The organism is Salegentibacter profundi (assembly GCF_054121475.1).
This window is the reverse complement of record NZ_JBSYGG010000011.1, coordinates 57,672-115,342: the sequence shown is the minus strand read 5'-3', so window position 1 is coordinate 115,342 and position 57,671 is coordinate 57,672. Positions and strand designations below refer to the sequence as shown.

The 57,671-nt window shown below is 38.2% G+C and carries 49 protein-coding genes and 1 other RNA gene (2 of these 50 cut by a window edge); 36 read left to right on the top strand and 14 right to left on the bottom strand.

The annotated features are described in order from the left end of the window. The 31 genes from ACW6NC_RS13330 to ACW6NC_RS13180 all read left to right on the top strand — a co-directional run. Positions 1-1,286: the end of a SusC/RagA family TonB-linked outer membrane protein gene (locus ACW6NC_RS13330; protein WP_457866721.1), read on the top strand. The gene continues 1,741 nt to the left of window position 1, outside the view; the window shows 1,286 of its 3,027 coding nt (coding positions 1,742-3,027); its start codon lies off the left edge, out of view; its stop codon occupies positions 1,284-1,286. Between the two features lie 21 nt (positions 1,287-1,307). Then, positions 1,308-2,870, top strand: coding sequence for a RagB/SusD family nutrient uptake outer membrane protein (locus tag ACW6NC_RS13325; protein WP_457866720.1), 1,563 nt, complete (start codon positions 1,308-1,310; stop codon positions 2,868-2,870). Positions 2,871-3,055: 185 nt separating this feature from the next. Beyond that, complete coding sequence (locus ACW6NC_RS13320) at positions 3,056-4,354, top strand: Gfo/Idh/MocA family protein (protein WP_457866718.1); 1,299 nt, start codon at positions 3,056-3,058, stop codon at positions 4,352-4,354. Between the two features lie 57 nt (positions 4,355-4,411). Then, entirely contained in the window at positions 4,412-5,182 is a 771-nt protein-coding gene (locus ACW6NC_RS13315) for a 3-keto-disaccharide hydrolase (protein ID WP_457866717.1), read from the top strand. Between the two features lie 197 nt (positions 5,183-5,379). Continuing rightward, positions 5,380-6,270, top strand: a complete 891-nt coding sequence (locus ACW6NC_RS13310; protein WP_457866715.1) for a PIG-L deacetylase family protein — start codon at positions 5,380-5,382, stop codon at positions 6,268-6,270. Between the two features lie 93 nt (positions 6,271-6,363). Then, positions 6,364-7,377, top strand: a complete 1,014-nt coding sequence (locus tag ACW6NC_RS13305; protein ID WP_457866713.1) for a formylglycine-generating enzyme family protein — start codon at positions 6,364-6,366, stop codon at positions 7,375-7,377. A 49-nt stretch (positions 7,378-7,426) separates the two neighbouring features. After that, positions 7,427-8,041, top strand: coding sequence for a 3-keto-disaccharide hydrolase (locus tag ACW6NC_RS13300; RefSeq protein WP_457866711.1), 615 nt, complete (start codon positions 7,427-7,429; stop codon positions 8,039-8,041). A 227-nt stretch (positions 8,042-8,268) separates the two neighbouring features. Next, positions 8,269-9,576: a nucleoside permease gene (locus tag ACW6NC_RS13295; RefSeq protein WP_457866710.1), complete on the top strand. Its 1,308-nt coding sequence runs from the start codon at positions 8,269-8,271 to the stop codon at positions 9,574-9,576. A 30-nt stretch (positions 9,577-9,606) separates the two neighbouring features. Beyond that, positions 9,607-10,692, top strand: a complete 1,086-nt coding sequence (locus tag ACW6NC_RS13290; protein WP_457866708.1) for a Gfo/Idh/MocA family protein — start codon at positions 9,607-9,609, stop codon at positions 10,690-10,692. 79 nt (positions 10,693-10,771) lie between these two features. Continuing rightward, a complete protein-coding gene (locus ACW6NC_RS13285) occupies positions 10,772-12,049 on the top strand; it encodes a Gfo/Idh/MocA family oxidoreductase (RefSeq protein ID WP_457866706.1) in 1,278 nt (425 codons plus the stop codon). A gap of 54 nt (positions 12,050-12,103) precedes the next feature. Continuing rightward, positions 12,104-15,523: a family 16 glycoside hydrolase gene (locus ACW6NC_RS13280; protein WP_457866704.1), complete on the top strand. Its 3,420-nt coding sequence runs from the start codon at positions 12,104-12,106 to the stop codon at positions 15,521-15,523. A gap of 120 nt (positions 15,524-15,643) precedes the next feature. After that, complete coding sequence (locus ACW6NC_RS13275) at positions 15,644-17,254, top strand: M81 family metallopeptidase (protein WP_457866703.1); 1,611 nt, start codon at positions 15,644-15,646, stop codon at positions 17,252-17,254. Positions 17,255-17,308: 54 nt separating this feature from the next. Further along, positions 17,309-17,941 carry a copper homeostasis protein CutC gene (locus ACW6NC_RS13270; protein WP_457866701.1) on the top strand — a complete coding sequence of 211 codons (633 nt, stop codon included), beginning with the start codon at positions 17,309-17,311 and terminating at the stop codon, positions 17,939-17,941. Positions 17,942-17,999: 58 nt separating this feature from the next. Continuing rightward, positions 18,000-18,512 (top strand): PIG-L deacetylase family protein, encoded by a 513-nt coding sequence (locus ACW6NC_RS13265; RefSeq protein ID WP_457866700.1) that lies wholly within the window; start codon positions 18,000-18,002, stop codon positions 18,510-18,512. 328 nt (positions 18,513-18,840) lie between these two features. Continuing rightward, the gene (locus ACW6NC_RS13260) at positions 18,841-19,749 is read left to right on the top strand and encodes a nitrilase-related carbon-nitrogen hydrolase (RefSeq protein WP_457866698.1); all 909 of its coding nucleotides are present in this window, start codon (positions 18,841-18,843) and stop codon (positions 19,747-19,749) included. A 239-nt stretch (positions 19,750-19,988) separates the two neighbouring features. Continuing rightward, complete coding sequence (locus tag ACW6NC_RS13255) at positions 19,989-20,837, top strand: ROK family protein (protein WP_457866697.1); 849 nt, start codon at positions 19,989-19,991, stop codon at positions 20,835-20,837. Between the two features lie 283 nt (positions 20,838-21,120). Then, positions 21,121-21,801: a 3-keto-disaccharide hydrolase gene (locus tag ACW6NC_RS13250; RefSeq protein WP_457866696.1), complete on the top strand. Its 681-nt coding sequence runs from the start codon at positions 21,121-21,123 to the stop codon at positions 21,799-21,801. Between the two features lie 1,539 nt (positions 21,802-23,340). Then, positions 23,341-24,021: a hypothetical protein gene (locus tag ACW6NC_RS13245; protein WP_457866694.1), complete on the top strand. Its 681-nt coding sequence runs from the start codon at positions 23,341-23,343 to the stop codon at positions 24,019-24,021. Between the two features lie 282 nt (positions 24,022-24,303). Beyond that, positions 24,304-24,588 (top strand): hypothetical protein, encoded by a 285-nt coding sequence (locus ACW6NC_RS13240; protein WP_457866693.1) that lies wholly within the window; start codon positions 24,304-24,306, stop codon positions 24,586-24,588. A gap of 272 nt (positions 24,589-24,860) precedes the next feature. Then, positions 24,861-25,883 carry a hypothetical protein gene (locus tag ACW6NC_RS13235; protein WP_457866692.1) on the top strand — a complete coding sequence of 341 codons (1,023 nt, stop codon included), beginning with the start codon at positions 24,861-24,863 and terminating at the stop codon, positions 25,881-25,883. 377 nt (positions 25,884-26,260) lie between these two features. Beyond that, positions 26,261-28,240 (top strand): LVIVD repeat-containing protein, encoded by a 1,980-nt coding sequence (locus ACW6NC_RS13230; RefSeq protein WP_457866690.1) that lies wholly within the window; start codon positions 26,261-26,263, stop codon positions 28,238-28,240. Between the two features lie 17 nt (positions 28,241-28,257). Next, the gene (locus ACW6NC_RS13225) at positions 28,258-29,427 is read left to right on the top strand and encodes a YncE family protein (protein WP_457866688.1); all 1,170 of its coding nucleotides are present in this window, start codon (positions 28,258-28,260) and stop codon (positions 29,425-29,427) included. A gap of 59 nt (positions 29,428-29,486) precedes the next feature. Further along, the gene (locus ACW6NC_RS13220; RefSeq protein WP_457866687.1) at positions 29,487-29,687 is read left to right on the top strand and encodes a hypothetical protein; all 201 of its coding nucleotides are present in this window, start codon (positions 29,487-29,489) and stop codon (positions 29,685-29,687) included. 425 nt (positions 29,688-30,112) lie between these two features. After that, positions 30,113-31,012 (top strand): hypothetical protein, encoded by a 900-nt coding sequence (locus ACW6NC_RS13215; protein ID WP_457866685.1) that lies wholly within the window; start codon positions 30,113-30,115, stop codon positions 31,010-31,012. 5 nt (positions 31,013-31,017) lie between these two features. Next, positions 31,018-31,713, top strand: a complete 696-nt coding sequence (locus ACW6NC_RS13210; protein ID WP_457866683.1) for a DUF6090 family protein — start codon at positions 31,018-31,020, stop codon at positions 31,711-31,713. A 109-nt stretch (positions 31,714-31,822) separates the two neighbouring features. Continuing rightward, positions 31,823-34,525: a zinc-dependent metalloprotease gene (locus tag ACW6NC_RS13205; protein ID WP_457866681.1), complete on the top strand. Its 2,703-nt coding sequence runs from the start codon at positions 31,823-31,825 to the stop codon at positions 34,523-34,525. Between the two features lie 55 nt (positions 34,526-34,580). Further along, a complete protein-coding gene (locus tag ACW6NC_RS13200) occupies positions 34,581-35,933 on the top strand; it encodes a hypothetical protein (protein ID WP_457866679.1) in 1,353 nt (450 codons plus the stop codon). Positions 35,934-36,927: 994 nt separating this feature from the next. Then, positions 36,928-37,107: a DUF6730 family protein gene (locus ACW6NC_RS13195; RefSeq protein WP_457866678.1), complete on the top strand. Its 180-nt coding sequence runs from the start codon at positions 36,928-36,930 to the stop codon at positions 37,105-37,107. Positions 37,108-37,426: 319 nt separating this feature from the next. Continuing rightward, positions 37,427-38,002: a dihydrofolate reductase family protein gene (locus ACW6NC_RS13190; RefSeq protein ID WP_457866677.1), complete on the top strand. Its 576-nt coding sequence runs from the start codon at positions 37,427-37,429 to the stop codon at positions 38,000-38,002. Positions 38,003-38,222: 220 nt separating this feature from the next. Beyond that, positions 38,223-38,585 carry a helix-turn-helix transcriptional regulator gene (locus ACW6NC_RS13185; protein WP_457866675.1) on the top strand — a complete coding sequence of 121 codons (363 nt, stop codon included), beginning with the start codon at positions 38,223-38,225 and terminating at the stop codon, positions 38,583-38,585. Between the two features lie 81 nt (positions 38,586-38,666). After that, a complete protein-coding gene (locus ACW6NC_RS13180) occupies positions 38,667-39,053 on the top strand; it encodes a VOC family protein (protein ID WP_457866673.1) in 387 nt (128 codons plus the stop codon). A 307-nt stretch (positions 39,054-39,360) separates the two neighbouring features. Here ACW6NC_RS13180 and ACW6NC_RS13175 read toward each other — a convergent pair whose 3' ends face one another. Then, positions 39,361-39,582 carry a helix-turn-helix domain-containing protein gene (locus ACW6NC_RS13175; RefSeq protein ID WP_457866745.1) on the bottom strand — a complete coding sequence of 74 codons (222 nt, stop codon included), beginning with the start codon at positions 39,580-39,582 and terminating at the stop codon, positions 39,361-39,363. 258 nt (positions 39,583-39,840) lie between these two features. Here ACW6NC_RS13175 and ACW6NC_RS13170 point away from each other — a divergent pair, with 258 nt between their 5' ends. Then, positions 39,841-43,443 (top strand): LGFP repeat-containing protein, encoded by a 3,603-nt coding sequence (locus tag ACW6NC_RS13170; protein ID WP_457866671.1) that lies wholly within the window; start codon positions 39,841-39,843, stop codon positions 43,441-43,443. 961 nt (positions 43,444-44,404) lie between these two features. Here ACW6NC_RS13170 and ACW6NC_RS13165 read toward each other — a convergent pair. Beyond that, positions 44,405-44,953 carry a hypothetical protein gene (locus ACW6NC_RS13165; RefSeq protein ID WP_457866670.1) on the bottom strand — a complete coding sequence of 183 codons (549 nt, stop codon included), beginning with the start codon at positions 44,951-44,953 and terminating at the stop codon, positions 44,405-44,407. A gap of 81 nt (positions 44,954-45,034) precedes the next feature. Between ACW6NC_RS13165 and ACW6NC_RS13160 the strand changes: the two genes are divergently transcribed. Continuing rightward, positions 45,035-45,217 carry an integrase core domain-containing protein gene (locus tag ACW6NC_RS13160; RefSeq protein ID WP_457866743.1) on the top strand — a complete coding sequence of 61 codons (183 nt, stop codon included), beginning with the start codon at positions 45,035-45,037 and terminating at the stop codon, positions 45,215-45,217. 122 nt (positions 45,218-45,339) lie between these two features. Here ACW6NC_RS13160 and ACW6NC_RS13155 read toward each other — a convergent pair whose 3' ends face one another. The 3 genes from ACW6NC_RS13155 to ssrA all read right to left on the bottom strand — a co-directional run bounded on the left by ACW6NC_RS13155 (position 45,340) and on the right by ssrA (position 47,896). Beyond that, positions 45,340-46,443, bottom strand: a complete 1,104-nt coding sequence (locus ACW6NC_RS13155) for a Fic family protein (RefSeq protein WP_457866668.1) — start codon at positions 46,441-46,443, stop codon at positions 45,340-45,342. A gap of 135 nt (positions 46,444-46,578) precedes the next feature. Continuing rightward, positions 46,579-47,238, bottom strand: a complete 660-nt coding sequence (locus ACW6NC_RS13150; RefSeq protein ID WP_457866667.1) for a site-specific integrase — start codon at positions 47,236-47,238, stop codon at positions 46,579-46,581. A gap of 257 nt (positions 47,239-47,495) precedes the next feature. Continuing rightward, positions 47,496-47,896: a transfer-messenger RNA gene (ssrA, locus tag ACW6NC_RS13145) on the bottom strand. A gap of 112 nt (positions 47,897-48,008) precedes the next feature. On the opposite strand from ssrA, the gene ACW6NC_RS13140 reads away from it, so the two are divergent. Further along, the gene (locus ACW6NC_RS13140) at positions 48,009-49,235 is read left to right on the top strand and encodes an NAD(P)-dependent oxidoreductase (protein ID WP_457866665.1); all 1,227 of its coding nucleotides are present in this window, start codon (positions 48,009-48,011) and stop codon (positions 49,233-49,235) included. A gap of 43 nt (positions 49,236-49,278) precedes the next feature. Here ACW6NC_RS13140 and ACW6NC_RS13135 read toward each other — a convergent pair whose 3' ends face one another. The 5 genes from ACW6NC_RS13135 to ACW6NC_RS13115 form a co-directional block, all read right to left on the bottom strand. Then, a complete protein-coding gene (locus ACW6NC_RS13135; RefSeq protein ID WP_457866664.1) occupies positions 49,279-50,037 on the bottom strand; it encodes an oxygenase MpaB family protein in 759 nt (252 codons plus the stop codon). Between the two features lie 23 nt (positions 50,038-50,060). After that, positions 50,061-50,330 (bottom strand): hypothetical protein, encoded by a 270-nt coding sequence (locus tag ACW6NC_RS13130; protein WP_457866662.1) that lies wholly within the window; start codon positions 50,328-50,330, stop codon positions 50,061-50,063. Positions 50,331-50,373: 43 nt separating this feature from the next. After that, on the bottom strand, positions 50,374-50,658 hold the full coding sequence (locus ACW6NC_RS13125; RefSeq protein ID WP_457866660.1) for a hypothetical protein: 285 nt from the start codon (positions 50,656-50,658) through the stop codon (positions 50,374-50,376). Between the two features lie 69 nt (positions 50,659-50,727). Then, positions 50,728-51,036: a winged helix-turn-helix domain-containing protein gene (locus tag ACW6NC_RS13120; RefSeq protein ID WP_457866659.1), complete on the bottom strand. Its 309-nt coding sequence runs from the start codon at positions 51,034-51,036 to the stop codon at positions 50,728-50,730. Next, entirely contained in the window at positions 51,037-51,663 is a 627-nt protein-coding gene (locus ACW6NC_RS13115; RefSeq protein WP_457866657.1) for a hypothetical protein, read from the bottom strand. It lies immediately after the preceding gene. A 118-nt stretch (positions 51,664-51,781) separates the two neighbouring features. Here ACW6NC_RS13115 and ACW6NC_RS13110 point away from each other — a divergent pair, with 118 nt between their 5' ends. Continuing rightward, positions 51,782-52,621, top strand: coding sequence for an endonuclease/exonuclease/phosphatase family protein (locus ACW6NC_RS13110; protein WP_457866656.1), 840 nt, complete (start codon positions 51,782-51,784; stop codon positions 52,619-52,621). An 83-nt stretch (positions 52,622-52,704) separates the two neighbouring features. Here ACW6NC_RS13110 and ACW6NC_RS13105 read toward each other — a convergent pair whose 3' ends face one another. The 4 genes from ACW6NC_RS13105 to kdsA form a co-directional block, all read right to left on the bottom strand. Next, positions 52,705-53,562, bottom strand: coding sequence for a universal stress protein (locus tag ACW6NC_RS13105; RefSeq protein ID WP_457866654.1), 858 nt, complete (start codon positions 53,560-53,562; stop codon positions 52,705-52,707). Between the two features lie 11 nt (positions 53,563-53,573). Continuing rightward, positions 53,574-55,196: a BCCT family transporter gene (locus ACW6NC_RS13100; RefSeq protein ID WP_457866653.1), complete on the bottom strand. Its 1,623-nt coding sequence runs from the start codon at positions 55,194-55,196 to the stop codon at positions 53,574-53,576. A gap of 26 nt (positions 55,197-55,222) precedes the next feature. Beyond that, positions 55,223-56,374, bottom strand: coding sequence for a hypothetical protein (locus ACW6NC_RS13095; RefSeq protein WP_457866651.1), 1,152 nt, complete (start codon positions 56,372-56,374; stop codon positions 55,223-55,225). A gap of 81 nt (positions 56,375-56,455) precedes the next feature. After that, on the bottom strand, positions 56,456-57,274 hold the full coding sequence (gene kdsA, locus ACW6NC_RS13090; RefSeq protein WP_457866649.1) for a 3-deoxy-8-phosphooctulonate synthase: 819 nt from the start codon (positions 57,272-57,274) through the stop codon (positions 56,456-56,458). A 148-nt stretch (positions 57,275-57,422) separates the two neighbouring features. Between kdsA and ACW6NC_RS13085 the strand changes: the two genes are divergently transcribed. Beyond that, on the top strand, positions 57,423-57,671 hold the 5' portion of the coding sequence (locus tag ACW6NC_RS13085; protein WP_457866648.1) for a DinB family protein. Its footprint extends 237 nt past the window's final position; the window shows 249 of its 486 coding nt (coding positions 1-249); it begins with the start codon at positions 57,423-57,425; its stop codon lies beyond the right edge, outside the window.

Here is a 57,671-nt window from a genome sequence, read left to right as displayed (position 1 = left end):
TCCAAGCTAACTTACGGTATGATGGATCTTCTAGATTTGGAGAAGGGCACAGATGGGGTTTGTTTCCTTCCGTTTCTGCGGGGTGGAATATCACAAATGAAAGTTTCTTTCAAAATTTCTTGAATGATTCAGCTATAAGTAAGATCAAATTAAGGGGCTCTTGGGGGCAATTAGGAAATCAGACTATTGGTCTTAACAGATTTAGAAGTACCTATGATCTTAACCAAGGTTATCAATTTGGAGGGCAGGTCGTTCCCGGTGCTGCTATTACGCAGGCAGGTAATCCTCTCATAACATGGGAAACCTCAACTATGACTAATGTTGGGCTGGATATGACCTTTTTCGATGACAGGGTCGGGTTGATTGCTGAGTATTTCTGGAAGTATACTGATGATATTTTACTTGCATTACCAATCTCCCGAACCATTGGGGTAGACGCTCCGGTCCAAAATGCAGCAGCGGTATCAAACAATGGTTATGAAATAAGTTTGAATTATCAAAGCCCGTTTAAATCAGAGGATGCTTTTAATTACTCTGTCGGAATAAACTTTTCAGATGTTATTAATACAATTGAAGATTTAAAAGGAGCAGGACCATTTTTCCCTGATAATTTTACTATATGGAAAGAAGGAGAATCTATGAATGCCTTACGAGGTTTGACATCTCCCGGTTTATACCGTAACGAGGCAGATCTGCAACAATATCCTGCAAGACTTCATCCAAATGCTGGTATTGGGGACATCATTTATGAAGATGTGAATGGAGATGGGGAGATTTCTCAATCCATTGCTCCTGGAGGAGACCAGGTTATAATAGGAAATGAAGATCCCAGATATGAATTTGGTGTTAAAATGAACGCCTCTTATAAAGGATTTGATTTTTCTATGTTCTGGCAAGGTGTGTTGAAAAAACAACATTTATTAGATGGAGCAATACCCGAAGGTCCTGCTTTTTCCAATTTCATACACAAAGAAATGGCCGAAAGAAGATACCATCCTGAAAAAAATCCTGATGGTGACTGGCCTTTGGTAACCAGTGGTAACTCCTGGAATATTGTGAAATCTGATTTTTGGTTAATTGATAGCAAATATGCCAGATTGAAAAATATTCAATTGGGGTATACTGTAGACCAGAATATAGTTTCGAATTTCCGAGTTTATGTATCTGGTGAAAATTTAATCACCCTTACCCCGCAAGACCTTGTTGACCCGGAAACCCCCAGAGGGAGAAGTCAATTCTTTCCACATACACAAACTATGAGTGTTGGTTTAAATGTGACGTTCTAATACTATAAAACAAATTATATTATGAAAAAACACAATATTTTCAAAGTTCTATTTTTTATCATTGTCTCCTTTTTAATGGGATGTGAAGATGGTCTGGATTCAGGTTTGGATCTGGAGCCTACCGGGGCGGTTTCTGAAACAGTGTACTGGCAAACTGAACGAGATGCCCGTCTTGCAGTAAATGCTGTTTATGCTGAATTGGATGGGACTACAATGGTCATCCAGTTAGACGGTATTACAGATATAGGATTTCGCTCTGCATCAAATGTCCCCACATTTAATGATGTACGTTTAGGAGAAATAGACCCTTCTAATGGTACAATAACGGGACTTTGGAACGGGTATTACAGAGCTATACGTAAAGCAAACGATGTTCTTGCTAATATTGGTAGAGTTGAAGAAGGAAATCCTGAAGTCCTTGAAAGACTTGAGGCTGAAGCAAGGTTCCTTCGATCTTATTATTATACACAGTTGTCTAGTTTATGGTGTAATGTGCCATTAATCCTCGAGCCGCTCGAGGTAAATGAACAAAGACCTACAAATAGTAAAGAAGAAATAGTAAGCTTTGTTATTGAAGAACTAAATGATATTATTAGTTCCAAGGCACTTCCCGAAAGCTATTCTACAGATAATGTTGGTAGGGCTACCCATGGAGCAGCATTAACTTTAAAAGCTAGAGTTGCTCTCCGGAATGGTAAATTTGAATTAACGCGTGATGCTGCTAAAGCCGTGATGGATCTGGGTGTTTATGGGCTTTATCCGGATTATGAAGGGCTTTTCCAAGTTGAGGGTCAAAATTCTCAGGAAGTTATCTTTGACAGACAATATACAATAGGTGGAGATACTTATAACAATTTCGGATATTCAGCAGCTTCCATAGGGGGGAACTCTACTGTTGAACCAATGATGGGGTTATTTGAAAAATATGAATATGTTGGACAAATGAATCCGGATGACCCATATGAGAACAAAGATCCTAGGTGGAATTATAACGTTTATTACACTGGTCAGCCGATTGGTGACAATATATATAATTCCTGGCCAACCAGTAATACGCCCGATAGAGTAAGTAGTAGTGAATGGTCTACCCTTTATGGTTATAACCTAAAGAAATGGGTAGACTATGAGTCTTTTAAGGATAATCCGGATCTTGGTGATGTGAATATGATCCTTATGCGGTATGCTGATGTTTTATTAATGTATGCCGAGGCAAAAATTGAATTGGGCGAGATCGACGAGTCAGTTTATGATGCTATAAATCAAATCAGGCAACGACCAACTGTTGAGATGCCACCTATTACTGAAGGAAAAACTCAGGCGGAATTAAGACAAATCGTGCGGGATGAGCGGGCCCGAGAATTAGCCTTTGAAGGCCTGCGATTATTTGATATCAACCGCTGGGAAATTGGTGAGGAAAAGGCCGGATTGCTAGAAGGAATGTACTATATTGATGAGGATACAGGAGAGTGGGAAATAATGAACTATGGTCAACAAGCAAGTTTTAGAGAGAGGGATTACTGTTGGCCTATTCCCCAGAGCGAAATGGATATTAATGACGTTATAACCCAAAATCCTGGTTATTAATTTCTCCAAAGAAAGAAGAAATATGTTCAGACTCTAATGCAAAATTTTTCGGTTATCGGGTTTGACAGAATTAGAATGTTTGAATAGTCCGTTGCTGTGACATGGGATTTCTTAGAAATCCTTTGTTCCAGTAACTAATCACGGAAATTTAAACTCGGAGGTGATCAGAAATAAAAAGTTGAAATATGAAAAATAGTAATTCAAAATTGGTAATTAATAATCGCAGAACATTTATTAAAACAACGGGAGCGGCAGTGATTTATAGTGCTGCAGCTTTGAACATGGGATTTCCGAACCCCATGTTTTCCCGAAGTAAAGACAGGTTGAAAGTTGGCTTAGTAGGATGCGGTGGAAGGGGCACAGGAGCTGCTGCTCAAGCCCTGGATGCGGATCCGGATGTTGTGTTATATGCCATGGCCGATGCATTTGAAGATCGATTGAACAGTTCTCTTGATATCCTTACCAAAGCTCACGGAAGCAAAGTTCAGGTTGAAAAAGAACGGCAATTTGTTGGTTTTGATGCATACCAAAAATTAATAGATTCGGGTGTAGATGTTGTACTTTTGGCCACTCCTCCTGCATTTCGGCCAGATCATCTTACTGCAGCTGTAGATGCCGGAAAACATATCTTTTGCGAAAAACCTATTGCTGTTGACGCACCCGGTGTGCGGAAGGTAATGGCAGCGGTTAAAAAATCTAAGGAGAAAAATCTTTCCCTGGTATCGGGTTTCACCTTACGATATTCCAATGAAAACCGAGAACTTTATAAACGGATTTTAAATGGAGAAATAGGAGATGTAAGAACCATCTCACATACCCGAAATGGTGGGGGCGTGTGGTATAAACCGAGGCAACCTGAATGGAGTGATATGGAATATCAGATGCGAAATTGGTATTATTATAATTGGCTTTCAGGAGATTTTATTGTTGAAATGATCGTGCATGGTTTGGATTTGATATCATGGTCTTTGGGCAATGAAATGCCTTCTAAGGTAACTGGAAACGGAGGGAGACAGGTAAGAGTTGCAGAGAAATACGGGAACATTTATGATCATTTTGGCATAGAGTTCGAATTTGAAAATGAGGTAAGAGGATTTAATTTTTGCCGTCATTGGCCTGATTCTTCAAATAGAAACACGGTTGAAATCGCCGGTACTAAAGGTAATGCTTACATTGGTAATCAAACCAAAATTACCGGTGAAAACAAATGGCGATATGAAGGCGAAAAAAATAATCCTTATCAGACACAACATAATGAACTTTTTGCCTCGATTCGACAAGGTAATCCTATAAATGACGGGGATATTATGAGCAATAGTACCATGATGGCAATTATGGGTAGAATGGCAGCATACAGCGGACAGACTTTAACCTGGGAAGAAGCGTTAAATTCTGATATAGTGTTAGGTCCTGAAAACTACAGTTGGGATTTGAAATATCCGGGCCCAGGAATACCTGTCCCTGGAGTCACAAAAGTTCTGTAAAAAATGAAGCTTACTAAAACAAGGCGGAAAAGAGAATTCATGATTAAATATAATTCTATGAAGATTTCGATGAAAATAGCGATAACACAATTATGTGTATTTACCTTATTAGTTGCAAGCAGTTTTTGTAATGCCCAGGATCAAAGTTTTGAATTTGAGTTTGGCAAAACAGATCGGATGGAGAATCTTATCTCAGCAGCTTCTGATGAAGGATCTCCTGTTAAATGGATAAATGTTAATACGTTGGACAACACGTGGTCTGTTCAGGAAGATGGTATTTTAGTTTGTTCGGGCCAACCTATTGGAGTAGTAAGATCCGAGAAGCAATATGAAAATTTTATACTTCATGTTGAATGGAAACATATGGAGCCGGGAGGAAACTCTGGGATTTTTGTATGGAGTGGTGCGAATCCTGGTAAAAATCGTCTTCCTGATGGTATTGAAGTACAAATGCTCGAACTCGATTGGGTAAATCTTAACAAGCGGGACGGAGTTTTGCCACCAGTGGCCTACGTTCATGGCGAACTCTTTGGAGTTGGAGGAGTAGAAACAGAACCTGATAATCCCAGGGGAACCAGAAGTAAATCGATTGAAAATCGAGCCAAAGGGAAAGGAAAATGGAATACCTATGACGTCATTTCTATAGACGGAGTGGTAAAACTTGCTGTTAATGGGAAATTTGTTAATGGACTTAGTCAGGCATCCCAGAAAAAAGGTTATATCTGCTTGGAATCTGAAGGCGCAGAAATCCACTTTCGAAATTTAACAATAACAGAGCTTCCTCCTGGAGTGACTTCAACTGAACAAGTGGCACCGGAACTTCATTAATATCTTAACAGTCTCATAGTCTGGAACTATTATAAGGAGGTATTATTTTTATTTAGTATTGGCTCCATGCCTATGGCTTAGCAATATCAGAAGAAAAAATAGTAGAGAAAAATCTCGTATAACTTATTTTTCGAGTTACGTTGCGACGTGATATTTCCTCACAATTCGTAACGGGTTAACAATTAAAATTTATTGGAATGAAAAAAAAAATTTCACTGGTTGTAATTATGTTGGGTGCCATAGTGTCGTCTTTATTTGCACAACCAGATAAAGAACCGTTAAATATTATTGCTTTCGGTGCACACCCTGATGACGCTGAATTAAAAGCAAGTGGCGTAGCTGCTATGTGGGCTAAACAAGGGCATAAAGTAAAATTTGTAGCCATGACCAATGGTGATGTTGGACATTTTAAAGAAGCAGGTGGACCTTTGGCAATTAGAAGATTAGCAGAAGTTCAGGAATGTGCCGAATCCCTAGGGATTGAAGTAGAAGTTTTGGACATTCATGATGGAGAGCTAATGCCTACATTAGAAAATCGAAGGACAGTAGCTAAGCTTATTCGTGAATGGGAATCAGATTTGGTCTTATTTCATCGCCCTTATGATTATCATCCAGATCACAGATATACCGGCGTCTTATTACAAGATGCTGCAGTTCTGGTGGCTGCACCTTTCTTTATGCCTCTAACTCCACCAACTAAACAGAATCCTATTTTTATGTATTATTCTGATAATTTTGAAAAACCCTATCCTTCGGACCCTACCATTGTAGTAGGTATTGATGAAGTTGCCGAAAATAAATGGAATTGCATAAGGTCTATGCCTTCACAATTTAAAGATGCAGATTCCTGGGGAGGAAGATATCTCCCTGATGTACCTCAGGACGCCCAGGAACGGCAGGAGTATATTCTGGGGGTTCATCAAAAAAGAGTTGCGGGTGTGGCCGATAAATACCGTCAACGTTTGATAGAATTGTACGGCTCTGAGAAGGGTGAAAATTATAAATATGCTGAAGCCTTTGAACTATGCCAGTACGGAAGACAGGTATCTGTGGAGGAATTGAAGGAAATTTTTCCTTCGTATGACTGATAGGTACTAAAAAAACAACTGGTAAATAATCTCAATTAAGAATCCGTCACAAATGGTTGTAATAAGTAAGATGGATGTAAAGTTTGAAAGACTATGCGGTATTTTTCATTAATAATTATATTAGTTGTAAGCAGCCATTTCATACCCACTTACAATGAAAATAACAATGGCACTGAATCCTCATGCTTTTTACCTTACTCGGAAGAAATTCCTGGCTCTGATGTTAAGATAGAAATGATTCCTGTACCTGGTGGTACATTTACAATGGGAAGTCCTAGAAATGAACCGGGAAGGGAAGATGATGAAGGCCCCCAACGCGAAGTAAAAGTAAACTCTTTTTGGATGGGTACTTATGAAATAACCTGGGAGCAGTATGATCTATTTCTAAATGATGAGTTTTCAAGTCAAAAAAATATTAATATCACCTTGAGTGATGGATCAGAGATAGAGATCGATGCTGTTTCAACCGCCACTCCTATGTATATAGATATGAGTTTTGGTATGGGAAGAGAAGGTTACCCGGCTATTAATATGACCCAGTATGCGGCTGTGATGTATGCGAAATGGCTTTTTGCCAAAACAGGTAATTTCTATAGGTTGCCCACAGAGGCAGAATGGGAATATGCCTGTCGTGCCGGTTCAAAGACTGCCTATAGTTTTGGCGAAAATTCCGGAGAACTCGATAAGTATGCATGGTATGGGGTTAATAGTGAACACGGCTACAAAAAAGTGGGGATAAAAATACCAAATGCTTTAGGCCTCTACGATATGCATGGTAATGTTGCGGAATGGACCTTGGATCAATATCATAAAGATTATCATGAGCAATTGAAAGGGGAACCTGCTGATAATCCTTTTTTTGAACCAACAACGCTTTATCCTCGTTCAATACGAGGAGGTTCCTGGATAGATGGTGGTGATGATCTTCGTTGTGCAAACCGGCAGGGCTCTTCTGATCAATGGAAAATGCGGGATCCTCAGATGCCAAAGAGTATTTGGTGGTTAACTGATGCGCCCTTTGTAGGTTTTAGGCTGGTCAGGCCAAAAGAAACTCCCTCCAGGAAGGAGATGGATAAATATTGGGTAGAGGTAATGGAAGATTTTTAGATATGAAAATCTGATAACTAAATATTAAATGCTTTAATAACGTTCAATTATGAAACATATACTTTTTTTATTTTCTTTTTCCCTTCTTACAGGATCCATTTTTTCTCAGGAAAGTGAAAGTTTATTCAATGGAGAAGATTTATCCGGCTGGACAAAGCACGGTACAGAATATTGGTATGTAGAAAATGGGGAGCTGGTTTGTGAAAGCGGCCCTGAAGAAAAATACGGGTATCTTTCTACCAATAAACCCTATGAAGATTTTATCCTCAATTTAGATTTTAAATTGGAGGCCAATGGCAATAGTGGTGTGTTCATACGTTCCCATGTTGGGGGTGAAGATAGAACAACCATACGGGGCTGGCAAGTTGAAGTTGCACCGCCTAATCTTCATACAGGCGGGATTTATGAATCCACCGTAGGTGGCAGGGGATGGATTATTAAACCTGAACCCGAAGATGAAAGCAATCTTAATCCTGACGGTTGGAACCATATGCGCATAGAGGCTAGGGGTGATGAGATCACGACATGGTTGAATGGAAAACAAATGGTTCAACTCGATGACGAAACAATTGGAGCGGGAAGAGGATCAATAGCCCTTCAAATTCATAGCGGGGGTGGAATTAAAGTTAGATGGAAAAATATACATATTCAGGAACTGAAATGAAAAATACAGGTCAAGGCACTAAAGACGGTAAAAACTTGTATTGCGCGAAATGCAGAAAACTATGCTCTCAATTTTCATTAAAATTAAAATTAGATTAAACAATGAAGAACTTGTGTATTGGGGGTTATAAACCCATAATCGCCCGTATAAAAAGAATTGTAGCGAAATGAATTGCATTCTTTTTTAATAATCCTAGTTATATTTTATCGTTCCAGAACGAAAAAATTATGAAAAACTCAGTCAGGTTACATTTATCAATATTAATGCTGTTTGAATATTTTATTTGGGGAGCCTGGTATGTAACGATGGGAACTTATCTTCTGACTTCTTTAAAAGTGGATGCAGTACAGGTAGGGGCTGCTTATGCTAATTTATCTATAGCTGCTATTTTTTCCCCTTTTTTTATAGGACTTATTGCCGACCGATTTTTTTCTGCACAAAAAGTTTTAGGTATTTTACATTTATTGGGGGGCTTTACTCTTTATTACATCAGTACTGTTGAGCAATTTCAGGATTTCTGGTGGTTGATTCTTCTGTACACCCTCTTATATATGCCAACTATGTCTTTGGCTAATTCTATATCTTTTTCGCAAATGACAGATCCAGGAAAAGAATTTCCCCGGATCAGGGTCTTAGGAACGTTAGGTTGGATTGCTGCTGGTCTTTTAATAGGATTCATGGATATTGAAGCCTCTTATATGACCTTTCGCATAGCTGCGGGTTGCTCTGTTATTTTAGGAGTGTTAAGTTTTTTTTTGCCCGATACCCCACCTAAAAAACAAACCGCCAGTTTTGCTTCAATTGTGGGATTGGATGCAATGGTTTTGTTCAAGGATCGGTCTTTTATTGTGTTTTTCATTAGCTCAATTGTCATTTGTATACCTCTGGCATTTTATTACAGCTTTGCTAATCCATTCCTGAATGATATAGGAATGGAGAATGCAGCAGGTAAAATGACTTTGGGACAAGCATCGGAATTTATATTTATGTTATTAATGCCTTTTGCCTTTAGCAAACTAGGAATAAAAAAAGTGATGTTAGCAGGAATGTTGGCCTGGGTAGTGCGATATTTATTTTTTGCTTTTGGGGATATTGGTTCAGGAACATGGATGCTCTATATGGGGGTCATTCTGCATGGAATATGCTATGATTTTTTCTTTGTGTCCGGGCAGATTTATATTGAAAAAAAGGCTCACAAATCCTTCAGAAACTCCGCCCAGGGTATGATTACATTTGCTACTTATGGAGTTGGTATGCTAATAGGATCATTTGTTTCTGGTTTTGTAACAGAAACTTTTGTTACCTCCATTGATGGTTCACTGAAGTATGTCTGGCAATCCATTTGGTTAGTCCCAGGAGCCATCGCTTTACTAGTGAGCTTTTTGTTTATGGCCTTTTTCAGAGAAAAACCATTACAGACTCGAAAAGATAAAGAATACCTCTTGCAGGAGCGAGATGATGATCTAAAAGGATCTCCAGAGAGTATTAAAAATCAAGTCGCAACATCGGTAAAACCAATAAAAGCTATTGAATGAATTATTTTTTAAATATAAAATTTAGATTTTATGACGAATAAATCAAATCTTTTACGTGTTCTTATAGTGGGGTGTGGGAACATGGGGTCATCCCATGCCCTGGCTTATCATTCCTTGGAAAATTTTGAAATTTGTGGGCTGGTTTCGACCGGAAAAAGCAAAGAAATTTTAAATGATAAGCTTGGTGGTTCATACCAGTTGTTCAGCAATTTTGCAGAGGCTATGGAAATTACAAAACCTGATGCTGTATGCATCTCCACATATCCTGATACACACGAGGCTTTTGCAGTAGAAGCATTTAAAAAAGGCTGTCATGTTTTTATAGAAAAACCTTTGGCCGATACTGTAGATGGTGCACAACGGGTGGAAGAAGCGGCACGAAAAGCCGGAAAGAAATTGGTGGTAGGGTATATTCTTCGGCACCATCCTTCCTGGGAGCGCTTTGTAGAATTTAGTCGGGACCTAGGTAAGCCACTTGTAATGCGCATGAATCTTAATCAACAAAGCAAAGGGGATAAATGGAAGGTTCATCGAAATCTAATGAAAAGTTTAAGTCCAATTGTGGATTGTGGAGTGCACTACATTGATGTGATGTGCCAGATGACTGGTGCGAAACCTGTTCAGGTAAGTGCAATAGGGGCAAGGTTAACTGAGGAGATACCAGAAGGAAACTACAATTACGGCCAGTTACAGATACGTTTTGATGATGGCTCAGTAGGATGGTATGAAGCCGGATGGGGACCCATGATAAGTGAAACTGCCTTTTTTGTAAAAGATGTATTTGGCCCAAAAGGTTCGATTTCTATTGTTGCAAAAGAAGCAGGAGGAACAGGGAAGTCCGATTCTATAGAGGCACATACAAAAACTGAATCCCTAAGGTTTCATCACGCAGAGCTGGACGCGAATGGGCAGTTTTTAAAAGAAGACACCTGGTTAAATCTGGAAGATGAACCGGATCATCAGGAGCTTTGTACCAGGGAACAACGTTATTTTTTTAAAGCAATAAAGGAAGACATAGATTTATCTGCTCACGCAGAGGATGCGATCAACAGCCTGCGCATTGCTTTTGCCTGCGATGAATCTGTTCGTACGGGAAAAACAGTAGTTTTAAAATAAAATTACTGATCATAATCCAGTTGAGGAAGAAATTTTATGATTACTGAAAAAAAGTATTATTAATTCTATTTCAAAAATAATGATATCAGAAAGTAAAAATTCAAGACGAGTTTTCATCAAAAAAACTGCGGCTACAGCAGCAGCTTTTACCATCATTCCCCGGTTTGTGCTTGGGGGCAAAGGCTTTATAGCTCCCAGTGATCAACTTACAAAGGCTGTGATTGGCGTTGGGGGAATGGGTGTTAATCATTTCAAATATGCAGATACAAGGGTGGTTGCGCTTTGTGATGTAGATAAAACACATCTGAGCAAAGCTGCGGAAATGGTAGGCAATGGTGTAAAAACTTATTCTGATTACCGGGAGGTGATACAGCTACCGGAAGTAGATATTGTTCATATTGCCACACCGCCTCATTGGCATGGAATCATGGCAGCAGATGCCGCCAGGGCAGGCAAAGATATATGGTGTGAAAAACCTATGACGCGTACAATAGGAGAGGGCAAACGAGTGGTGGAGGCTGTGCAACAGCATGGAAGGATTTTTCGCCTGAATACATGGTTCCGCTTTGAAGATAATTTCTATGGGATGGGGACACCAGTAAAACCCATTAAAAAACTTGTTGAAAGCAATTTGCTGGGATGGCCTCTTAAGGTTACAGTGGGTCGCGGCACTGGGTTTGACTGGAAATTTTACTGGACAGGGAAAACCAATCTGGACCCGATGCCTGTGCCCCCGGAACTTGACTATGAAATGTGGCTTGGACCTGCGCCATATAAACCTTATAATCAACACAGGGTTCATCAAACTTTCCGGGGGTATTGGGATTATGATGGTGGTGGTCTTGGTGATATGGGGCAGCATTATCTGGATCCTGTTCAATATTTTTTAGGGAAAGATAATACAAGTCCTGTTTCAGTAGAGATAGATGCGCCACAGCAACATTTGGATGCGGTAGGAACCTGGCGCAGAATAGTGTTTACTTATGCTGATGGGTGCCAAATAATTCTTGATGGTGAAGGTACAGAGGAGAATATTCCTTATATCGAAGGCCCTAAAGGAAAACTTTATCCAGGTTTTCGTTCAGACATTCCAAATCTTGAGAAAAAACTCGCAGCCTTCCCTGATCCACAACCACAGGTAACAGATTTCGTTGAAGCTATAAAAGAGCGTAAGAAATTTGCTCTTAATGAAGAAAATGGTCACAGATCCTGTACCCTTGTTAACATTGGCAAAGCTGCCCTTCATTTGGGGCGGTCATTGAAATTTGATCCGGTAAAAGAGGAGTTTGTTGATGATGAAGCTGCTAACAGGTTAATTAATCAACCCATGCGCTCCGATTGGTCTATGGTTCTGTAAACCGTTTATTATAATTGAGAAAAACTGAAAAATTATATATAAAAATATTTAATCGTGCGAAATAATTTAAAAAAGATACTACTATTGCTAATTACCCTGGTCTTGTTAAGTCCGGCGGGAATGGCTCAACGAGCGGGTGATAACCGTACCCATTCCACCAAAATTGCTGATGTTTTGGCGCAATTACCCGCAGAAGATACTGAAAAGTTAAATGCCAGCATGAATGATATAGCCGAATTGGGTAGAGAAGGGTTGATTGAAATGACAAAGCTGCTTTCAGCCCCAGGAGAGGGAGATAATACTCAACTGGAGTATGCACTGGGTGGTTTTTCTTTATTTGCAATGCAGGAAGGCAAGGAAGAGTTAAGAAAAATGAGCGTAGATGCTTATTGTCAGGCATTGCAGATTGCCGGTAATGAAGGAAATAAGGATTTTATTATCAGACAGCTTCAGGTGGTTGGCAAAGATGACGCGGTTTCATGTTTACAGTCTTATCTTAATAGTGATAAATATTGTGCAGCAGCGGCAAGTGCTTTAATTCACATTTATTCTTCGAATGCCGACAAGGCTTTATTACAGGCTTTGCAGAATAGTCAAGGTTCCTGTCGTCTCACACTCGTCCAGGCGCTGGGAGATACCAAGAATAAAGAGGCCGTAGCGGTAATAACTCCTTATGCGAAAAATGTGGAAGGCAAGCTTAGGAAACTGGCACTATATGCTTTGGCAAATATAGCAGATCCTGTTTCAGAAAGAATTTTGGCAGAGGCGGCCTTAGAAGATGATTTTATTTTTGATAACGATAATGCCACGGCAGCTTATTTACTTTATGCTCAGCGTCTTCAGGAAGATGGAAGGCAAAAGCAGGCGGAAAAGATATCCAAGTCGCTCCTTCGAAAAACAAGAAGAGATAATCAGCAGGTACAAACTCGTACTGCAGCATTGAAATTACTCACGAGAAGAAATGGAGAAAAAAGCATCAAGCGACTTATAAATGCTGCAGGAGATGCTAATCCGGAATATCGGGCTGCAGCGCTAAAATTTGCAGGGGCTCATATCAATCCTTCCACAATAACAAAATGGGTGAGAAAAGCCGGTAGATCTAAACCTGAAATTGAGGCTGAGATCATCACCATGTTAGGGATGAATAACGCAGAAGGAGCAATGCCTTTCATTATTAAAAATCTCAAAAGCAAGAACATTGAAGTGAGAAAGGCTGCTATTGGAGCAGTAGGGAGAATGGGAGGTGAGCGGCAATTACCTCATCTGCTTGAGGTTCTAAAAAATAGCAATAAAGCTGAGGTGAATTCTATTAGGGAGGCTTTGTTGATCATGGATTCCCAGGGACTTCATGATCAGATTGCCGATGCCTTACCGGAAATGTCTCCGGATGCCCAGACAGCATTAATTTCTGTTTTAGGTAACCGTGCAAGCAGTAATAGAGTAAATGATGTATTTGCCTATGTCAATAGCAACAATGAAGAAATTCGTATGGCTGCCTTAATTGCGCTGGAGCGAATGGTAACCGAAAATGACCTGTCTCTTTTATTTTCATTTTTAAATGAAACATCCCATCCCGAAGAGGTGAGAGCGGTACAGGAGGCTATTACTGCGGCAATGAGTAATAATGAAAATCAAACCCAAAAGGCTTCACTTGTGTTACAGGAAATGAAGAAAGCACCGGCAGATAAGCAGGTACATTATTTTAGTTTGCTGGCTAATATTGGAGGAGAGCAAGCTCTAAATACGGTTTCTTCTGCCTTTAATACGGGAAATGCAACCACAAAGGAAGCGGCTGTCACCGCACTATCAGCATGGACTGATGCCGGTGCAGCTAATGAATTGTACCGAATTGGTAAAGATGCATCCAGGAGTGAATTTCGGGAACAGGCACTGGAGGGATATGTCCGCACTATACGGCAATCAGATGAGCCTGACCAGCAGAAGTTATTGATGTTTCGTAAGGCAATGGATATCGCTGAGAAAACTGAACATAAAAAACTGATTTTAAGGGAAGTTGGACGAAATAGCATTTATACGGCTTTAACCTTTGCTGGGGATTATTTAAATGTCCCAGCCCTGCAGCAAGAGGCGGCAAATGCTGTGATGAGAATAACTTTATCTCAGGAGTTTCACGGCGAAAAAGTACGGGAGTTGCTGAATAAAACTATCCAGGTGCTGGAAGGTCCGGACAGTGAGTACGAGAAAGAAAATATGCGAAAATTAATTTCCGAAATGCCAGAGGGAGAAGGTTTTGTTCAGCTGTTCAATGGTGAGGATCTTAAGGGCTGGAAAGGCCTGGTCGCCGATCCACTCGAGCGGGCAAAGATGAATGAGAGAACGTTAAGCCAACGACAGGAACGAGCAAATGAAGAGATGCGTAACGGCTGGAAGGTGGAAAATGGTGAATTAACTTTTACTGGAAAAGGAAACAACATTGCAACTGAAAAAAAATACGGAGATTTTGAGATGTTGGTGGACTGGAAAATTTATGATGAAGGACATCAGAATGGAGATGCCGGTATTTACCTAAGGGGAACACCACAAGTACAAATCTGGGATATTTCCCGTGTAAAGGATGGAGCTCAGGTAGGTTCAGGTGGATTATATAATAATGAAGTGAATCCTAGTGATCCTCTTTTAGTGGCAGATAATCCTCTTGGAGAATGGAATACCTTTCGTATCCTAATGAAAGGGGATCGTGTAACTGTTTACCTTAATGGTGAACTGGTAACAGATAATGTGATTCTGGAAAACTTCTGGGATAGGAGCCTTAAAATCTTTCCGGAAGAGCAAATCGAGTTGCAGGCACATGGCTCACGCATAGGTTACAGAGATATCTACATTCGTGAAATCCCCCGTCAGGAACCTTTTAAATTAAGTGCTGAGGAGGAGGAAGAAGGTTTTGACGTACTTTTTAATGGAACCAATATGTACAAATGGACAGGTAACACCAAAGATTATGTTATTGAGGATGGGGTATTAGTAGTTCGGGAACCAGAATTTGGAAGTGGAGGTAATTTATTTACCAAGGAAGAGTATAGTGATTTTATACTGCGATTTGAATTTAAATTGACACCGGGCGCTAATAATGGTTTAGGTGTTCGGGCGCCACTGGAAGGTGACGTGGCCTATGAAGGGATGGAAATTCAAATTTTAGATAACGATGCCGATATTTATAAAAATTTGGAGGAATATCAGTTCCATGGTTCAGTATATGGAGTTTTACGGGCCGAACGAGGTTATTTAAAACCTGTAGGAGAGTGGAATTATCAGGAGGTAATTGTTAACGGTACCAAAATCAAAGTGATATTAAATGGAACTACCATTCTTGATGGAGATATATCTGATGCCCGCAAAAATAGAACTTTGGATGGTAAAGATCATCCCGGACTAAAACGTGATAAAGGCCACATTGGATTTTTGGGACATGGATCAACAGTTTGGTTTAGAAATATACGAGTTAAGGATCTATAGTTGATTTTTTAAATTTTAAATTGCTCCGAAAAGTAGTGGATTTAGAATTAGGAAACAACGGTTTTGATTAATTCAAAATTTATGAATAACTCAAAATATTAATAAATTCAATAATAAAATATGAAAAAAATATTCTTGCTGGCCATCTTCTTTAATTTCATTATCACTTCGCCTGGTTTTTCGTTTTCAGAAAAACAAACTTCCATTAAAGACCTTTTTACCCAAGATCTTAAAGATAATCCTCGCGCTAAAAAGCTTCCTCGTATTGCTATTGCCGGAATGGGAACAGAATCAAGTACCTTCTCTCCGGCCCTTGCCCGTGAGGATGCTTTTCGTAAAAGGCAGGGGGAGGAGGTTTTCTCCTCCTACCCGTTTATGTCTAGGGATTCGCTCAGCAGGAACCGGGCAAACTGGTTTCCGGCAATGGTAGCTAGTGCATCACCTGGGGGCGCTGTTACCAGGGAGGCATATGAATCCCTTGTTGAGCAAAACCTTACTTTAATTAAAAAAAACTTGCCCTATGATGGTCTTTATTTTGATCTTCATGGTGCCATGAGCGTAGTGGGGCTGGATGATCCTGAGGGTGATTTCATTGCCAGGATTCGTGAAGTAGTTGGTAAGGAAACCATAATTTCCACTTCTATGGATTTACATGGCAATGTTTCATGGCATCTTGCACAAAAGAGTGATTTGATCACTTGTTTTCGGATGGCACCTCATGAAGATAGGTATGAAACAAAAAAACGGGCAATAGACAACCTGTTGTCCAGAATTGAAAGCGGGAAAGGAAAACCTGCCTACAAAGCCTGGATTCCCGTACCAATTTTGCTGCCGGGAGAAAAAACCAGCACCAGGGTTGAACCCGCGAAAAGCTTGTACACGAAATTGCCATGGGCTACTGCACAAGAGGGGGTTATTGATGCTGCAATATGGATTGGCTATGCCTGGGCAGACGAACCACGCAATCATGCAGTGGTGATGGTTACGGGAGATGATAAAGAAAAAGTCACGAGCACAGCCGAACAATTGGCCAAAAGCTTCTGGGATGCAAGGTCAAAATTTGATTTTGTCGCCCCTGTAAATTCTTTACACGGTAGTCTGGATGAGGCGCTGGCAAGTGACAAAGCCCCTTTTTTTATAAGCGATATGGGGGATAATCCTACGGCCGGGGGAGCTGGTGACGTTACCTGGACATTAAAGGAAATACTGGCCCGTCCTGAGTTTAAAACTGAAAATGGCCCTTCCCTGATTTATGCATCTATACCGGGGCCGGAGTTGGCAAAAAAAGCCATTGCAGCTGGTGTTGGAGGAAAGGTTGATGGAAATGTAGGAGCAATAGTTGATTCGCGTTTTGCCCCACCTGTGAGATTAGTGGGGACAGTTGAATCAATTGATGAAGGAGCAGTAGTAGTGAAGGTAGGTAGCGTACTGATCATTGTAACTAAAAATCGCAATCGCAATACCAATTTTAGCAGATTGGGTCTCGATCCTTTGGCATCAGATATCATCGTTGTGAAAATGGGCTATTTAGTTCCGGAGCTTTATAATATGCAATCAGGTTGGATAATGGCACTTACTCCTGGTGGTGTAGATCAGGATCTGGAAAGTCTCGAGTATAACAGAATCAACAGGCCAATGTTTCCTTTAGATAAAAACATGAAGGATCCTGATCTTAAAGCTAAACTAATACCTTCATCTCATGAATATATACCAGAAAGTGCTGATTTTTAGTTTTAAGTAATGAAGATCTGGTAGAAGGATAGCTACAAATATGATGCATTATAAATGAATAATTTTATAAAAGAAGCCTGTGTTGAAAATATAAATCAGGCGCTGAAAGCGGAGAAAAACGGAGCGAATAGAATAGAACTATGTGGACATCTCAATGTAGGTGGCATGACACCTTCTAATGAACTTATTGTTGCAGCGAAACAGCAGCTAAAAATTCCTATCAGGATAATGATCCGGCCACGCGGTGGTAATTTTGTTTATTCCAAAGAAGAATTTGAAACTATGGTCACTTCTATTGAATTTTGTAAAAAAATCGGGGTAGAAGGTGTTGTTTTTGGAATATTGGACACTGCGAATTTTTTGAACTTAAAAGAGATTTCGACAATGGCTAAGATTGCCAGTCCTTTAAAAGTTGTGATCCATAAAGCTATAGATGAAACCCCAAAACCTATAGAAGAAGTTAAGAAATTATCCGAAATTGAGGGAATTACTACAGTATTAACTTCGGGCGGAGAGAAAACAGCTTTTGAAGGAAAAGAAGTATTAAGAGAGATGATCAGCATTTGCCAAGATCAAATGGAACTACTGCCAGCGGGGAAAATTACTAATAAGAATATCCAGGAATTACACAATTTTCTTGGGGCGAAGGCATATCACGGAAAACGTATTGTAGGTAATCTAACCTAATGCTCATTTTTACTAATGCAATGGTAAAGGAATTTCTTTTTTAATTAATCAATCTCATATGAAAATAACACTCATTTCTCTTTTTTTTCTCCTGTTTAAGGATTTTAATATGACTACCCAAACCAAGGAGGAAACTAAATTGAATATCATTGTTATTGGCGATCATCCCGATGATGCTGATAATAAAACATGTGGTTTAACCGCTCTTCTTGCAGAAATGGGACATCGCGTAAAATTAGTGTCGGTTACAAATAGAAACGCAGGTCATTTTGATTTAGGTGATGCAGCTCTGGCTGAAGTAAGAAGGAATGAAGCCGAGGAGGATCGCAGGCAACTTAAAATAGCAGTTTATACCGTACTGGATAATCAGGATGGGAAATTATCGCCTTCAATAGATGCGCAGAATCAAATCATAGGAGAGATTCGAAATTGGAAGGCTGATATAGTATTGAACCACAGGCCTGGCAATTATCATCCCAATCAAAGGTATACAGGTGTTTTAGTGCAAGATGCAGTCTATGTAGTAATAGTACCCAATACTATTCCGGATAACATTTACAGAAATTTTTGACAAAAAGATAAATGATTTGGATGCACATAAAGGTCAAATGTATGAATGGTTACCGTGAACCACTAATACTTTACTATTGATTCCTGAAATTGAAGATTAAAAAAACGAATAGCTCAGCAAAAACAAGTCCGGAGGTATTACTGCTGATGAAAGGGAATCCAAAAAAATGGTAAGGAAAAGAGAAAGCGGAAGCAGTGGATTATGCGAATCTTTTAAGACCTGTGAATATGGGAGGCAACCTTCTAAAGAAGAAATCCTGAATTTCAATTTTTGAATACTACAGTTTTTAAATATCTAGGAGTAAAAAAAAACCTCTTTAAGAGTTAAAATGAATTATCTGAAATTATCTACAGCACAATTTGAACATCCTAGTGGGGATAAGAATTACAATCTTTCACTCATAGAGATGTTGTCAAAAATGGCGGCAAAAGATGGTTCTAAAGTTATTTTTTTCCTTGAATGTTCAATAACCGGATACATATTCGCCCGTCATCTTTATCGGTTTGAAATGTTGCATTTGGCTGAGGAAATCCCTGATGGGGATAGTATAATTCGATTAACAGAAATTGCAGAAAAATATAATATCGTTATACTGGCGGGTCTTTTTGAAAAGGATAAAAAGGATAATTTATTTAATACGTATGTGTGTATAGACCAAAATGGTATAGTAGCAAAATACAGAAAAATTCACCCCTTCATCAATCCATTTATTTCACCAGGAAACAAATACTGTGTTATTTTGATTTGTTATGATAATAATATTGTGGAAAATGTTCGGGCGACAAAACTTCTTGGAGCAGAAATAATTTTTATGCCACATGTAACCCTATGTACCCCCTATACCCGTCCCGGTGCTGGGTTTGTAGATCCTTCATTATGGAAAAACAGAAAAATAGATCCTATATCGCTTCATCTTGAATTCGATAGGTTGAAAGGCAGGGCCTGGCTAATAAAATGGTTGCTAGCCAGGGCGGACGATAATTCGGTGTTCGTCATTTTTTCAAACCCTATCGGAATGGATGATGATCAGTTGAAAAACGGCTGCTCTATGATCCTTGATCCTTTTAGGGATATTTTGGCTGAATGCCGAACTTTGGGAGATGATTTAGTATCTGCGGTACTTTCCTCGGATAAAATAGAAAAAGCAGGTGGCCATAGATATACCCAAGCCAGGAGACCTTCCTTATACAGGCATATATTAGGAAAAAAACATAATCCGGAATACCATGTGGCATGATTAGGTGAAAAGAGCCAAGGGTAAAATAGTTCTCCGGTTTACTCTTCTCAACGTTTTCAGTTTTGATTACAATTTAATTATTATAGAGCTAAATTTTTAAAAATGAAATATTGTAGAAATGTGGGATTGGAATGTTCAGCAGCCGTTATAAAGCCTTCGGTTTTTATAACTGAAATTAAATCTCTGAAATTCGTGAAAATGACCGCCATAATTTTTTAACAGAATAAAAACTCAAATTTATGAGTAATAATATTATAGGAATTGATATTGGGGCAACAAAAACCCAAATTGGAGTTGTACAAGGGGATAAAGTTGTTAAAGAAATATCATTTCCTACCTCTTCAAAAGCGGAAAAAGAACATATTATGGCAGAATTGATCAGTGGGATTGAAAGTATATCTCAATCTGATTTTTTGGGAATTGGAATTGGGGTGCCGGGATTGATTAATGAAGAAAAAGGGATTGTTTATGATCTTTCCAATATTCCCTCCTGGAAAGAAGTTTTTTTAAAAAAGTGTCTTGAAGATCATTTTAATAGACCCGTAAAAATTTCTAACGATGCAAATATGTTTGCTTTAGGTGAAAAAGCTTATGGAAAAGGAAAAGTCTATGAAAATATGATAGGAATTACTCTTGGGAGTGGCTTTGGAACTGGAATAATCATAAATAATAAGCTTTACTCCGGCACCTTGTCTGGTGCAGGTGAACTTTCGGAAATTCCATATTTAGATAAAACCATAGAGGAATACTGCAGTGGAAAATTTTTTTATTCTAATTACGGTGTGGAGGGAAGTAAAATTTACCTGAAAGCTAAAGAAGGGGAAACAGAAGCTTTAGAAATTTTTAATCAATACGGGAAGCATTTAGGAAATGCTGTAAAATTAATTATATCGGTACTATCTCCTGAGGCTATTTTTTTTGGAGGTTCTATTAGTAAATCCTTTTTATTTTTTGAACGATCTCTACGAGAGAGAATAGAAACCTTTCCATTAAAGAAGATTACTAAACAATTGGTTGTAGCACCTTCATATGTTTCTAACGTTTCAATTTTAGGTGCGGCGGCTCTTATCAGAGGAGAAGTAAAATAGAAAATATAGAACAATTTTAATAATAATGAATTTTCAGAAGTAATCTTTTGATAAAAATCAATATTGAAGGTTTACCTACAGTAATGGAACCAAAAGATATCCATCGCTCTAATTAATGAAAGTTTTATTTATCATTTTTGATTTTGATACCTGGTTTTATCTGTTAGGGATACCATATCTTGAAGCCTTAGGGGCTCATGTAGGAACAGCGGGGGAAGGTTAGAGCGGTTAACTTCAAATCAGTATTATTTTTTAAACCTAAATCCAATTAAATATACTTTATATGAAAACAATTGTTTACCTGTTCTTAATCTTCTTATCCCTCCTTTCCTGTAAAAATGGGGAAACAGCTAACACCTATAGCCTGTTTAATGGACATGACTTATCAGGCTGGCATGTGGATGTGCCTGATATGGATGATAATCCGCAGGAAATTAATCCTTTTATTGTGCGTGAAGGTTTGCTTGTAAGCTTAGGTGATCCAAGGGGGCATCTTCTTACCGACAGTATTTTCCAAAATTATAAACTGGACGTGGATTACAGATTTGCAGGAGAACCCGGTAATTGCGGTATACTCGTACATGCGTCTACTCCCCGGGCATTATATGATATGTTCCCACAATCTCTTGAAGTGCAGATGATGCATGAAAATGCGGGGGATTTTTGGTGTATAGGGGAAGATATTGAGGTGCCAGATATGGAATTACGGCGGGGGACAAAGGAAAATTGGGGTGTGACGGAAGGTAAAGAACGCCGGATAAGAAATTTAACCTATAATTCTGAAAATCCCGTTGGAGATTGGAACAATATGGTCATTGAATGTCTTAATGATTCAGTAAAAGTTTGGATAAACGATGATCTGGTGAACGAAGGTTTTAATATGACTTCTAAAAAGGGCCGAATAGCAATACAAGCAGAAGGATCAGAAGTGGAGTTTAGAAAGCTTGAGTTGACTGAATTATAACAACGAGCCTATATCCATCAGGTTTTCCCTTGCGTGGTTAACGAATAAGTATCATGGGCATTTGTAACAAAATTGCAGGTGCCTTAGTTCCTGTCGTTTTTGAAGCTATTTTATTATGGCAGTGATTCTAAGTGGCCTGTCTGTTTTGATTTTTTATGCTAGCCTTCCCGAAATCGAGACCGATGGTGAAAACGAAGAAGTTGCTGCGGCAAAAAAAACAAAACAGGCGTTATGCAATTTCCTAATTTATTATTAGGGAGTTCTCCACCGATTTCAAACAACAGATTGTTTCGGATTTTGAAAGTTGAGAATTTAGTGTCATCCAACTTTCTAAACTTCATGGAATATCTAATTACGTAATTTACCGATGGATTTATAAATTTTCTGCCTTTAACGAGAAAAGTTTTAGAATTGTAGAAATGAAAGATAGTAGCATCTAGTGGTAATTTAAGAAGCGAAAGCTTTAGTGAAATGCATGAAAGAGCCTTATGGGTTTTACGCGAAGACCTTACCTGATTTATAAGTTGATTTTTTTAAAAATAAATTTTTCAAATAATTTAAAATACTTGTATTTTTATACAAAAGAAGTCAGTAAAAAACACCTAAGTTCAGAATTAAGGACACCTAAAAGGTTACCTTGAGGATATAATTCGTTGTAACCTTTGCCCGTTTTAAGATATGGTGGTTAGGTTTGAATCCTGCCGGGGTCACAAAATAAAATTCTAATAATCTTATTTACAGATTGTTAGGATTTTTTTCTTTTAAATGTGACACTTTTGGTGTCGTTTTATTGCGATTTACCTCTTATTAGAATAGCTTCATGAATTTTCTAAGCTTTTCTAGATAGTACTTCATCTAAAAAGCTTGTAAGACCCTAAATAGTATAAATAAACAAAATTCCTTATCTCCATTATACTGAGATATACCCCGTAAAAAGTACCCCTAAACAACAGTTTTTTCTAAAAATTATTCTAAAATTTTTTCGCAACATCGATTAAAAATATAATTGAAAAATTTGAACCCCTTATTTAAGTAAGGTTACATGTAGTATCTATTTTGACTTAATTTTCAATAAATTTTTTGAAGGTTAAACCTCTCACATAATAAGTCTCCTGATTGTATTAAACCTGTATGTCATAATTGGTTTATTACAAAGAGTAAATGAGATATAGCCTATGATATTATACTTATTAGGATACTTCTTAACTGCATTCTTCTTTAAAAAAAGGTTCCCATCTTTTTTTAGTATGAAGAATGTTGATCCAAAAAAAACGGAAAAATTTATAGGATTTGGATTAATCGGTATTTCAATTGTGTCTTTTCTTCTTATTGGGAGCCTTGTTCGATCATTGAAAGGTGATTAAATTTCCTTCAAAACCTAAACCACCGTTTACCCCAGCGGTATAGAAAAGTGGCTTTCTTGAGAGAAAATTTCCTACATTTAGTATGTATTAGAAAAACCCAATAACCCTAAAGTGTATCCTTCCCTACAGGCCCCTTTTTTAACCCGGGAATGTAGTGCAAAATAAGGGCAATCTCATGTTAAAAATGACTATTAGAAATTGGACGAGGCTTATTAATTGTGTTGGTGCAATAGCAGCTGCTTTATTATTCTTTTATCCTGTATATTATAAAACCACAGTTATATTAAATGTTTTAATAGTAATAATCGCTATTCTTTTCGCTTTCCTTCATAAAGGAAAAGTTGGGATTGATTCCCGAAAATGTAAAAACACTCCTATTCCTAAAATTGACCCTGCTATTTTACTGCCATCATTTGCTTTGATTCTTAGGGCGTTATTCGACATTAAAATAATAGGTTTCAAAAATATATTCTTCTTTGCTCTAATAATCAGTATCCCATTGATTTATTTATTATTTAATGGAACAAAAGAGTATCTGTCAGGCAAAAAAATATTTACTGGAATTTTTTGGGCTATTTTATTCACTTCAACCTTTGGATGTGGAACTACAATTTTGGCCAATGCACTTCTGGACAAATCCGAGCCTGAAATTTATAAATCAAAAATTATCAAGAAAGAAGTTGAGAAGGGTAAAACAAATGCATACCGAATTGACCTTGAACCATGGGGCCTGATTAGAGAAAATGATTTTATAAGAATTTCAAAAACTGAATTTGAAAAACTAAATATCAATGATTCGATTGATTTAGAATTAAGAAAGGGATTTTTAAATACACCATGGATAAAACTACCCTAACCAGGCATAGCATCGATTTACGGGCATACTCTCGCAGGCCATTAAAATATGACTTTCTGACAACCTTTAAAATCAGCATTAGCCGAAAAAAATGCGTTTTCCAAGCCACATAAGAGCCAAGGTATTGACCCTGGGAAATGCGTGGTCAGGTATAATTAAAGAAATGAACAAAAGTGAACCCCTTCAGAGGTGTCGAGAAGTTGCTACATCCTGTCAAAAGGCAGCTTGGGGCGAAACTCCTTTTGTCTACTCGAATAGGGACGCATGCCAAAAAACTTTAAAATGATAAAACTCGTACAAATTGTCTTACTGGTACTCCCCATTTATGTTTCCTTCGCCTGCACTTGTCCTCCCGGACGACTTTCAGACCTTCAAAAAGAAGAAATTCAAAATTCGGACTTTATATTTATCGGGGAGGTACTGGAAATCAACTTTCCAAGGAACACCTATAAAATAAAGGTGCTTGAATCTTTAAACCATCGTGAAAATAAAGGTATTATTTATACCGGTAAAAACTGGGAATCTTGTGGTCCATTAGTCGAATCTAAAGGCAAATGGTTAATCTAAGGAAAAAAGGAAGAAGGGCTTTTACGAGTAAATTTTTGTGGAATAAGTAGAAGTTTTAAAAATCCTGAGGAAGTATTCAGTTCAGTGCTTCCTCCTTTACCGGAGAAAAATGAAAGTAAAAAAGAATACAACTTAAGGAGGGAAAAGTGGAAGGTTGTTAATAAGGAAAAATCAAAAAAAGATTTTATGAATGAAATAACCTCACTTAGAGAAAGAACAAATTAAAGTCTGATTCACAATAATATGGATCTTCCAGGTAAAACAATTTTCCCATGAAAAAACTTATAGTTACAATTTTAATAGTGTTTTCACTTCAGATAGTTTTAGGGCAAAATGGTTTACAAGGCGGTAAATATTTCATGTTATTGAACAGCAGAGAAACTGTTTCCATCAACACTTTTGAGAATAATAAAATAAAAGACCATAAAATCTTTCCTATTAATGAAAAATCCATTTATGCAACTGACCAAAACAAAAGGGTTGCCATTCTTGATACAGCTGCCAATAATGTATCTCTCTATAATATTCAAACCTCAAATGAAATTAAACTTAAAATTCCATTTGATATAAAACCAAAAACTATTTTATTGAACGATGATAATCTCTTTATTGGCGGGGAAATGGGTAAAGAGATGCTGGTCCAGTATCACCTGCAAAGAGAAAAATGGTATGAACTTGAAATTCCATTAGATGTCTTATTTATTGGTAAAGCAATTGATGACTTAGTTGTGAATGACAGTTTACTGATTGCGATTGATAATATCGTAATGCCTAAGTATGTGGTGTATTACCATTTAAATTCAAAAGAGGAACTTAAATTATCACATTATAAGGAGCTTAAATCAAATGGTGCCTACGAAAATATTTATCAAGCTAGGATCACCAATAAATACTTTGGGCTCTTATCCAGTACCTTTAGCGGTTATGTAGGCGCATCAAACCATATAACAATTTACGATAGTATGAACCTGGAAAGTAGCTTTGCTATTTCTTCCAATGAACAAGAAAAATATTCCCACACATTTACTGATTTCGTAATTGTGAAGGATCAAATTATAATTGCGAGTAAAGAGAAAGGTCTTGGAATATTTAAAATTAAAAGCTCCTACTTTAAAAAAACTGACAGAGACAACGATAGAGTTTTTAATTTTAGAATTAGATCTTCAAAAATTAGATTTTCTGATTATGATAATGAGAAGATTAGGAAGATTACGACCATACCCAATACAGAGAATATAGTTTTAACCCTGGAAAATGAAATAGGAATAATACGACAGGAAATTAAAAGGATGTAGAAAAGCCCTCATTCAAGCTTAAGAAACTGAGGCTGTTGATTCTGCTCTTGTTCTTATTTTAAGATGGATCTGTAATCTGATTTGGGATAAAAGTTAAAACATAAAAATTTCTTTTTAACAACCCTTGCAGAGAAAAAATTAAATCATTGAACGCTGAAATAATACGTTTCGTCTATAAATTGCTAATTTTTAGATATTTTATTAAAATAAATCTATCTTGAAGCTTAATATTTAAAGAATAAGCAGAAAAATTTTGATTTTATCAATTAATATGAAAATAATGGCCTGTTTTCAACCTTCCTCGCGCATTCAAATATATTATGCAACAACTCACTCAAAAAAGATTTATAGAAATGAAAAGCATAAAATCGGTTACTATGGTTAAGTCTATCACTTTGTTAATTTTTTTCCTGTTTATTGCCACCACATTGGTAGCCCAGGAGAAGGTGAATTTAAAGGTTAGCCCGGATAATATAAAAATACCAGTTGGAAAAGAAGTGGCACTTCACGTTGAAGCCTTCAATGATTCTGGGAATGAGTTGAGTGATACTCGAACATTTTTCTTTGCGGTTCACCGGAAAGGGGTAGAAGAGAACATGATCATTCCAAACGGTATCCTTGTAGATTCAGTTGGAATAATTACAGCACGGAGACCAGGAACTTATGACATTTTCATAAACCGTATGCCAGAGAAAGGCCAGTCATTTGCCAATAAAAAGATCCAAGTAGTTGTAACGAACCAACCTATTGCTGAAATAAATCTAGAAGAGCATTCCAAGATTTATGAAAAGGAGGTTTATGATATAAACCCACAAGCACTGGATAAAGGAGGGTTCGTTATCAAGGATGCGGCTATTGAATTTCATTCTTCTAATCCTGAGGTGTTTTATATAGATAATCTTTTTCAAGGGCATGCACTAAAAAGTGGAAAAGCTATTGTCACAGCCTCTGTAGGTGATATAAAAACGGAAAAGGTAATTGAAGTACTGCCTAATCCTGTAGCTCGGCTTGAGATCAACGTACCAAATCAAAAAGCCAGAACGGGAGACGTTTTAAATTTTGAGGGAGTTGCTTATGATAAGGCTGGGGGTGCATTAACCGGAGTCCCACTGAGGTATGCTGTTTTTGGACAACCGGCTGAATCAGGTGCCGGTGCATCTGCACAGGTGGATAGGGAAGGACGTTTTGTAGCTGAGAAACCCGGACGTTATTCTGTGATGGTTTCTTCCGGAAATCAAGTTAAATCTGCTACAGTGGAAATTACAGAGCGGGATATTGAAAAGAAAATCATTAAGAAAGGACAAGGACGTGTGAGTGCAAAACAAACATCCGATCTTTGGGTGTGGGAAGGTGTTGATGGAGAAGATTACGCTGTGACAGGAACCTGGGGTGCAGATGGAAAAGCCTATTTCTGGAATGTTACAGACCCTTCAGTTATTACTTTGATCGATAGTGTACATGTTGATGCCAGAACAGTTAATGACGTAAAGGTTTCTGAAGATGGAAAAATTGCCATTATCAGCAGAGAAGGTGCTTCCAACCGTAAGAACGGGATTGTGATTCTCGATGTCACTAATCCGGCAGATGTAAAAGAGCTATCTGTATACACTGAGAATCTTACAGGTGGTGTTCATAATTTGTTCATAGATAAAGGCTACGTGTATGCATTAAGTAATGGACAGTGGTATGAAATCATAGACATAAAAGATCCAAAAAATCCAAAAGGAGTCTCAAGATTCAAGTTGTCTAATTCAGGTGAAGCTATTCACGATGTCTGGATTGAAGACGGGATTGCATATTCGTCTAACTGGAGCGACGGTATTGTGATGGTAGATGTGGGGAATGGTATTTCCGGAGGTAGCCCTGAAAATCCTGTGGAAATCGCAAGAGCGAGAGTTGAGGGCGATGCAAATCATGCGGCTTTTCCTTATAGGAGCAAAGACACAGGGAAATTCTATGTCGTTGCCGGAGATGAAATTTTTCCAATGGGAAAAGGCTATTTTCTCCCTTCGGGTTATCTTCATTTTATAGATATGACTGACTTAGAGAATCCTAAAGAAGTTGCAAGGTATGAATTGCCTGAGGCAGGATCACATAACTTCTGGATTGAAGATGATAAACTCTACGTAGCCTATTATCAGGGAGGTCTACGGGTGGTTGATCTTTCGGGAGACCTAATGGGAAACCTTTACGACCAAGGAAGAGAAATTGCATATTTTTTACCTTATGATCAAGAAGGTTATACACCTAATGCGCCTTTTACCTGGGGGGCAATACCTTACAAGGATCACATCTTCTTCTCAGACATGAGTAGCGGTCTGTGGGCAGTACAGATGGTAGCAGAGACTCCGGAATAGAAATCTTAATTGAGATTATGAGAAAGATATTTTTTTTACCCTTAGCCCTTCTAATATGCATTTTTAGTCCCGGTTTATTTGCACAGGAGTATTATATATATGTAACAGCGGAATCTGAAGATGAAGTAGCACTGGTAAGGTTTGATTCCCAAAGCGAGGAGGCACAGGTTGCAAAAGTCATCCCGGTAGGTTATAAGAGCGCAGAAATAGAGGGTCCACACGGTATTACCGTTGCTCCAGATGGAGATCATTGGTTTCTCTCTTTGGCTCACGGCAATCCTAATGGTTATTTGTATAAGTTTTCTACCGGAACGGATAAACTGGAGGGAAAGACCACCCTTGGTTTATTTCCAGCTTCCATGGCCATTTCGCCAAAAACGGGTTACCTGTTTTGTGTAAATTTCAATTTGCATGGAGAAATGGTGCCGGGAACGGTCTCTGTTGTTGAACCGGATTCTATGACAGAAATAAGGAAAATCCAGGTGGGGGTTATGCCCCACGGCTCCCGTATTAGCCCGGATGGAACAGAACAATATTCTGTAGGAATGATGTCCGGTGATCTCTTTGAGATTAATACCATGAGTTTCCGTGTTTCCCGTATTCTTGATCTGAATACTAATAAGGCGTTGGATCCCTTACAGTACGAGCAGAAGTTCATGGGCCATCAAATGACTGGAACGGCCAATCATAATTCCCATAAGGGGCATAAACGAGCGGCAAAGAGGCAGCAAGAGGAGATGATGCATTCGAAAATAAAACCCACCTGGGTACAACCCCATCCTTACAAGGATCTTATATACATAGCTGCAAACGGTACTGATGAGATCCTTGAGATTGATTCGAAGGAATGGAAGATCATCAATCGCATGAAAACCGGAAAAGCGCCTTACAATTTGGATGTTACTCCGGACGGTAAAACTTTAATTGCTTCTTACAAAGGGGATAAAGCGACCGGAATATGGAACCTGGAATCCCATAAGGAAATTGCAAGAGTAGAAAATACCCGTAAGATAATTCATGGAGTCGCTGTATCGCCAGACAGCCGGTATGCTTTTATATCTGTTGAGGGTATAGGCGGAGAACCGGGAACTGTGGATATCATCGATTTGAAATCAGCTACGAAAGTGGCTAATGTTGAAATAGGGAAACAGGCAGGCGGTATCGCTTTCTGGAAGATGGAAGAATAGGATAAAGCCTTGGACCTACTTCTATAAAATATTCGGCCTTACGAGTACTATAAAATACAATGTCATATTTGACAAAAATGTTGCTTCTCATAGAAAGTATCTCCACGATAACCTCCTTTCCGCGGGCAACATCTTATGGGACTTCCAAAGCTGTGGTTAGAGCAATTGGGCAGGTAATGTCTACGGAATTGCATGTCAGCGGAGTTTCCTGTACCCCCGACCATGAATTTAGTCCTGCAAACTTCCTTGCGAAGGTGTAACTAATACTTTCATCGATAATACCCGTTTTTGATAGATAAAGCTCTATGTTTTAACTATTTTTGGGAGATTTATTATATATTTAAGAAAATTAATCAGAAACTGGCAGCGCAATCGATTTATTGCTGCCGTTAATTGAACTTTTTGATCTTCCTCTTCAAACTTCCCTACCTTTTGAAAGGCAGTCCGGTTAAAAATTCAAGTTTCTTTAAGCACAAGAAATTGAGGGAAAAGAGAAGCCTCAAAATTCTTCACAGGTAATTGATCTATGAATGTTTATACCTGTGGCATTTCAACCTCTACTATAATCCCTACAGCATAACATGATTTAGTGTAGCGAAGGCTGCCAGAATATGAATTCAGGCCTTTTTTGATATACTTTAAATTAATCTTTTTTAAACAGAAAAATTAACTAACGGACAATCTAATGAGAAATTCTACCAGAGATGTTTTTTTATTCCATCTATTAATTCTTTTTGCGGCATGTAATTTTAATGAAAACAGGTCTGCAGTTGTTGCTGAGACGGCATCAGAAGAAGTTCGACCTGCCTCACCCAATCTTGTGACTATTAGAACCGCTGATTTTGTCTTTTTAGAGGTACCCGATACAATTCCTTCAGGTATAAATACTTTCAAAATAGAAAATGAGGGCGCATATCCTCACAATGCTGCAATTGTCCGTATAACAGGGGATCATTCTTACGAAGAAATGATTGAATTCGTTGAGAATAATAATTCCCGGTTCCCTGAATGGGCTGTGTTTATGGGTGGCCCATCTGCACCTCTATCAGGAGAAACATCTGAAGCTACAATGAAGTTGTATGCGGGGAATTATGCAATCATCTGCGGTGTACCTGTGCCCAAAGGGATGCCTCATTTCATGAGAGGAATGACAAAAGCATTGACTGTGGTTGAAAAAAACAACAAAGCCCCTGCTCCACAGGAAGATATAGTATTGGTCATGGATGATTACTCTTTTAATATGGATCCTGCCATCACAGCCGGGACTAAAACCATAAAAGTAGAAAATGCCGCCGAACAGGACCACGAATTTATTCTTGCCCGCCTGGAAGAAGGGAAATCGGGAGGGGACATGCTGAATTGGCTTGGGCAAGTAATTCAAACCGAAAAAGGAGTGCTGCCTCAAGTTCCTGGAGTTTTTCTTAACGGTGTAAGTCCCTTAGAAAAGGGGCTGGTAAATTACATAAGCGTTGATTTTTCACCAGGAGAGTATGTTCTTATTTGTCCTATCCTGGACAAAGGGGACGGAAGACCTCATTTCATGCATGGAATGATACATCAATTCTCTGTGGATAGCGAAAAATAAGAAGTATGTCAGGATTCTTTCGGATTGTAAAAAGCATTAACTGGAAATATTCTATAGGTGAAGTCCTGCTTATAGTTATAGGAATTCTTATTGCACTGGCATTAAACAACTGGAAGGAGCATCAGGACCGAAAACAGGAAGAAACTGAAATACTTAAAGAACTTGTGTTGTCACTAGAAAATGATCTTCACGATATTGAAATAAATATAGACATACATAGTAAAAGCTTTAATAGCACCACACTTCTTCTGGATCATTTAAAAGCTGGACGAGCTTATCATGACTCGCTCGCTGCTCATTTTGGGATGGCCCTCGGATCTAGCTTTTTTTTGTCAGATGATGTTGCTTATAACTTACTTGGGGAAAGAGGAAGGGAACTTATTTCAGACATTAATATTAGAAGTAAACTTTCCACCCTCTATGCGCACGATTATTCTTTTATAAAAGAGTTAGAGGAAGTGGATCGTGATTATCTCTTATTCAATCTGCAGCCATACTATGCAAAAAACTTTAAGGAGTTTAAATTATTTCAATCTGCCACACCCAGGGATTATGATGATTTGCGGCAGGATCAGTTCTATATAGGAAGTCTGGAATGGCTTAAGGGGAACAGGATTCATACGGTGGAGAGGTATAAACAAGTGAAAGCCAAGGTTAAAAACCTTGTAGTGGCAATGGAAAGGGTGATTCAGGAGAGATAATCTTTTAATTAATTGAATGAAATTAAAAATTCGAGATGGCAGGTATTGAAGATCAGTATTGCATCCCTAAGGTAAATAACAATAGCTAATTATATAACCACACTTTAATATGAAACTTAATAGAATAGGCAATACCGAAAAACTTTTTGGCAGAAATCTATTTTACTATCTGAAGCACAGCACTCAACAAAATGAAAAAAGAGAATATTTTTTTGTGTTTTCTTTATGTGCGATTTTGCTGTTATCTGGATGTGGGACATCACAGAAGGCTACAGATGGTAAAGTGGCAAAAGAAACAAAAGAAGCGAAATTTGAAGAACTGATTAAGGATAGCAGAAAGGTTCAAGGATACTTTGACTTATACCAAAAGGAAGATAATCTTTATTTAGCAGTTCCAAAGGAGAGAATTAACGAAAAATTCCTCATCAACATGGAGCTGGCCAGGGGCATTGGCTCTTCTTTTTTGTATGGCGGATTAATGCTGAATAGAGAGAGCCTGCTGGTTTCTTTCGAAGATCATGAAGGAAAAATTTTCCTGGTACAACATCCCCATCGTTACCTGGCAAAGGAAGGCACCCCGGAGGAAAAAGCTGTTGCTCTATCTTTTAGCAGCTCAGTAATTGAAGCAGCTAAAATTGAAGCCCATAATAAGGACAGTACAGAAGTACTGATCAATGTCTACGATTGGTTCGTAGGCGATATTTCAGGAATATCCGAACGTGTGGGTTTTGCCGTATCGGACAACCCGGATAAACCTGGCCGGGTAAGTTTTGACAAAAGCCGGTCTCACCTGGAAGTTTTACAGGGTTTTCCTGAAAACATAAATATACAGGCCAAACTTACTTTCAAAAACTCTGAACAGGAAGGACCTAGAACCGTACCCGACGCCCGATATATTCCGCTTTCTCTATTTTATACCCTGGCAAAACTTCCGGAGCAACCGATGGAACCAAGACTGGCAGACGACCGCACTGGCTATTTCATGACCGTACATAAGGATTTTAGCGATGATTCAGAAACTTTCTTTAAGCGGTACGTGAATAAATGGCGGCTTGAATGTGACGGGCCTCCGGGGGAGGACGGTTTATGCGATCCTAAAAAGCCTATTGTGTATTATATAGACCACACGGTTCCGGTAGAATATAGAAAACCCATGATGGAAGGTGTAGAGGCATGGTCGGTAGCTTATGAATCAGCCGGCTTTAAAAATGCAGTTCAGGTTAAAATGCTTCCGGACAGCATTATGGCAGGAGATATCCGATATTCCACTTTGCGTTGGAATACCTCCGACCAACCGATGTACGGTGCTATAGGTCCCTCGGTGGTTGATCCAAGAACCGGTGAAATCCTTGATGCCGATATTCTTTTCGAGGCCAATATGATGCTCGGTACCAAGGATAGTTATCGAGAACTTGTAGAACCAAGGGAAGCGATCGATCAAATATTCAATGTTACTGAACAGGAGCTGGAATTGTTCAGTCGTGGTCTGGAAACAAAATCATTTTATCATGAAATGAGTATGCAAATGGAACTAATTCACAGTGTTTTAATTGCAAAGAAAAAAATTTCTGCAGGCGATCCGGTACCAAAGGAATATATAAACGAGTTTGTTCGATGGGTGACCATGCACGAAGTGGGACATACTCTTGGATTGCGCCATAACTTTCGCTCTTCGATAGACACTCCAATGGATAAGCTTTATGAAAGAAAATGGGCAAAGGAAAAAGGTGTCTTTAGCTCGGCAATGGAATATCCAACTGTGAATATTCATCCCAATAGCAAAGACAAAGACGGTTACTATTATAATCCGGGTGTAGGCTCATATGATCGCTGGGTTATTTCTTACGGATATACTCCCGACAATGAAAAGGCTAAGGAAATTGCGCGACAGGCTGCAAAACAGGGTCACAGTTATGGGACTGATGAGGATGCACGAGGACCTGGTGCCGTTGATCCACACATAAATGTGTTCGACCTTGGTGCTGACCCACTGACGTGGGGAAAGGAAAGGGCTCAACTGTTAAACGATATGATGCTTCAAATTCCTGAAATTGTTCTTAATGATAACACACCTTATTACAAGACAACCGAACTGTTCCAGACTTACCTTTTTCAGTATGCGAGAACACTTCCTCCGGCCGTAAAGTATATCGGTGGTCAACACCAATACCGTGACCACGTAGGCGATCCTGATGGTAGAATGCCCTTTGTACCTGTAAGTAAGAAAAAACAGCAGGAAGCCCTGAACATGATCATCGATTACGCGTTCAACCTAAAAGCCATTGAAGTGCCTACCAAAGTATATCAGAAAATGGGATCCAATCGTTGGAACCACTGGGGCAATGATAATACTTATCAGGATCGAATTGATTATCCCATACACAAGATTATTCTAGGAATTCAGAGTTCCCTTTTGCAGCAATTGTTGAATCCAATGCGACTTGAGAGGATAAGAGACACCGAATTAAAATTCGGCGAAGAAAATACTCTTGGTATACCTGATTTAATGAATCAGGTAACCAATGCTGTTTGGAGTGAGATACTTACCTCCCCCGCGACAAATATTGAAAGTAATCGACGGGATCTGCAGCGCGCTTATTTGGATGAGGTAATTACCTTAGTTACGGATGCACCAAAGAACACTCCAGCAGATGCGCGATCCATTGCCCGTGCGCAGCTTAAACAATTGCTTTCAAAATTGTCTAACAGGTTGTCGTCTTCTCATTTTGATGATTATAGCAGAGCTCATCTGGAAGAGTCAAAGGCAAGAATGGAAGCGGGGCTTGAAGCTGGTTTAGATCTCAAAAATTAAAATAAAGACGCGCAGATAACTCCTGAAGATTTTAAATAGATTAAAAAAAAGAAAGATGAAAACACTAATCATAGAATTACCTAAAGATCTGAGAAGATTATATAGTACAAAAACCTGTCTTTACTTTTTAGTTTGCATTGGTTTTTTGGTTTCCTGTAATAATTCAGGAAAGAAGAATGAAGAGGCCAGTATCACCGAAGAAAGAGAAACCGGTGTAGAGACTATAGATTCTGCATATATCGTGGATGTCATGGCAATGGATTATGCCTTTGGTATGCCTAAGGAGATCCCATCGGGCTGGATAACTCTGAGAATGAAAAATATGGGAAAGGAAGAACATGTTGCCGTAGTAGTGAAGTTTAAAGACAGCCTAAGCTTTAGTAAAGTTAATAGGATGTTTACTAAGGCCATTTCTGAAGGGAAACTGTCATCTTTTGAGGAAGTTTGGGATCAGATGGAAACAAATATGGGAGGACCGGCACTTTTGTCTCCCGATCATACAGGGCAAACCACCGTTTTTCTTGAACCTGGGTTATATGCACTCTCCTGTGGTGTAGAAACTGCAGATGGGGAGTACCATTCGCAAAAAGGGATGTTACGTGTATTTAAGGTTACGGAGAAGGAGACCAATGCTAAAAAACCGGAAAGCACGGTGGATATTACCTTATCCAATTATGCTATTTCCACAGACAGGCCTATAGGCACTGGGGAGCAAGTCTTCAACGTGAAATTTAAAGATTTTGATGGGCATGACGTGCATTTGGCCAGATTGAAACCAGATCAGGATTTGGAGGGTCTAAAAATTTGGATGAATAATGTTCAGGTGCCATCCCCCTATGAGTTTTTAGGTGGGGCAGAACAGGTACCCGCAGGAGGTAGTTCTACCTTTAAGGCAAATCTTGAGCCTGGTAGATATGCTTTTGTTAGTCATTATTTTGCCGCCTCGGGAATGGCTGAAGAGTTTGAAATTTCTGAATTTAAAAAGGCCGCGCCTATGGTTAACGAGCCTGTGAATCCAAAGGTAATAATTGAAGCAGACTCTAATAAAGTGTATTTTCCTGAAAAAGTTCCCTCCGGCCGAACATCAGTGGAAATTATTAATCAGGGAGATCAGGAGTATAATTTTTATTTTACTTCTCTAAAGGAAGGGGTTAAAGAAGAAGAATACCAAAAATTCATAAAGGATATTTATGTGAATGAAGAGGAAATGGCTGAAGGACAATCTTTTCCTGATAATTTTCTTTTTTATGAATCTCTGAAACCAGGAGAGAAGAAGGAATTCAACCTTGAAGTGTATAAAAGAAAATATTATTTGATAGGGCCGCTCATCCCAGGAGAGAAATGGAAAACCCAGTGGAGAGAAAAGAATATGATCCATGTAATGGAAGGAACCGGCGATGAGAGATAAGAACCTTCTGCAGAAAAAAATGCAAGAGTAGCAGAAGTCTAATGTAATCGCTCCGATTTCGTCTGACAGCTATAGCTATGAGTTTTAAGAATTTTAACTCTTGGAATAATGTCCTGTTTTGGTTTTACAATATGTTAGTAGGGATTTATCCTTTAAAGCGATCTGAGACCTATTAGGTAGTATTCATCCTGGAGCGATTCAGACTTTTACTCTTGTTATTTATTTTCACAATTTGTATTGTCTTCCCAAAGATGTTTAAGAAAAGGAATTTGAAACAGAAATAAAATCAGCGAACAAAATGCATAGACCGTAATTTTTTAAAGGTAAATAGCAGGGAAGGATATCTCGATCATCCAGTTGATATCGAAAATTGGAGTAAGATTTAGTGAGGCGAAAAACAGGAGCAGCAGAATTATTGCATATCCAACACTAAATGTGCTCAGGATTTGGGTGAGTACCGGGATTTAATTTTTGAGGTTTTTTGGTGGTAAGCTGTTGTCGCTGGAGATATTGTTTTTCTTTAGAAGCTCGATTTGGAGGTCTTCAGTTTGCTTGGACTTTTTTAGGCTTCTAGCCAAGGAAGATAGAGTGGCTAACTCTATAGTTGTAATCTTTATGCAGGTTTCTTAGCGTTATTTTTCTTCCAGATTCAGGGCTACTTCTTTAGTCCTTCAGACTGGAAAGGGTTTTGCGATTTCCCGGTATAGGCTGCCAGGAGAATTAATACGATAAAAAGCAACTTTGTTTTCATTGGAGATTTAATCTTTAATTAGCTTTTCTTCTTCTGATAATCGGCCGAAATCGTTCGAGCTTTGGCCTTTATGGTTAGTTAAAAAGAAAAATTCCCCATATCATTTTTTCATTTTGAACAAAAGAAACATTCAAAATTTGCACCCTTGACGAATATTTTACCCACGTCTTAAAAAGAAAAAACCGTGGGAACAAATTTATCTATGGTGTCCAAGATCTTTTATAGAGAAGCACTTTTCCCGGAATGAAGCCTTGGCGAAAATTAAATATTATACCACAATTAGAACTACTTAGGGAACTATTCATTGCAGAAATCAGCCAGTTTGAAAAGACAGTAGAAAAACTGGAGAGAATTCAAGAGCAGAAAATCGAAAGAGATAACAGGGTCACCGAACTGCTATTTAAAAGCACAAGGAAAAGGTGAAAGAAGTCCTGGAGTATCACTCCAAAGAAATGCAAGGCCTTAAAATATAACTGCAAAATACATAAGCTTATCCGGCCTGGGCTTTGATCCTGTTGTGTGGTTCGCTAATTATTTACGGGGTTTTGATCTATATTCTGATTTCCTGAATTAAAATAGTGAAATAATTATTTTCTAGATCTCTAGATTTTAGGGACCCCTGATGATCAATATGTTTTAAAAAATACTGCGTTTATTCCTTTAAAAGTTAATAAATAGTTATTTTAATATCTATGTAACGAATTGGCAGTCATTGGAGAAACGATTGAATAAATAAAATAATATGAGAAAAATAATTGCAGCATTAAATATGACCCTTGATGGAATTTGTGACCATACAGCAGGAATTCCAGATAAAGAGATACATCAGCATTATACGGAGTTATTAGGGCAGGGAGATGCGATTCTTTACGGCAGAACTACGTATCAACTTATGGAATTTTGGCGAACATTTTTGGATAATCCTTCCGAAGAAAAATCCATGAACGACTTTGCCATAGCTATTGACAAAATTCAAAAAATTGTTTTCTCACATACACTTAGAAATGTAGATTGGAAAAGTGCAACCATAGCAAAACGGGACTTAAAAGATGAAGTTTTAGAACTAAAGGAACAACCAGGTAAAAATATTCTTGTTGGTAGCCGCAGTTTAATTATACAACTAATAAAGCTTAATTTGATTGATGAATTCCAACTTTGCATATATCCAATGGTAGAAGGAAATGGCTTGCCATTATTTGAAGAAATAAACGACAGGACTATTTTTAAACTCGTTAAGAATAAAACCTTTAAGAATGGAGCTATAATTCTATATTATCAACCGAAGGATAAAGAAAACAAAGTGCCGCCTACTTTGTAAAAAACCAATAGCAATTGAGTTGGTAAAATCAAGGTCTGTGCGTTCATAAAATTTCTTGGTGGGTTGGACAGCTAATCACCTTGAAATTCAATACTGCTGTTAATCTTGACTAATAGGGCACAAGTAAGTTTTTACTAGCGAACATAAAACACCCCTCATTATTATTAATAGAAAAGTTAAGCGTATAGATATAGTTAATTAAACCAAATAATCAGCAGCTATGAATTTCTACAAAAATCAGGTTTTAAAACTCACCAATGAGATCTACCCAAGAACGGAGCTAAATCAACGTATCATTAGAGCAAAGAAATTCATTGATTTACACCATTCCGATTATATAGATCTTGAAATGGTTTGCCGGGAAGCAGCCCTTTCGAAATACTATTTTATAAGACAATTCAAAAAAATGTATGGTTGCACACCCTATCAGTACCTCACCGAAGTAAGAATTGCCAAAGCAAAAGAATTGATAAGAGGTGGGATGAATGTAAGAGGGGCATGTTTTACAATTGGATTTAATAGCGTAACTTCCTTCTCCTCTCTGTTTAAAAAAAAAACAGGTATACCTCCCTCAGCACTATAATTAAAAAAAGCAATTTTGGATAGGTTCAAAAAATAGAACTATCCGAACTTTGTGAAAAATGGTAACCAAAAACTTAAGAAAATGAAAGTCAAACTCATAAGTATTTTAGTGGATAATCAGGAAAACGCTCTAAATTTTTACACAGAGAAATTGGGATTTGTTAAGAAAAGAGACATTCCAATGGGGGAACACAGATGGCTTACTGTAGTTTCAGAAGAAGAACAGGATGGACCGGAAATTGTTCTTGAACCTATGGAGTTCGAACCCGCGAAAACTTACCAAAAAGCATTATACAATGCAGGTATTCCCTTAACAGCCTTTCATGTAGAAGATATTGAGAAGGAATACGAAAGGTTGAAAAAACTGGAAGTTAAATTTAGCATGGAGCCCACTCAAATGGGGCCGACATTAATAGCCGTTTTTGACGATACATGTGGAAATAACATTCAAATATTTCAACCTGTTTAAATTAATTGTATTGGGATTAGGCAACAATGACAAGCTTAGGCCCTTTCATTGCCGTTAAAGAGGTTGAAACCAGATATTAATCTGTATTGGATTAGGCCAATACATAGAGGGAATGGTTTTGCCATATTGGTATATGAAGATGAGGAATTCATCGTCTAGAAAAACAAATGGAAGAACAAGTTCAATAATCCAACAGGGATCCGAATGGATACAATTTACAAAACCTGAATTTTCTGATTACGAGGGATAATAGGAACAATACCCAATCTCAAATAACAAGAATTGAAAAGTTGATTTACGTAAAAATTTAATTTTTTCCATATCGGGCACGGTAATCAACCGGGACAAGCCCGGTAATTCTGCTAAAGGCTTCTCGAAAAGCTTTTGAATCGCTGTATCCCACTTCATACATAATTCCATTTAAGATTAACCTGGTATTTTCAAATGCTTTTTTTGCTGCCTCCACCTTTATACGTTGCAGATATTCAAGTGGAGTAAAATCCGTAGCTTTTTTAAACTGGCAGTCAATTATTCCTACAACACAAAAACACGTATTGAGCTGTAAATCAAAATAAAGGGTGTTTTTCCCCTTATGTAATTCCTACTTTTTAAATATCTTTACATCAAGGTTTTAAATTTATAATCCTACCTTATTTAATTCCCTAATTCTAATCCTCACATCAAAAGATTAGAATATCCTACCCTACTTTTAGTTGAAAAACGCCCCATTGAAGCATTGGGTTTTACCATGCTTTTTCAAATATGTTAACCTATAAAACTTAATATTATGGAAAATGAACTTATTCATTTTGAATTCAGAAACCAAAATGTTCAAAGCATTGTGGGTGATTTTACCGCTTCATTCAAGAATGTCTCTATCGTAAATGGCCCAAACTCCGGGCAGTCAAAAAAGGCTTTAGATCTAAGTCCAAATGGAAGAGGAGTAGTTGACCTTACAGGCTTAAATCCAAATTCAAAAAGGTTTTGTTTACAAATAACATTTTTTATTAAGGGACCTGTTAATGGTAGACAAAATATCGCCGAATCAACCTTTCTTCCATTTGCTTTATTTGTTGACAAGGGGTCTTCGGAGAATTCTTTTGAACTAATCTCAAGTTTAAGATTAAAGGAGTATGGATGGCGACAAGCAGATACAAAATTCAAAACTGAATTAAAAACAAATAGATGGTATACTGCCTCTATTGTATACGATTATGACACCCTTGGCCTATTTTTAGATGAGGAATTAATTTCTGTTCATGGGTTTCCCAATGGCATTATCAATACAGGGGATTCCAAAAAATTATTTTTTGGGACATGGACCAATGGATCACGATTTCAGTTAAAAGGTAAGCTTCATAGTTTTAAATGGTTTGATGGTATACCAAACGCCCTTGAAAGCCTATTAGATGAGCAAAGATCAAATGCAGAATGGCACATTACTTTTAAACATGCTTCCCTGCACGGTAAAATAAATACAGGTGAAAGAATTAAAGGTATTCAGTATAATAATGCAGTAGGCAGCTTTGTCCAATTTTACCAAAGATGTGGGATAATGTTTCATGAACGGGTTGGTCGTGCATTCGAAATGCACGGTAGTATCTTTTCTAAATTTAAGTCCCTGCGCAATAAAGCTTCCGAATTAGGGTATTTGGTAAGTGATGAATCGATATCTACAGATTCAAGAGGTCGAAAAAGCCTCTTTAGCAAAGGAGGAATTTATTGGTCAAACGCTACAGGAGCAATTCCAGTTTCCGGGGAAATATACCTGGAATATGAAAATTTAGGGGAGGCGAAAAAATTAGGTTTCCCCAAAAGTGTGGCCAAGAAAATTCCAGGCGGCGTGGAGCAAATATTCCAGCATTGTAGAATGTACTATAAATATGGAACCGCCAAGGCATATGAAGTGCACGGGGCAATACTTTCTAAATTCATTGCTACCGGTGGGATCAGAAAATGGGGTTTTCCAGTGACCAATGAATCAGACGTTATAAAGAATATTAATAATAAGGCCAAAATAGTAGGTAAATTTTCTGAATTTGAAGGATGTACAGTTTACTGGAAAAGTGGCTTAGGTGCCTTTGAGGTTCATGGATCTATTCGAAAAAAATATGAATTAATGAAAGGACCTTTGGGTAAACTAGGTTTTCCTACTTCCGATGAATCAGACATACCAGATTATTCGGGGCGAGGGCGAATAAATTCCTTTGAGAAAGGTTGTATTAACTGGTATGGATCCTGGGATAGTATAAAAGTTGCCCTACCTTTTAAAATACGCTTACAGCGCATACATTCTCGAGAAAATGAAGGAGTCTTTATGGGCGAAAATGATATCCATTTCTATGCCACTATAAAAGAAGGGTCCAACACTTTATATAATAAAAGGCACCCTTCCAATGGTGATTATGGAGATCATAATGTAATCAACCCAAATATCACTTTTCCCGTTACCATAACTCCTAATAAAATTACAATGAAAATAGGATTTGGAATTGATATAAGGGATTCCGATCCCGGTAATGACGACCATTTGGGCAAGCATACTACTATATTAAGTGCTGCAAATGCCTGGGGATACAATCAAACCAACTTAGTTTTTGATCAATCCTTTTCTAAAATTAAAAGTTTTCTTTGGTCAATAAGACCTCAAATAGATATATCCAGTTTAAGTGAAGATGAAAAATGGTGGGAATTTGACAATTTCAGAACACCAAAAATATCTAAAAACCAGTATGCAGCAGCTTTCCGAGATGTAGACAGTGAAACAGAATTGTGGGACTTAGACGATGGACTTAAAAACCTTTATTACAATTTAGTCGTGAAGGGTGTTGCCAGTGGTGGTAACTGCTTTGGCATGGCCCTGGAGGCAATATATGCCTTGAAAAACAACAGTCTATTCAACCAACCCCTTGAAAACGTAGTAAAGAACAACACCTCAATTAATGAAATTAATATCAAACATACCTATCAAATTGGAGCGAAACCGATTTGGTGGTTCGTAGGTCAATTCTTATCAGGTAACACCCATGATCCAAAAGATGTATTTATCGAGACCCGAAATGCACATCGACGTGGAGATAATCCGGTAATATGCCTTTCTCAAAATTATAATTTCTCTGGCAAACCGCATTGTATAATGCCATATGACTGGGATGATTCTGGAAGAACCTGGAAAATCCTTGTTCAGGACCCTAGCACTCATCCCAATACAAAAAAAACAATTAATATTGATTCTGTTAATAATACCTTCCAATATAATGGAGCGAGTGAATATTCCGGGGGTGCTTGGTCGGGTGGTAGATTACATTATATGCCTTTCGGTGTCCTGGATTCAATGCAAAGGACGCCGGTGTGGGACGCCATAATGCTAATATTATCTGGCACCATACTTATTCTCGCTGATGATTCTGAAACAGTTTCAATAGAAGATGAAAATGGTAATAGTTTAGATGGCAATGGAGAACGTGCCAAGAGCTTTCTCAAATCAGGTAACAAACCTGAAGAATTTTTCACCTCATTTGTTGGTTTTAACACTGGAACGAAAATCCAACCCGGCCAGCTAATGTTACGACAGGATAAATATGTTTCGAACACCCCCATCACTCCTGAAAGATTAAATATCTCTGGATTACCCTTGGGAACTATTGCTTTAAATCGGCGCGTAAGGGGATTTACTTCGAGAAACTTACCCTCGAATAAACACCTTAAAAATCAAATCAAAAATCGAACTGCGCACCAAATCCTAAACGACCCTTCATTAAAAGATAAATTATCAGGTAATTTTAAGAACAATCTGAATGACCTTTTAAAAATTAATAGGAAAAGAAACTTCGTTCATAAAATAAAAGGAGCTAAGAGAGGCAAGATGGAATACCTGATTAAAAATGAATTAAGTTCGATAAAGATCGAATCAACCATTCAAAAAGGTGAGGTAAATACAATAACTACAAAGGACCTCAATACCAATGCTTGCAGCATTGATTTTCAGTCGCCTAAAACAAAAAGGATGAATATCGAAATTGCAAATAAATTAGGAGTGAATGGTGACCATATCAACCTTTTTATGAAAGATATTCCAATTAAGGCTGATAAACCTTTTGCGTTCAATGTTAAATCCGGTTTATCTGGAATTGAGTTGGATAATCCGGGTATGCAAGCAAATATACCTATAAGGATTAAAGGAATTATTGACGGAAAAAGAATTGATAAACAGTTTAATATGCCATTCGATCAAGCGGCTAGGATCAAACCTTCCACTATTTTAAATAGCGATCAACTGGTAGTTTCTAAAATTTCAAATCTCTTTGGGAACACAAGAGGATTTATCCCGGCAACTATTCTAGACCTAATTTACCAGGATACAAATTTTCATCCAGCTTTGCGAAATTAGATAATATTCTTTTTAAATCCTCCTTGATTTTTTACTTATTTATATAGTTCTCTTGTGAATTAGCTTGGGAAATTAAACCACTCTGCACTCGAAGTGCAGAAGATTATTGGGCTAAGTTTTTGTATTAGTACCCGATTTGGAATCAATTAATAAAGATGATTAATGCCTATGCAAAGAGGTAATTCTTTCTTCCAAGAGCCAAAGGACGGTACACTTGATGCGGCTTTTCTTTGAAAACGTCTAATTTCTTTTAGATTGAATATTTTTGTCTGGCAAATTTGGAGGAGGAATTCTCTCTATAATAATTAATTAGAAATTCGAAAAATTTCCATTTCTGTATCTCCCTCAATGCTTAAATTAATCTTGAATCGAAACGTCATGAGGACTTGGAATGTTTGATTTTCTGTAGGAAAATCGAGCTCTCCAGCGAAACGTTCTGGCCAATTATAATCGTGATTTTCCTTTCAATTGAAATAAATTGACTTCACCTTTGATAGTATCAAATGATACTATCGGAGGTAAAAACAAGACTCGTCATAAAATATAACTGGCCACAACAGCACATTCTATGAAAAGCAGTAATTTTGTCTCTTAAAAATAATATTTTAATTTCCCTTATCTCATAATTATTTAATTTTTAGGACGTTGAATTTTAAATGAAGCCTTTCTTCAGTAAGAATTCAGTGCAAAAATAACCTGCTAAGCATCCTATTTGTGGTCACTTTTATAGCGCCACCAGCATCTCTATGATTGTTAAATAAGCCTGTCCACTTGCTAAAAAAATGTGATCCATAATTGGTTACCTACGTTGTTTTGTGGTACAGGCCTTCTATTGTTTTGGGCTAGGTCATTTGTTACACGCCTATTTCGCATGGAGTTTCTGTTTTTATTACCGCTAAAGTTCTGCTCAGTCAGTAGCTTATGGGTCAAAAATTTGACACCTTTTAATAACAGTCTTTCATTAAATTATTAACCAACCCAGATTAAAATTTAATATTGGTATAACCCGTCCATCTAAAGATTCAGAATATCCATATCCAAGTCCAAATTCAGCACCTAAAATAAGACTTTTAAGATATGTCCTCTGAAAGCCATAAATTCCTCCAAAACGAAAAAAATAATCATCAAAGACTTCTACATCTTTTGCAATGATTATTGGATCACCGCTAATAAAAGAAGTTGTGAGTCCATAATAATTTGCCGAATTATTCAATGTATTTTTTGCATTGTTGATTCTCCTCTCATAGTTATAATAGTGCCTAAACGATACGTTCAATGATGGGAAAAGGCCAAAGTAAAAATCACCTGTTTGTAAATCTTCGACACCTCCAACTTCGGTACCTAATTGAATATCAAAAGTTGCGTGCTTTGCTATACCAAATTCATAATCAATATTCGGTGTTAGAAGTAAGTTGAGTTTTAACTGATGTTCTTTTACTTCTTCTGAATTGTACTGGGCAGATAACAAAATTGAATTAAGAAGAAAAGCAATTAACAATATTCGATTCATTGTTTTATAATTATGATTGTTTATTTTATTTGTTTGTCTTTAATGTACTACAACTAAGCAGGCTATGGGCAGTGCCAGTTAATTAATGTTCCTCAATATACTATCTTTTATTCTATAACTGAAGATGCCCAGGAGAAATTTGACCATTGGAGAGAAGATTATAATGGTTTTAGACCACATAGTTCATTGGAAGATATGTCTCCCAATGAGTACATCGAAAAGAAAGAAAATAGCTCAGATTTTCTACTTTTAACCAGTTCGTAAATCGGGAGGAGGTCAATCGAAGAGTGAAAACCGCAAAACGTTCCAAAAACATCTTATCTTTTCTTGTGATTAGCTAACTAAAGATAAAGAAAAGAAAGAATTGTCGGGTCGTAAACATGTACTCAGTCGAGTTTCAGGTAATAAGAAGTGCTTCGTCCGCCCCCCTCTTTGACAAGAATTCCTTTTTCATAAAGATCCTGGAGATCTCTGGTGGCAGTTGCTTTCGAGGTTCTATTCAAAGAAACATATTTTCTTGCATTCATGCCGCCTTCAAATCCTTCCGGGCCTGATTCGAACATTCTTTTTAGAGCCTTCAATTGTCTTTCATTAAGTTTACTTTTGAACCGGTCGAAAAACTTAGTTTTTTTTAGAGTAAAAGCAACTAAAGATTCGGCATCTTTTTGAGCAGTAATTGTTGTATTTATGAAATAAGTTATCCAGGGAGTAATTTCATTCTTTCGTTGAGCTCGTTGTAATTCGTCATAATATTCCTTCTTATTGTTTTCAATGGTTTTAGAAAGACTAAGTAATACCGGCCCTCGCATAAATTGAGAAAGAGCTTTTTCTGAAATGGCTCTTCCAATTCTTCCGTTGCCGTCTTCAAAAGGATGGATTGATTCAAAATAAAGGTGGGCAACTGCCGCTCGAATAATGGGTTTTTTAATTTCAGTTTTGCCTCCATGGGCTGTGTCATTAAACCACTGAATAAACCTTTTCATTTCAGAAGGAACTACTTTAGAAGGTGGAGCTTCGTAATGGATTATTTCTCTACCCATGGCACCCGAAACAATTTGCATGGGTTCCTTGTGACTACGCCATTTTCCCGCTTCAATTCTACTATTTCCTTTCATAAGCATCCTGTGCCATGTTAAAAGACTGCTTTTTGTTAATGCCTGTTGATAATTTTGCTGAGCATCTACCATTAATTCAGAAATTCCCTGTGCACTAAGATCTTTAGTTGTATATTTTGTGTAAAGCCCCAGATTATTTTTAATAGAAGACATCACGTCTTTCCTGTCAAGATATTCGCCCTCAATTTCTGAGGTTTTTATTGCTTCCGAAACCAAAACTTCAATTATGGATTCCATCTTAATATCCTGCGGTAATCCTTCGAGAATTCCATTAATTCTTCCGTTTCTTTCAGAAAATTCAAAAAGGAGATCCTCTACATGTTGTGTAGAATACTGAAATTTTGGCCAGTCAGGTTGTTGCCAATTGTATTTCATGAGCCGAATAAACTAATTAATCGGCTCAAATATACGTAATTTTTGATTTGTTTGTTTTGCTAATCGGCTCAAGGTATTTGTGATGGCTGCAGATGTTTCAATACCTTTCAAGAACGAAATTTTTAGACCTGTATTTTAATTCTTCTTCTTTTTATTATCTGTAGATTTCTGAACCTCTTTTTCTGCCAGCTTACTTTTTAAAGCCTTCATATCATCACTAATCTTCCGGTCTACAATTTTAGCATAGTGTTGGGTAGTTCTAAGATCCCGTTGTCCTAACATTTTACTTACAGATTCTATAGGAACGCCATTTGTAAGTGTAATAGTGGTTGCAAAAGTATGCCGGGCCAGGTGAGTGGTAAGGGGTTTGTTAATTCCACAAAGCGCAGCGATTTCCTTTAAAAATGCATTTGATTTCTGGTTGCTTAGTACCGGTAAAACATACTTGCCGTCTTTCACCTCTGGGTGGTTTTGATAGCGATCTAAAATTTCTTCTGCAACAGGTAAAAGGGGAATACTGCTTAAGGATTTTGTCTTTGTTCTTTTTATGCGAATCCATTTACCGCCATCTCTGCCTTTTGTAATATCAGCACTACTTAATTTTTTCACATCAGAATAAGCCAGGCCTGTATAACAGCTAAAAATAAACATGTCCCTCACTAGTTTCAGGCGATCCAAGTGAAGGTCTTTCTGGATCAGTTGTTGCACTTCTTCCTCATTTAAATATTCACGTTCCACCGTTTCAAATTGCACCTTGTAGTTATAGTGAAAATGGGTGTGAAAATCAGTTCTCATAAGCTTTAAAAATTTAGGTCTCGATTGGTCTCGCAAAATACCTAAAAATTGCATACTCTTAGAAATTTTAACTTTTCTTAAGGAACTGTAAAACAGGTATTTGAGGGCTTAGCGAGACCTATTTTTTGGTCACCGAAGAGGTCACCGTATTGGTCTCGCTTAGGATGTATTTATTTGATATTAAACGATATCATTAAAAACAAAAAACCCCGTAAATCCTAGGATTTCGGGGTTTTTGATCGAGTTTGATACTCAAAAAGTGGAGTCGGAGGGGTTCGAACCCTCGTCCAAACAAGCAATTCAGATGCTTTCTACACGTTTAGTCTTCGTTTGGTTGTCGATGCAGGACCGGCCGAAAACCACCAATCCTACACGTATTCCCGTTTAAGTTTCGAAATCACATCAGGACCCTGCGATTTCTATATTTACTTTTCCGGTGCCTCTAATGCGGACGCCGTAAATCAAGGCTTCCGCGAGGCATCTTGGCTCCCTACCTTGTAGGGACTAAGCAAATCCTACTGTGATTCGGATTATGCAGCCAAGGCGTAGTTATTCTCGCCGTTTAAAAAAGTGTGAAATATGAGATTTACGAGCTATATCCCAGCGCTCGACGTGCTTACAACTCAATTAGACTCGCTGTCAAAACCAAGTCGACCCCATTATTTAAAGAACATCTAATCAGTTATTCTTAACTGATTAGAGCCTGCAAAGATACTAATAAAATTATATCTTTGAAACTCACTTATTACTACGCAAAATACATACCAGAAATGATAAAATTCGCTCTTATAAAAGAACGTAAGACTCCGCCTGATCGCAGAGTGGTTTTTTCTCCCCAGAAACTTCAAGAAATACGCCAAATGTTTCCTGAAGCTGTATTTAAGGTAGAGAGTTCTGATATCCGTATATTTTCTGATGAAGCCTACCGGAAAGCTGGTTTTGAAGTAGCAGACGATGTGTCGGACTGTGATGTGATGTTAGGAGTTAAGGAAGTACCCTTACCAGCTCTTATTGAAGATAAGAAATATTTTTTCTTCTCACATACGGTCAAAAAACAACCTTACAACCGGGACCTTCTAAGAGAAATCCTTAGGAAAAAAATTGAACTCTATGACCATGAGATGATCGTAAAAGAGAATGGGGCGAGGTTAATTGGATTTGGTCGCTATGCTGGACTGGTAGGTGCTTACAATGGTTTTCGAGGATTAGGCCTTAAGGAAGGTTTGTTTGAGCTTCCAAAGGCAGAAAACTTACCTGACCTCAATGCTATGTGCGCTGAACTGGATAAGATTGAGATTCCTCCAATGAAAATTGTATTAACAGGAAGCGGCAAGGTTGCAGGAGGAGCCAAGGAAATCCTTGATCATTTAGGTATACAAAAAGTAGGAGTAGAGGATTACTTGAATAAGGAATTTGATGAGGCAGTATATTGTATTATTGACGTATTGGATTACAATAAACGCAAAGATGGTATTCAAAAGAACAACAAGGATTTTTATGATCATCCCGAGGAATATGAATCTGATTTTATGCGATTTACTAAGGTAAGCGATATGTTTATTGCCGGGCACTTCTATGGAGAAGAAGCTCCGGTTTTCTTTACCTCTGAAGACCTGAAATCCTCTGATTTTAAAATTAAGTATATCGCCGATATCTCTTGCGATATTAATGGTCCTGTACCCAGTACAATCAGGCCTTCAACTATAGCAGAACCCTTCTATGGTTATGATACTCGAGAGGGAGTGGAAGTGGATTTCAGGCAAAAGAATGCTATTCTTGTTATGGCTGTTGATAATCTGCCCTGTGAACTTCCAAAGGATGCTAGTGAAGGCTTTGGAGAAATGTTTTTAGATCATGTGATCCCTGCCTTTTTTAATAATGATGAGGATGGAGTACTGGAAAGGGGAAGAATGACCCGCGCTGGAAAATTAACTGAAAAGTTTAAGTACCTCGAAGATTATGTAAAAGGTGAACCAATGAATCAAAATGATACTTAAGGGGATCCTATGCTAGATTATTTTTATAGAAAATGGTCTGTCTTCATTTTTGATCCAGGGCGTTTATTTCTTTACGGTAAGCTGAAGGGATAATCATTGCCCTTAGAAGGTGGTCAAGTTTAATTTTATGACTTAGTTTGTAGGGAGGAATAAGGAGTTTGATTATTGAAAACTTTCGAAGCGATAAAAGTTGTCTTACTTTCTCTGGAGTAATGTATTTTTGGGTTTCCAGCAATAAGTAATAACGTACAGGACCTAGATGTTTTCTGTACTGCCGATAAAGATCAGTGGTGTAAGTCCCGGCTTCCAGGTTTTTGTTAAGATGAGACCGCCGCATTTCTTGATAGGCTTCAAAATCTTCAGGTAAACCTATCAAGTGCATTCTCTTTCCAACCTTAAGAAAAACTTGAAAAACCTCCTTTTTTTGCTTTTTGCTAAGCTTCTGCTCAAGGAGCTCATAAGATCTGATTGAATAATCGATGAGCATAAAAAGTACATCCCTGTATGCCCAGTCTGGAATCTTTTTTCCACGTTGAGATTCCACACCAGCATGAATGGCAGTGATAGAATCAATGGCCTTTAGAGCAGAATTCTTTTCAGAGAAAACGATATCCCGGGCGTAAGAAACAGTGGAGAAGAGCCTGCCCAGAGGATCACTGGGCAGCCTGCCGGTATAATAAAGCCAGTCTACTGCTTTATTCAGCGCAAACTCTGCCGAAGCGCCAGCAAAGATAAATAGAATGGTATCCCCTTTTCCCCATATTTCTCGAACTATCGAGCCTTCATCCACAAAATACTCCATTACTTTTTACTTTATGTTTTTAGCTACCAACCATACATTTCTGCCAAATCCCCAACAGCTAAAGTTCCCCAAAGAATTATTAAACCAAGAAGGAGTTTAATCCAGAATGGAATAATCAATCCAGTTTTCTCCTTTAGCAAGCTATTTAAACCTGGGGGAAAAATACAGGAAAACAATATGTAAAATATTCCTGGAACCGGATGTATTAGGATAAGATTTAATATTCCCAGTATTACAAAAACCACTGTGAATATCCAGCTTATCATACCTGAAATGGTGAATTTTACAGCCATTGGATTTTATTTAATATCGCAATAAAGAATTTTTAAAGTCTAATTAACTCCCCGCTAAAGGTGTACCAAAGATTCCTACGGCCAATTCCGCCCAAATGATGATTAGTATGGCAAGGATGATTGCTGATAAAAGTATCCGGTTTTTCAAGATTTTTACTTTTCTCAAGACTAAATCGATGGCCAGGCCAGTGCCTAAAAGCAACACTGCAGCGATGAAAAAATCAAATGGTGACCAAACCACCTCCTGGCTGAATTGCATAGCGATCAAAGGAATTAACAGGAGGAGGGCAACTAAGCCTACGATCAAAAAGAGTCTCTGGATTTTCATAATAACTGGAATTAGGTTTGTAATTTATTTTACGCTTTGAAATTCAAAGTATGTTGATAAAATTTTTTGTTATGTTTTGGTATTGTTTTGATTTAAAAGGTTCTCTATGGCCTCGATATGTTTTCTGAAATCTTCTCTTCCGATCTTTGTGCTGCTGTATCTGGTATTGGGTTTCCGATCTATAAAAGACTTCTGAACCTTGACGTATCCCTTTTTTTCCAACGCCTTCATATGGCTTGCAATGTTCCCATCCGTGGCACCGAGCACCTCCTTAAGGGTATTGAAATCAGCATATTCATTGACCATAAGTACACTCATAATTCCCAGCCTTACTCGATTATCAAAGGCTTTATTAATATTCTCGATGATGTTTTTCATCTATAGCGGTTTGCGTTCATACTTGTTATACATCCAAATACCATAAAGGATGTGGAGTAGGCCAAAGCCTGCTGTCCAGAAGTATAACCCGTAGTTCAGAAACTGGGTTGAAATGAGTCCTAATATAAGGTTGGTATATCCCAGAGATTGAAGGTCGCTAAAGGTATATTTGCTGGCATGAATTAAAGCCAGACCATAAAAAATGAGCATTGAAGGCACCAAAAGATCATAGAGTCTATACTGCAGCAAAACCAAACAAAATATTCCACCGGCAAAAAGAGGTGCAAAAAAGTTGATAGCCAATCTTCTACTTGTATTGTCCCAGATCTTTTGATGGTTTCTTTTTGCCTTACGGGTAGTGAGGACTATGGCAGTGCCAATGGCCAGGACCAGTACTGCAATGGCCAAATAAAATAACTGTACTGTTAGATTATCCTGGTTAGTTGAGGCTGACATATAGCCAGCTTTACTGTGCTCAGAGAGTAGGTACCCAGCGAGAGTAGCACCAATAATCGCGTAGCAACCAGCGAACACCCCGGCCAGTCCGCTTAAGGAAATAAAGCGGGAAGAGCGATTCATCATCTCTTTTATCTCGCTTAGATCACGTATATACTTTTCGTTTTCCATTTTAAAGTACTTTGAATAACAAAGTTACATAAAAGATTTTTATAAACAGCAATCCGGTAATTTTATGCATTATTGTAAATTGTGATTCTTAATGAACTTTACTAAAAATAAAAATCCTATGAAATATATCTTTTGCCTATTTGCATTTCTTTTTTTACAATTTCCCACTCAGGCCCAGGTTATAGAAGCAATGTCCTACAATATTAAGTACCAGAATGAATCCGATGGAGAAAATTCCTGGTCTAAACGAAAGGATTTCCTTACCAACCAGATCAAATTTTATGAACCTCAGATACTAGGAGTACAGGAAGCGGTATTGGGCCAGCTTAACCACTTAGAAAATGAGATGAATAATTATAAATATATCGGTGTTGGCCGAGATGATGGAAAAGAAGCGGGAGAATTCAGCGCGATTTTTTATAAGCTGTCGAAAATAGATATCCTTGATCATGGAACCTTTTGGCTATCCGAAACTCCCGGGCAAGTATCGGTCGGGTGGGATGCTGCTATGGAGCGGATATGTACTTATGGAAAATTCAGAGATAAGACCTCAGGTAAAGATTTTTGGGTGTTCAACACGCATTTTGATCATATTGGTAAAAAAGCCAGAGCCAATAGTGCCAAGCTGATCTATGAGAAAATCTCACAATTAAATACAGAAGGGCTTCCTGTGATTCTAATGGGGGATCTCAATCTGGAACCAGATACGGAGGGAATACATTTCCTTTCAGAGAAGATGAACGATTCCAAAAATATAGCTGAACTCGATTTCGGTCCTGAAGGTACATTTAATGGGTATGATTTTAGCAAACCGGTTAAAAGAAGGATCGATTATATCTTTACCAGTGATGATATCAAGGTGTTGAAATATGCCGTATTGAGTGATTCCTGGGAATTAAAATATCCTTCGGATCATTTGCCTGTTTTTGTTAAGCTGAAATTGGAGTCACCCCAGTAATATTATACATACTAACCGGAATCGGTATTGAACCGATCCCGATTCCCATTACCTTCCCACAGGATTGTTTTTTTATAATCCTCCTATTTGGTGATCCATAAGGGGGAAGGTAATTCCTGGTTAAAAATTTCATCGGTTACACTACCTACCATTAAAGCTGAGACAGCATTACTGCCTTTGTCGCTTAAAATAACCATGTCTGCATTTTCTTTTTTAGCCTCAGTTAAGAGTTTCTCGCCGATACTTGCATCCCGGCCGGGAAAGATCTTGATCTCACTTTTTTGCTCGTAATTGAGCTTTTTTAAGAATTTCTCCGCCTTTTCCCTTATGTGCGTTTCAATTTTCGGGGCCATCTCTTCTTTAACCAAATAAGGAGTAAATTGGACTGGTACATTAAATACGTGAACCAGATTGATTTTGGCTGACGTGAGGTCTTTAAGGCTGGTTCCTCTTTTAAAGGCCTGCTGAGAAGGTTTGGAAAAATCTGTTCCTATCCAAATATTATTAATTGCAGGTTGAGCCGTAGGAGGAATACTTAGTAAATCACATTTAAGCATTCGCAATAATTTACTGCTAACCACACCACTTCCTTTTCCCGATGGTTTGTTACCTAACATAGCAAGATCGATGGAGTATTTATGGGAGATGTAATTAATAAGCGATTCTGTATAGGGATCTTCAGAGATTAAAACCTCCCAGGGTGTTTTGCTTTTGAAAGAGGAAGAAATCTTTTCATCGAGTTCATCCCCGATAATCTTGTCCAGATTAAGGTCTTTTAATTCTTCTTTGAAGAGTTCTGATATTTCGTATTTTTTTATATTATGGACAAAATATACCTTTTCTACCCCGAGTAAATCAGAGAGAAACGAGGCATATTCAATTAAGGTGTCATCGGTTTTAGAAAGGTCTAAGCCTACCAGGATATTTTTTATTGCTTCCATGACTTGTTAATTTATTTTTTAGAAATCGGATTTTCTTTGCGTTTCTTGACAATGTTCGCCACGATTTCTTCATAATTCTCGAGTTCCTTTTGAGATTCTTTTTGTTTTATTTTCTTCAGATCTTCATCCAGGCCTTTATATAGGGAATAACACATAAAAAGGAGGATGAAAGCAAAGGGAAGACCGGTTACGATCGATGCCGTTTGGAGGGCCTGAAGACCGCCACCTACCAGCAATACTGCTGCAACGGCTCCTTCGGTAAGGGCCCAAAAGATCCGCTGTCCTACCGGAGCATCAATTTTTCCACCAGAGGTTAAACTATCGATTACCAGTGAGCCGGAATCGGAAGAGGTGACAAAAAATCCTGCAATGAGAAGCACCGCCACAAGGTTTAATACGATCGCTATAGGATATTCCTCCAGAAAGACGAAAAGAGCAATCGCCACGTCTTCATTAACCGCATCCACAATTGCATTATTGCCCAGTAGGGCTTCCTGGAGAGCTGAGCTTCCAAAAGCAGAGATCCAGAAAAATGTCACCAGGGACGGCACGATCAAAACTCCAAGAATGAACTCCTGAATTGTTCTACCCTTAGAAATTCGTGCAATAAACATCCCTACAAAGGGGGACCAGGCTATCCACCATCCCCAATAGAATACCGTCCAGCTATTTTGCCAGTCATTGCCGGTATAACTTTCGGTCCAGGTAGCTGTTTCCAGGAAACTGTAGAAATAATTCCCTGTATTCTGAACAAAGGATTTAAAGATAAATATCGTCGGACCCAGTACTAAAACCAGTAATAATAAAAGAACCGCAATTCGCATGTTCCATTCACTTAAAACTTTGACTCCCTTGTCGACTCCTAAAACCACAGAAATTGTTGCGATAAGTGTGATGCCTGCTATTAATATGACCTGGGTTGTGATGCCTTTGTCTATAGCAAAGACATGTTCAAGGCCGGCGGCTATTTGTTTGACCCCTAAACCCAGGGAAGTTGCCAAACCAAAGAGAGTGGCTAGCACGGCAAAGATGTCTATAATATTCCCAATCCTTCCATATATTCGATCTCCTAAAAAAGGATAGAAGACCGAGCGGATGGTTAGAGGCAAGCCTCTGGAATAAGCAAAATAAGCAAGGGCAAGGCCTACCAGGGCATAAATAGCCCAAGCATGAAAACCCCAGTGGAGAAAGGTGAAGTTCATCGCCTGTCGGGCCGCTTCCGGGGTGCCACCTTCTGTCATTGGTGGACTGTTGAAATGGAAGACAGGTTCGGAAATACTCCAGAAAAGTAATCCTATACCCATACCTGCACTAAAGAGCATGGCAAACCAGGATAGGGTTTTAAATTCTGGTTTGGCCTTGGGCCCGCCTATCCTTAAATTTCCAAATTTACTAAAGGCCAGGTAGACCATAAAGATCAGGTAGACGTTCACCGAAAGGATAAAAAACCAGCCTGCATTGTTGGCCACAAAATTCTGAATACGGTCAAAATAAGATTCAGCCTGTTCCTGGAAAACCAGGGTTAATACAATACTTGCAATGATTATGAAAGTAGAGGTAAAGAAAACCGGACCATTAAGCTCCAAGCCAAAAATGCTCGTTCTTTCGTCGCTTCTTACAACTTTTTTTGTCATAGTTTCAGTGTTCTTAATTAGTTGGTTTAGAAATAATATCCAAGGTTAATATTGAACCTTGCCTCCCATTTGGCATCTGGGTTTCCCTGTGCAAAATCGTCAATAAAGTTACCCCCTAGCCAGGAATGGTTATACCCTGCCGCATAGTCTATATAAGTATAAATCTGTCCGGCGGTCACCAGCACTCCAGTTACATTCATATAGGAATCGGTAAAGGATTCCTTTCTTTTTTTCATAAAGCCAAAATCGTTGTAAAATTCCAGGTTGGAAATAGGGCCCCAGTTTACAGGAATATTTCTGGAAATAGCCAGGGAATATAATTCAAAATCGGAGGCAACCTGGTAAGGTGCTCCATAAGCTGCCATGGTGATTTCATCGGAATTCTCGCCCGGAACATTTGCCGGGTTGTGCCCAGCGGTAAGGGCCTGGGCTTTTAGATTCCATCGCTTATGCGTAATTTCATAATGTGCCGCAAGTCCATAATGGTCCCCTGTTTCTTTGGTGTCCAGGTTATAAAGGGAACCATACTGAGCGGAAAATCCTAAACGGTTTGCCGCTTGGTCCCCGAATTTATAGACGAATTTTCCGTTGAATTGATTGATCTCTTTATTTCTTCCGGCCACATCATAGGAATAACGGCTTGGAGAAGACTCCGTTTCATTCCCAAATCGTAATTCTTCAGAATTTTTGAAAAAGGCAAGATGGTATTCAAAGGTCTCACCGTAATGGACATATTTTATCCCCATATCGTGGTCGTCTTCCAGACCCATGTAATAGGTGAGATTAAAGAACCAGTTATGAGAATTGTATTGCTGAATACCAAAGGGGACCTGGGTTAATCCAACTTGTATTTCATCCAAATCATTAAACCAGTAACCCATCCAGCCCTGTTTCATTACCCCGCCGCCAAAGGCATTAGCGTATAAGCGGTATTCCGCATTGAGGTATACCCCTTTATATTTTGCATTGAAGTTTACCCGAAAGATGTCATATCCAAAATCTCCTCCTCTGTTTTTTTGATCGTCTTTCCAGGAGGAAAGATTATAGTTATACCTAAGGGCCCCACCGACATCAATTTCAGGCTGATCCTGGGACTTACTTGTTAGCGGATATAGCAATATAGTCACAAGGAAAAAAAGAAAAATTCTGAGTCTCGATGAACTTAAGCAACAGTGCATTAGGCAACAAATTAGTTAGTTGCTTAAAGCTAAGGAATTAATTAGAAAACAGCGATTCAGGCTGGAAAGCTTAAGAAAACTTTAAAATTCATTTATCGTTTTCCTGATCTTTACCAGGCGCTTTAATAAAGCCTCGAGATATTGTAAATCCAGCATGTTGGCTCCGTCACTTTTTGCATTTGCCGGATCGAAATGAGTTTCGATAAAGAGCCCATCAACATGGTTCACAACGCCGGCGCGGGCTATTGTTTCGATCATATCAGGTCTGCCCCCTGTGACTCCACTGGTTTGATTGGGTTGTTGTAAGGAATGCGTGACATCCAGAACCGTAGGTGCAAATTCTCTCATGGTGGGAATGCCACGGAAATCTACAATCATATCCTGATAACCAAACATTGTTCCCCGATCAGTGACCATTACCTGCTCATTGTTGCAGTCCGTGACTTTAGTCACGGCATGTTTCATACTTTCAGGACTCATGAACTGGCCCTTTTTTAGATTAATAGTCTTTCCGGTATTGGCAGCAGCCACTACCAGGTCTGTTTGTCGCACTAAAAATGCCGGAATCTGTAATATGTCAACGTACTGGGCAGCAAGTTCAGCATCGTCCACTTCATGAATATCGGTGATGGTCGGAATATTAAATGTTTCGGAGACTTTACGAAGGATTTTAAGGGCCTTTTCATCCCCAATCCCTGTAAAACTATCTATACGACTCCGGTTAGCCTTTTTAAAAGAGCCTTTGAAGACATATGGAATTTCAAGTTTATCGGTGATTTCAACCACTTTTTCTGCAATGCGAAGCGCCATATCTTCACCTTCGATAGCGCAGGGGCCGGCAAGGAGAAAAAAGTTATTGGAATCTATATGTTTTAACTGCGGAATTTTATCAAGTCTCATATCAGAATTATTTCATGTGCAAAGATAGCTGAATTCGGTGGCAGGTGCAATTTTCCGGAAAAAAGGGAATTCCCTTATTTTATTGAGAAGAAAATAGCCCTTATTAATAGGATTTATCCGTATTTTTAATCCATTAATCCCCAGTGTAATGGAACTGCAAAAATGTCTTATCTCAGAGCTTCAGCATGAAGTGGTGCTTACCGAAAAATTCTTAAAGAGAATTCCACAGGATAAAATGAACTGGAAGCCACATCCAAAATCTATGAGTATCCGTCAACTAGCCAATCATCTGGCTGAAATCCCAAGCTGGATTACTGCTACCATGGAAATGGACGAAATGGATATGGAGGGCTATAAATCCCCCGATTTCGAAGAAATAGATGAAATTCTGGAGGTA

What these genes read in the sequence shown, in the direction of transcription:
- ACW6NC_RS13325 (WP_457866720.1), top strand. Translation starts at nt 1,308, where the DNA reads ATGAAAAAACACAATATTTTCAAAGTTCTATTTTTTATCATTGTCTCC.
- ACW6NC_RS13320 (WP_457866718.1), top strand. Translation starts at nt 3,056, where the DNA reads ATGAAAAATAGTAATTCAAAATTGGTAATTAATAATCGCAGAACATTT.
- ACW6NC_RS13315 (WP_457866717.1), top strand. Translation starts at nt 4,412, where the DNA reads ATGAAGATTTCGATGAAAATAGCGATAACACAATTATGTGTATTTACC.
- ACW6NC_RS13310 (WP_457866715.1), top strand. Translation starts at nt 5,380, where the DNA reads ATGAAAAAAAAAATTTCACTGGTTGTAATTATGTTGGGTGCCATAGTG.
- ACW6NC_RS13305 (WP_457866713.1), top strand. Translation starts at nt 6,364, where the DNA reads ATGCGGTATTTTTCATTAATAATTATATTAGTTGTAAGCAGCCATTTC.
- ACW6NC_RS13300 (WP_457866711.1), top strand. Translation starts at nt 7,427, where the DNA reads ATGAAACATATACTTTTTTTATTTTCTTTTTCCCTTCTTACAGGATCC.
- ACW6NC_RS13295 (WP_457866710.1), top strand. Translation starts at nt 8,269, where the DNA reads ATGAAAAACTCAGTCAGGTTACATTTATCAATATTAATGCTGTTTGAA.
- ACW6NC_RS13290 (WP_457866708.1), top strand. Translation starts at nt 9,607, where the DNA reads ATGACGAATAAATCAAATCTTTTACGTGTTCTTATAGTGGGGTGTGGG.
- ACW6NC_RS13285 (WP_457866706.1), top strand. Translation starts at nt 10,772, where the DNA reads ATGATATCAGAAAGTAAAAATTCAAGACGAGTTTTCATCAAAAAAACT.
- ACW6NC_RS13275 (WP_457866703.1), top strand. Translation starts at nt 15,644, where the DNA reads ATGAAAAAAATATTCTTGCTGGCCATCTTCTTTAATTTCATTATCACT.
- ACW6NC_RS13270 (WP_457866701.1), top strand. Translation starts at nt 17,309, where the DNA reads ATGAATAATTTTATAAAAGAAGCCTGTGTTGAAAATATAAATCAGGCG.
- ACW6NC_RS13265 (WP_457866700.1), top strand. Translation starts at nt 18,000, where the DNA reads ATGAAAATAACACTCATTTCTCTTTTTTTTCTCCTGTTTAAGGATTTT.
- ACW6NC_RS13260 (WP_457866698.1), top strand. Translation starts at nt 18,841, where the DNA reads ATGAATTATCTGAAATTATCTACAGCACAATTTGAACATCCTAGTGGG.
- ACW6NC_RS13255 (WP_457866697.1), top strand. Translation starts at nt 19,989, where the DNA reads ATGAGTAATAATATTATAGGAATTGATATTGGGGCAACAAAAACCCAA.
- ACW6NC_RS13250 (WP_457866696.1), top strand. Translation starts at nt 21,121, where the DNA reads ATGAAAACAATTGTTTACCTGTTCTTAATCTTCTTATCCCTCCTTTCC.
- ACW6NC_RS13245 (WP_457866694.1), top strand. Translation starts at nt 23,341, where the DNA reads ATGTTAAAAATGACTATTAGAAATTGGACGAGGCTTATTAATTGTGTT.
- ACW6NC_RS13240 (WP_457866693.1), top strand. Translation starts at nt 24,304, where the DNA reads ATGATAAAACTCGTACAAATTGTCTTACTGGTACTCCCCATTTATGTT.
- ACW6NC_RS13235 (WP_457866692.1), top strand. Translation starts at nt 24,861, where the DNA reads ATGAAAAAACTTATAGTTACAATTTTAATAGTGTTTTCACTTCAGATA.
- ACW6NC_RS13230 (WP_457866690.1), top strand. Translation starts at nt 26,261, where the DNA reads ATGGTTAAGTCTATCACTTTGTTAATTTTTTTCCTGTTTATTGCCACC.
- ACW6NC_RS13225 (WP_457866688.1), top strand. Translation starts at nt 28,258, where the DNA reads ATGAGAAAGATATTTTTTTTACCCTTAGCCCTTCTAATATGCATTTTT.
- ACW6NC_RS13220 (WP_457866687.1), top strand. Translation starts at nt 29,487, where the DNA reads ATGTCATATTTGACAAAAATGTTGCTTCTCATAGAAAGTATCTCCACG.
- ACW6NC_RS13215 (WP_457866685.1), top strand. Translation starts at nt 30,113, where the DNA reads ATGAGAAATTCTACCAGAGATGTTTTTTTATTCCATCTATTAATTCTT.
- ACW6NC_RS13210 (WP_457866683.1), top strand. Translation starts at nt 31,018, where the DNA reads ATGTCAGGATTCTTTCGGATTGTAAAAAGCATTAACTGGAAATATTCT.
- ACW6NC_RS13205 (WP_457866681.1), top strand. Translation starts at nt 31,823, where the DNA reads ATGAAACTTAATAGAATAGGCAATACCGAAAAACTTTTTGGCAGAAAT.
- ACW6NC_RS13200 (WP_457866679.1), top strand. Translation starts at nt 34,581, where the DNA reads ATGAAAACACTAATCATAGAATTACCTAAAGATCTGAGAAGATTATAT.
- ACW6NC_RS13195 (WP_457866678.1), top strand. Translation starts at nt 36,928, where the DNA reads ATGAAGCCTTGGCGAAAATTAAATATTATACCACAATTAGAACTACTT.
- ACW6NC_RS13190 (WP_457866677.1), top strand. Translation starts at nt 37,427, where the DNA reads ATGAGAAAAATAATTGCAGCATTAAATATGACCCTTGATGGAATTTGT.
- ACW6NC_RS13185 (WP_457866675.1), top strand. Translation starts at nt 38,223, where the DNA reads ATGAATTTCTACAAAAATCAGGTTTTAAAACTCACCAATGAGATCTAC.
- ACW6NC_RS13180 (WP_457866673.1), top strand. Translation starts at nt 38,667, where the DNA reads ATGAAAGTCAAACTCATAAGTATTTTAGTGGATAATCAGGAAAACGCT.
- ACW6NC_RS13170 (WP_457866671.1), top strand. Translation starts at nt 39,841, where the DNA reads ATGGAAAATGAACTTATTCATTTTGAATTCAGAAACCAAAATGTTCAA.
- ACW6NC_RS13165 (WP_457866670.1), bottom strand. Translation starts at nt 44,953, where the DNA reads ATGAATCGAATATTGTTAATTGCTTTTCTTCTTAATTCAATTTTGTTA.
- ACW6NC_RS13155 (WP_457866668.1), bottom strand. Translation starts at nt 46,443, where the DNA reads ATGAAATACAATTGGCAACAACCTGACTGGCCAAAATTTCAGTATTCT.
- ACW6NC_RS13150 (WP_457866667.1), bottom strand. Translation starts at nt 47,238, where the DNA reads ATGAGAACTGATTTTCACACCCATTTTCACTATAACTACAAGGTGCAA.
- ACW6NC_RS13140 (WP_457866665.1), top strand. Translation starts at nt 48,009, where the DNA reads ATGATAAAATTCGCTCTTATAAAAGAACGTAAGACTCCGCCTGATCGC.
- ACW6NC_RS13135 (WP_457866664.1), bottom strand. Translation starts at nt 50,037, where the DNA reads ATGGAGTATTTTGTGGATGAAGGCTCGATAGTTCGAGAAATATGGGGA.
- ACW6NC_RS13130 (WP_457866662.1), bottom strand. Translation starts at nt 50,330, where the DNA reads ATGGCTGTAAAATTCACCATTTCAGGTATGATAAGCTGGATATTCACA.
- ACW6NC_RS13125 (WP_457866660.1), bottom strand. Translation starts at nt 50,658, where the DNA reads ATGAAAATCCAGAGACTCTTTTTGATCGTAGGCTTAGTTGCCCTCCTC.
- ACW6NC_RS13120 (WP_457866659.1), bottom strand. Translation starts at nt 51,036, where the DNA reads ATGAAAAACATCATCGAGAATATTAATAAAGCCTTTGATAATCGAGTA.
- ACW6NC_RS13115 (WP_457866657.1), bottom strand. Translation starts at nt 51,663, where the DNA reads ATGGAAAACGAAAAGTATATACGTGATCTAAGCGAGATAAAAGAGATG.
- ACW6NC_RS13110 (WP_457866656.1), top strand. Translation starts at nt 51,782, where the DNA reads ATGAAATATATCTTTTGCCTATTTGCATTTCTTTTTTTACAATTTCCC.
- ACW6NC_RS13105 (WP_457866654.1), bottom strand. Translation starts at nt 53,562, where the DNA reads ATGGAAGCAATAAAAAATATCCTGGTAGGCTTAGACCTTTCTAAAACC.
- ACW6NC_RS13100 (WP_457866653.1), bottom strand. Translation starts at nt 55,196, where the DNA reads ATGACAAAAAAAGTTGTAAGAAGCGACGAAAGAACGAGCATTTTTGGC.
- ACW6NC_RS13095 (WP_457866651.1), bottom strand. Translation starts at nt 56,374, where the DNA reads ATGCACTGTTGCTTAAGTTCATCGAGACTCAGAATTTTTCTTTTTTTC.
- kdsA (WP_457866649.1), bottom strand. Translation starts at nt 57,274, where the DNA reads ATGAGACTTGATAAAATTCCGCAGTTAAAACATATAGATTCCAATAAC.